Annotated in this window: 52 protein-coding genes and 1 pseudogene (1 of these 53 running past the window's edge); 26 read left to right on the forward strand and 27 right to left on the reverse strand. The window is 69.5% G+C overall.

The genetic code is table 11. The annotated features are described in order from the left end of the window. The first annotated feature begins 70 nt into the window (after positions 1-70). From Q9R26_RS13470 to Q9R26_RS13480, 3 genes are all read left to right on the forward strand, one after another. Complete coding sequence (locus tag Q9R26_RS13470) at positions 71-1,201, forward strand: ROK family transcriptional regulator (protein ID WP_311227543.1); 1,131 nt, start codon at positions 71-73, stop codon at positions 1,199-1,201. A gap of 104 nt (positions 1,202-1,305) precedes the next feature. After that, a complete protein-coding gene (locus tag Q9R26_RS13475; RefSeq protein ID WP_311227544.1) occupies positions 1,306-3,321 on the forward strand; it encodes a beta-galactosidase in 2,016 nt (671 codons plus the stop codon). Continuing rightward, positions 3,318-5,477 (forward strand): alpha-galactosidase, encoded by a 2,160-nt coding sequence (locus tag Q9R26_RS13480; RefSeq protein WP_311227545.1) that lies wholly within the window; start codon positions 3,318-3,320, stop codon positions 5,475-5,477. Before Q9R26_RS13475 ends, Q9R26_RS13480 begins: the two co-directional genes overlap by 4 nt. Before the next feature lie 234 nt (positions 5,478-5,711). On the opposite strand, the gene Q9R26_RS13485 is transcribed toward Q9R26_RS13480, so the two are convergent. Further along, entirely contained in the window at positions 5,712-8,261 is a 2,550-nt protein-coding gene (locus tag Q9R26_RS13485; protein WP_311227546.1) for a glycosyl hydrolase 2 galactose-binding domain-containing protein, read from the reverse strand. Positions 8,262-8,377: 116 nt separating this feature from the next. Here Q9R26_RS13485 and Q9R26_RS13490 point away from each other — a divergent pair, with 116 nt between their 5' ends. The 6 genes from Q9R26_RS13490 to Q9R26_RS13515 are packed head-to-tail and all read left to right on the forward strand — an operon-like array spanning position 8,378 to position 16,105. After that, on the forward strand, positions 8,378-10,063 hold the full coding sequence (locus tag Q9R26_RS13490) for an ABC transporter substrate-binding protein (RefSeq protein WP_311227547.1): 1,686 nt from the start codon (positions 8,378-8,380) through the stop codon (positions 10,061-10,063). A gap of 34 nt (positions 10,064-10,097) precedes the next feature. Then, on the forward strand, positions 10,098-11,087 hold the full coding sequence (locus Q9R26_RS13495) for an ABC transporter permease (RefSeq protein ID WP_182066295.1): 990 nt from the start codon (positions 10,098-10,100) through the stop codon (positions 11,085-11,087). A 14-nt stretch (positions 11,088-11,101) separates the two neighbouring features. Further along, positions 11,102-12,142: an ABC transporter permease gene (locus tag Q9R26_RS13500; RefSeq protein WP_311227548.1), complete on the forward strand. Its 1,041-nt coding sequence runs from the start codon at positions 11,102-11,104 to the stop codon at positions 12,140-12,142. After that, on the forward strand, positions 12,139-13,095 hold the full coding sequence (locus Q9R26_RS13505) for an ABC transporter ATP-binding protein (protein WP_311227549.1): 957 nt from the start codon (positions 12,139-12,141) through the stop codon (positions 13,093-13,095). Before Q9R26_RS13500 ends, Q9R26_RS13505 begins: the two co-directional genes overlap by 4 nt. Further along, positions 13,092-13,985 carry an ABC transporter ATP-binding protein gene (locus Q9R26_RS13510; RefSeq protein WP_209134843.1) on the forward strand — a complete coding sequence of 298 codons (894 nt, stop codon included), beginning with the start codon at positions 13,092-13,094 and terminating at the stop codon, positions 13,983-13,985. The genes Q9R26_RS13505 and Q9R26_RS13510 overlap by 4 nt, the downstream gene beginning before the upstream one ends. Then, positions 13,982-16,105: an alpha-galactosidase gene (locus Q9R26_RS13515; RefSeq protein WP_311227550.1), complete on the forward strand. Its 2,124-nt coding sequence runs from the start codon at positions 13,982-13,984 to the stop codon at positions 16,103-16,105. Before Q9R26_RS13510 ends, Q9R26_RS13515 begins: the two co-directional genes overlap by 4 nt. Before the next feature lie 165 nt (positions 16,106-16,270). On the opposite strand, the gene Q9R26_RS13520 is transcribed toward Q9R26_RS13515, so the two are convergent. The 4 genes from Q9R26_RS13520 to Q9R26_RS13535 are packed head-to-tail and all read right to left on the reverse strand — an operon-like array spanning position 16,271 to position 19,791. Further along, entirely contained in the window at positions 16,271-16,903 is a 633-nt protein-coding gene (locus Q9R26_RS13520) for a response regulator transcription factor (RefSeq protein ID WP_182066300.1), read from the reverse strand. After that, complete coding sequence (locus tag Q9R26_RS13525; protein ID WP_311227551.1) at positions 16,900-18,102, reverse strand: sensor histidine kinase; 1,203 nt, start codon at positions 18,100-18,102, stop codon at positions 16,900-16,902. Before Q9R26_RS13525 ends, Q9R26_RS13520 begins: the two co-directional genes overlap by 4 nt. 55 nt (positions 18,103-18,157) lie before the next feature. After that, a complete protein-coding gene (locus tag Q9R26_RS13530; RefSeq protein ID WP_311227552.1) occupies positions 18,158-18,955 on the reverse strand; it encodes an ABC transporter permease in 798 nt (265 codons plus the stop codon). Then, on the reverse strand, positions 18,952-19,791 hold the full coding sequence (locus tag Q9R26_RS13535; protein WP_311227553.1) for an ABC transporter ATP-binding protein: 840 nt from the start codon (positions 19,789-19,791) through the stop codon (positions 18,952-18,954). The genes Q9R26_RS13530 and Q9R26_RS13535 overlap by 4 nt, the downstream gene beginning before the upstream one ends. Positions 19,792-19,998: 207 nt before the next feature. Here Q9R26_RS13535 and Q9R26_RS13540 point away from each other — a divergent pair, with 207 nt between their 5' ends. The 6 genes from Q9R26_RS13540 (at position 19,999) to Q9R26_RS13565 (ending at position 24,197) form a co-directional block, all read left to right on the forward strand. After that, the gene (locus tag Q9R26_RS13540; protein WP_311227554.1) at positions 19,999-20,277 is read left to right on the forward strand and encodes a hypothetical protein; all 279 of its coding nucleotides are present in this window, start codon (positions 19,999-20,001) and stop codon (positions 20,275-20,277) included. After that, complete coding sequence (locus tag Q9R26_RS13545) at positions 20,277-22,013, forward strand: alpha/beta fold hydrolase (RefSeq protein ID WP_311227555.1); 1,737 nt, start codon at positions 20,277-20,279, stop codon at positions 22,011-22,013. The genes Q9R26_RS13540 and Q9R26_RS13545 overlap by 1 nt, the downstream gene beginning before the upstream one ends. After that, complete coding sequence (locus Q9R26_RS13550) at positions 22,010-22,489, forward strand: hypothetical protein (RefSeq protein ID WP_262137566.1); 480 nt, start codon at positions 22,010-22,012, stop codon at positions 22,487-22,489. The genes Q9R26_RS13545 and Q9R26_RS13550 overlap by 4 nt, the downstream gene beginning before the upstream one ends. Before the next feature lie 267 nt (positions 22,490-22,756). Further along, positions 22,757-23,131 carry a hypothetical protein gene (locus Q9R26_RS13555; RefSeq protein WP_262137567.1) on the forward strand — a complete coding sequence of 125 codons (375 nt, stop codon included), beginning with the start codon at positions 22,757-22,759 and terminating at the stop codon, positions 23,129-23,131. A gap of 132 nt (positions 23,132-23,263) precedes the next feature. Next, a complete protein-coding gene (locus Q9R26_RS13560) occupies positions 23,264-23,680 on the forward strand; it encodes a hypothetical protein (RefSeq protein WP_311227556.1) in 417 nt (138 codons plus the stop codon). Between the two features lie 37 nt (positions 23,681-23,717). Next, positions 23,718-24,197, forward strand: coding sequence for a hypothetical protein (locus Q9R26_RS13565; protein WP_311227557.1), 480 nt, complete (start codon positions 23,718-23,720; stop codon positions 24,195-24,197). Positions 24,198-24,273: 76 nt separating this feature from the next. Here Q9R26_RS13565 and Q9R26_RS13570 read toward each other — a convergent pair whose 3' ends face one another. Then, on the reverse strand, positions 24,274-24,846 hold the full coding sequence (locus Q9R26_RS13570) for a hypothetical protein (protein WP_311227558.1): 573 nt from the start codon (positions 24,844-24,846) through the stop codon (positions 24,274-24,276). A gap of 139 nt (positions 24,847-24,985) precedes the next feature. Between Q9R26_RS13570 and Q9R26_RS13575 the strand changes: the two genes are divergently transcribed. Continuing rightward, positions 24,986-25,918 (forward strand): NADP-dependent oxidoreductase, encoded by a 933-nt coding sequence (locus Q9R26_RS13575; protein ID WP_311227559.1) that lies wholly within the window; start codon positions 24,986-24,988, stop codon positions 25,916-25,918. 157 nt (positions 25,919-26,075) lie between these two features. Here the strand turns inward: Q9R26_RS13575 and Q9R26_RS13580 are convergent, their stop codons facing one another. Further along, the gene (locus tag Q9R26_RS13580; protein ID WP_311227560.1) at positions 26,076-26,675 is read right to left on the reverse strand and encodes a GIY-YIG nuclease family protein; all 600 of its coding nucleotides are present in this window, start codon (positions 26,673-26,675) and stop codon (positions 26,076-26,078) included. Positions 26,676-26,912: 237 nt separating this feature from the next. On the opposite strand from Q9R26_RS13580, the gene Q9R26_RS13585 reads away from it, so the two are divergent. Both Q9R26_RS13585 and Q9R26_RS13590 read left to right on the forward strand, forming a co-directional pair. Continuing rightward, a complete protein-coding gene (locus tag Q9R26_RS13585; RefSeq protein ID WP_311227561.1) occupies positions 26,913-27,668 on the forward strand; it encodes a DUF4839 domain-containing protein in 756 nt (251 codons plus the stop codon). A gap of 21 nt (positions 27,669-27,689) precedes the next feature. Continuing rightward, a complete protein-coding gene (locus Q9R26_RS13590) occupies positions 27,690-28,232 on the forward strand; it encodes a DUF6998 domain-containing protein (protein WP_311227562.1) in 543 nt (180 codons plus the stop codon). Between the two features lie 120 nt (positions 28,233-28,352). Here the strand turns inward: Q9R26_RS13590 and Q9R26_RS13595 are convergent. Further along, positions 28,353-29,478: pseudogene (locus Q9R26_RS13595) on the reverse strand (IS3 family transposase); the annotation flags it as partial. 542 nt (positions 29,479-30,020) lie between these two features. Here Q9R26_RS13595 and Q9R26_RS13600 point away from each other — a divergent pair. Both Q9R26_RS13600 and Q9R26_RS13605 read left to right on the forward strand, forming a co-directional pair. Beyond that, the gene (locus Q9R26_RS13600; protein WP_311227563.1) at positions 30,021-31,364 is read left to right on the forward strand and encodes an N-6 DNA methylase; all 1,344 of its coding nucleotides are present in this window, start codon (positions 30,021-30,023) and stop codon (positions 31,362-31,364) included. 57 nt (positions 31,365-31,421) lie between these two features. Then, on the forward strand, positions 31,422-32,885 hold the full coding sequence (locus Q9R26_RS13605; protein WP_311227564.1) for a hypothetical protein: 1,464 nt from the start codon (positions 31,422-31,424) through the stop codon (positions 32,883-32,885). 123 nt (positions 32,886-33,008) lie between these two features. On the opposite strand, the gene Q9R26_RS13610 is transcribed toward Q9R26_RS13605, so the two are convergent. The 15 genes from Q9R26_RS13610 to Q9R26_RS13675 form a co-directional block, all read right to left on the reverse strand. Further along, positions 33,009-33,257, reverse strand: coding sequence for a hypothetical protein (locus Q9R26_RS13610; RefSeq protein ID WP_311227565.1), 249 nt, complete (start codon positions 33,255-33,257; stop codon positions 33,009-33,011). A 36-nt stretch (positions 33,258-33,293) separates the two neighbouring features. Further along, the gene (locus tag Q9R26_RS18625) at positions 33,294-33,530 is read right to left on the reverse strand and encodes a MupG family TIM beta-alpha barrel fold protein (RefSeq protein WP_396136831.1); all 237 of its coding nucleotides are present in this window, start codon (positions 33,528-33,530) and stop codon (positions 33,294-33,296) included. Positions 33,531-33,890: 360 nt separating this feature from the next. Further along, positions 33,891-35,399: a PTS transporter subunit EIIC gene (locus tag Q9R26_RS13615; protein WP_311227566.1), complete on the reverse strand. Its 1,509-nt coding sequence runs from the start codon at positions 35,397-35,399 to the stop codon at positions 33,891-33,893. Between the two features lie 59 nt (positions 35,400-35,458). Then, entirely contained in the window at positions 35,459-36,373 is a 915-nt protein-coding gene (gene murQ / locus Q9R26_RS13620) for an N-acetylmuramic acid 6-phosphate etherase (protein ID WP_311227567.1), read from the reverse strand. Between the two features lie 8 nt (positions 36,374-36,381). Further along, positions 36,382-37,278, reverse strand: coding sequence for a MurR/RpiR family transcriptional regulator (locus Q9R26_RS13625; RefSeq protein WP_311227568.1), 897 nt, complete (start codon positions 37,276-37,278; stop codon positions 36,382-36,384). Positions 37,279-37,334: 56 nt separating this feature from the next. Then, entirely contained in the window at positions 37,335-37,922 is a 588-nt protein-coding gene (locus Q9R26_RS13630; protein ID WP_311227569.1) for a hypothetical protein, read from the reverse strand. Beyond that, a complete protein-coding gene (locus Q9R26_RS13635) occupies positions 37,919-39,211 on the reverse strand; it encodes a hypothetical protein (protein WP_311227570.1) in 1,293 nt (430 codons plus the stop codon). Before Q9R26_RS13635 ends, Q9R26_RS13630 begins: the two co-directional genes overlap by 4 nt. Further along, entirely contained in the window at positions 39,211-39,948 is a 738-nt protein-coding gene (locus Q9R26_RS13640) for an ATP-binding cassette domain-containing protein (RefSeq protein WP_311227571.1), read from the reverse strand. The genes Q9R26_RS13635 and Q9R26_RS13640 overlap by 1 nt, the downstream gene beginning before the upstream one ends. 93 nt (positions 39,949-40,041) lie before the next feature. Beyond that, positions 40,042-40,644 carry a hypothetical protein gene (locus tag Q9R26_RS13645; RefSeq protein WP_311227572.1) on the reverse strand — a complete coding sequence of 201 codons (603 nt, stop codon included), beginning with the start codon at positions 40,642-40,644 and terminating at the stop codon, positions 40,042-40,044. Then, positions 40,641-41,243, reverse strand: coding sequence for a hypothetical protein (locus Q9R26_RS13650; RefSeq protein ID WP_311227573.1), 603 nt, complete (start codon positions 41,241-41,243; stop codon positions 40,641-40,643). The genes Q9R26_RS13645 and Q9R26_RS13650 overlap by 4 nt, the downstream gene beginning before the upstream one ends. A gap of 103 nt (positions 41,244-41,346) precedes the next feature. Next, positions 41,347-41,826, reverse strand: a complete 480-nt coding sequence (locus Q9R26_RS13655) for a DUF4395 domain-containing protein (RefSeq protein ID WP_311227574.1) — start codon at positions 41,824-41,826, stop codon at positions 41,347-41,349. Continuing rightward, complete coding sequence (locus tag Q9R26_RS13660; protein ID WP_311227575.1) at positions 41,823-42,287, reverse strand: thioredoxin family protein; 465 nt, start codon at positions 42,285-42,287, stop codon at positions 41,823-41,825. Before Q9R26_RS13660 ends, Q9R26_RS13655 begins: the two co-directional genes overlap by 4 nt. Then, on the reverse strand, positions 42,284-42,793 hold the full coding sequence (gene vsr / locus Q9R26_RS13665; RefSeq protein ID WP_311227576.1) for a DNA mismatch endonuclease Vsr: 510 nt from the start codon (positions 42,791-42,793) through the stop codon (positions 42,284-42,286). The genes Q9R26_RS13660 and vsr overlap by 4 nt, the downstream gene beginning before the upstream one ends. Before the next feature lie 161 nt (positions 42,794-42,954). Next, positions 42,955-43,473 (reverse strand): hypothetical protein, encoded by a 519-nt coding sequence (locus Q9R26_RS13670; RefSeq protein WP_311227577.1) that lies wholly within the window; start codon positions 43,471-43,473, stop codon positions 42,955-42,957. Positions 43,474-43,568: 95 nt separating this feature from the next. Continuing rightward, a complete protein-coding gene (locus Q9R26_RS13675) occupies positions 43,569-44,135 on the reverse strand; it encodes a hypothetical protein (protein WP_311227578.1) in 567 nt (188 codons plus the stop codon). 49 nt (positions 44,136-44,184) lie between these two features. On the opposite strand from Q9R26_RS13675, the gene Q9R26_RS13680 reads away from it, so the two are divergent. The 3 genes from Q9R26_RS13680 to Q9R26_RS13690 all read left to right on the forward strand — a co-directional run bounded on the left by Q9R26_RS13680 (position 44,185) and on the right by Q9R26_RS13690 (position 49,004). Beyond that, positions 44,185-44,403 carry a DUF1653 domain-containing protein gene (locus Q9R26_RS13680; protein WP_311227579.1) on the forward strand — a complete coding sequence of 73 codons (219 nt, stop codon included), beginning with the start codon at positions 44,185-44,187 and terminating at the stop codon, positions 44,401-44,403. Between the two features lie 68 nt (positions 44,404-44,471). Further along, entirely contained in the window at positions 44,472-47,963 is a 3,492-nt protein-coding gene (locus Q9R26_RS13685) for a TM0106 family RecB-like putative nuclease (RefSeq protein WP_311227580.1), read from the forward strand. 183 nt (positions 47,964-48,146) lie between these two features. Continuing rightward, positions 48,147-49,004: a nuclease-related domain-containing protein gene (locus tag Q9R26_RS13690; protein ID WP_311227581.1), complete on the forward strand. Its 858-nt coding sequence runs from the start codon at positions 48,147-48,149 to the stop codon at positions 49,002-49,004. A gap of 32 nt (positions 49,005-49,036) precedes the next feature. Here Q9R26_RS13690 and Q9R26_RS13695 read toward each other — a convergent pair whose 3' ends face one another. The 3 genes from Q9R26_RS13695 to Q9R26_RS13705 all read right to left on the reverse strand — a co-directional run bounded on the left by Q9R26_RS13695 (position 49,037) and on the right by Q9R26_RS13705 (position 53,816). Continuing rightward, positions 49,037-49,453 carry an SseB family protein gene (locus Q9R26_RS13695; protein ID WP_311227582.1) on the reverse strand — a complete coding sequence of 139 codons (417 nt, stop codon included), beginning with the start codon at positions 49,451-49,453 and terminating at the stop codon, positions 49,037-49,039. A gap of 66 nt (positions 49,454-49,519) precedes the next feature. Beyond that, positions 49,520-50,311, reverse strand: coding sequence for an HNH endonuclease family protein (locus Q9R26_RS13700; RefSeq protein ID WP_311227583.1), 792 nt, complete (start codon positions 50,309-50,311; stop codon positions 49,520-49,522). Between the two features lie 85 nt (positions 50,312-50,396). After that, positions 50,397-53,816 carry a DEAD/DEAH box helicase gene (locus Q9R26_RS13705; RefSeq protein WP_311227584.1) on the reverse strand — a complete coding sequence of 1,140 codons (3,420 nt, stop codon included), beginning with the start codon at positions 53,814-53,816 and terminating at the stop codon, positions 50,397-50,399. 122 nt (positions 53,817-53,938) lie between these two features. Here Q9R26_RS13705 and Q9R26_RS13710 point away from each other — a divergent pair, with 122 nt between their 5' ends. Together Q9R26_RS13710 and Q9R26_RS13715 are read left to right on the forward strand one after the other, a co-directional pair. Next, positions 53,939-54,136 (forward strand): hypothetical protein, encoded by a 198-nt coding sequence (locus tag Q9R26_RS13710; protein WP_027465181.1) that lies wholly within the window; start codon positions 53,939-53,941, stop codon positions 54,134-54,136. Between the two features lie 115 nt (positions 54,137-54,251). Next, positions 54,252-55,235 (forward strand): helix-turn-helix domain-containing protein, encoded by a 984-nt coding sequence (locus Q9R26_RS13715; RefSeq protein WP_182065572.1) that lies wholly within the window; start codon positions 54,252-54,254, stop codon positions 55,233-55,235. Positions 55,236-55,295: 60 nt separating this feature from the next. On the opposite strand, the gene Q9R26_RS13720 is transcribed toward Q9R26_RS13715, so the two are convergent. Further along, entirely contained in the window at positions 55,296-56,708 is a 1,413-nt protein-coding gene (locus tag Q9R26_RS13720; RefSeq protein ID WP_259577467.1) for an amino acid permease, read from the reverse strand. 76 nt (positions 56,709-56,784) lie between these two features. Here Q9R26_RS13720 and Q9R26_RS13725 point away from each other — a divergent pair, with 76 nt between their 5' ends. Continuing rightward, positions 56,785-57,215, forward strand: partial view of a DUF427 domain-containing protein gene (locus tag Q9R26_RS13725; RefSeq protein WP_311227585.1) — the 5' portion only. Its footprint extends 70 nt past the window's final position; only the first 431 of its 501 coding nucleotides appear in the window; the start codon lies at positions 56,785-56,787; the stop codon falls past the right edge of the window.

The raw sequence follows: 57,215 nt of genomic DNA on the forward strand, positions 1-57,215 counted from the left end.
TACGGCCCGTTCGGGGTCCTTGTCGAAGGGGTCTGGTCAGGCCGTAGGATCAGCCGACGACGGAGGAACGATGACCGAAGCCTGGCCGGCCCTGCCCGACGGCTCCCGCCTGGCGCTGCGGGAGATCCTCATCCACGGGGTGCTCTCCCGTGCGGAGATCGCCCGGTCACTCGGGCTCTCGCGCGCGAGCCTCACCCGGGCCATGCGCGTCCTCGTGTCACAGCGGCTCGTGGTCGAGGTGGGGACCGACGTGCGAGGCGCCACCGGCCGCCCGTCGGAGCTCCTGCAGGTGAGCAGCGGGCAGTGGGAGTTCCTCGGTGTCAAGCTCACGAAGGACCGCCTGTACGCCGCGGTCACGGACCTGGGCGGACGGGTCCTCGCGCTGCACGAGGAAGTGATCGACGACACCGCCGCCGATTCGCTGGCGGAGCAGATCACGGCCGTGCTCGAGCGACTCCGGGATGCGCATCCGGCCATTTGCGCGATCGGTGTCTCGCTGCCCGGTGACGTGATCGTCCGCGCGGGGGAGTCCGTCGTCGCGGCGTCGGTGTTCCTCGGGTGGCACGAGGTGCCCTTCGCCCGGATGCTCGAGGAACGGACCGGCATCGCCACGTTCACGGCGAACGACGTCCATGCGCTGACGGCGAAGGAGCACTGGTTCGGTGCAGGTGCCGGTCGGGGGTCGATGGTGCTCGTGACGGTCGGTGAGGGCCTCGGTCTCGGGCTCATCGCGAACGGGCAGGTCTCCACCGGGGAGCACGGGCGACTGGGGCGCATCGGGCACCTGCCGGTCCTCGGCGGCGGGCCGGACTGTGGCCTCGGTCACGCCGGGTGCGCGTCGAGCTACCTGCCGAGTCCGGTGATCGTGCGGAACGCCGGCCACGAGGGGAAGACCTACGACCAGGTGCTCGAACTCGCCCGGGACGGTGACGAGGGAGCGCTCGCTGCGTTCGAGGATGCCGGCCGCGCCCTCGGGGTGCTGCTCGCTACGGCAGTGCACATCGCGGACCCCTCGGCGATCGTGCTGACGGGCGACGGGCTGCCCGTGTACGACCTGGCGCGGGCGACCGTCGACGAGTCGATGCGAGCAGCACTGGCGCCGTACACCGAGCCGGTCACGGTGGAGGTGCAGCCGTTCGAGTTCTCGGAGTGGGCACGCGCCGGAGCGGTGCTCGCCATCCGCCGGCTGCTGGGGGAGTAGTCCGTCGCCGGAACAGCAGAGGTGTCGACGCCTTAGTTGCACACGTTGACAAACGCTACCGCAGACGGGAGGCTTGAGCGGTCCACACCATCGAAGGAGATGCCGTGACCGTTGCCCCCACCGTCCCGTGGCCGACCGACGGCCTGTCGTTCGGCGGCGACTACAGCCCCGAACAGTGGCCCCGGGAGACCTGGCTCGAGGACGTCCGACTGATGCGCGAGGCCGGGGTGAACCTGGTCACCGTCGGGGTGTTCTCGTGGGCATTGCTCGAGCGGTCGCCGGGGGACTTCACGTGGGGGTGGCTGGACGACGTCCTCGCGCTGCTGCACGAGTACGGCATCGCGGTGGACCTCGCGACGCCGACCGCTGCCCCGCCGAACTGGCTGCTGACCGCACATCCGGAGATCCTGCCCCTGGACGCGACGGAGCGGCGGGAACGACCAGGCGGACGACTCGGGTGGTGCCCGGCCTCCGCGCTGTTCCGGGAGCACGCGCTCCGCATGGTCGACGCGCTGGCCGAGCGGTACGGGCGACACCCTGCGGTGCGGCTCTGGCACGTCAGCAACGAGCTCGGTGGCGGCAACGGCCGGTGCTACTGCGAGGAGTCGGCAGCGGACTTCCGGCACTGGCTCGTCGCCAAGTACGGCGACGTCGAGTCCGCGAACGCTGCCTGGGGCACGGCCTTCTGGGGACACACGTACACCTCGTTCGACGAGGTCTCGCCGCCACGGGGTGTGGGCGGGGCGCCGAACCCCGGGCTCGCGCTGGACTTCGAGCGGTACTCCTCCGACGCCCTGCTCCGTCAGTTCGACGCCGAGAAGGCCGTGATCGAGCGGCACTCGGACGTGCCGATCACGACGAACTTCATGGTGGGCGCCGGGTCGCAGGTCGTCGAGTACGCCGGGTGGGCGAAGCACGTGGCGATCGTCGCGAACGACCACTACACGCTCGTCGACGACGCGCGCCGCGAGCAGGACCTCGCGCTGGCCGGTGACCGGATGCGCGGGATGTCGGCGGACCGCCGTCCCTGGCTGCTGATGGAGCACTCGACGGGTGGGCCGAGCTGGCAGCAGCGCAACCGGGCCAAGGAACCGGCCGAACTCGTCCGGAACGCCCTGGCGCACGTCGCCCACGGGTCCGACGGGGCGCTGTTCTTCCAGTGGCGGGCCTCCACCGCGGGCGCGGAGCAGTTCCACTCCGCGATGCTCCCGCACGCCGGCACCCGCACACGCATCTGGCGCGAGGTGCTCGCCCTCGGCCGTGCGCTGCAGGACCTCGCCCCCGTGCAGGGCACCCGCGTGGAGCCGGCCCGGGTCGCGATCGTCGTGGACGAGGCCTCCGGCTGGGCAGTGCAGTCGGGGCTCAAGCCGCACCGGGGCCTGCGCTACGGCCGGGAGCTCCGCGCCTGGCACCGTGCGTTCCACGACCGGCAGGTGCTCACCGACGTGGTCCCCGCCGACGCCGACCTGGACGGGTACGACGTGGTCGTCGTGCCGACGATGCTCATCGTCGACGACGCGACCGCCGCCCGGCTCTCCGCCGTGGTGGACCGCGGCGCCACCCTGATCGTCACCTACCTGTCCGGCGTCGCCGACGAGACCGCACGCATCCGCACCGGCGGGTACCCGGGAGCGTTCCGCGGGGTGCTCGGCGCCTGGAGCGAGGAGTTCACCCCGCTGCAGCGCGACGAACGCTGGGCACTGGACGACGGCGAGGTGGTGAGCGACTGGGCCGAGGCGGTCGTGCTCGAGGACGCCGAGTCCGTGCTCCGGTACACCGACGGTCCGCTCGCGGGCCGGCCCGCCGTCACGCGCCGCGCCGTCGGCGGCGGCGCCTGGTACGTGTCCGCGATGCTCGCGGACGACAGCATCCAACGGCTCGTGGACGGGGTGATCGCGGAGCGGGGGATCCTGCGGACGGTCACCGGGCCTCCCGGCCTGGAGGCGGTGCGTCGCGTCGGCGACGACGGCTCCGCCTTCCTGTTCCTCGTCAACCACCGCGCTGACGACGTCACGGTCGTCGCGTCCGGGACGGACCTGCTCGACGGGTCCGGCCACGGGCCGGACACCGTCGTGCCGGCCGGACGCGTCCGCGTGCTGCGCGAGGAGCGGGTCTCGTGACCGTCGTGGAGCCCGAGCCGACAGCCGTCGCTGCGCGCGATCGAGCGGTGCACGTGCTGCGGTCTGCCGGGGTGTCGCTGGTGCTGGCGTCCGCGGCGGACGGGCTGCCCGAGGTGCTGCACTGGGGTCGGGACGTCGGGCCCGTCGCACCGGACGATACGGCCGATCTGCTGCTCGCACTCGGTCGGCCGCTCGGACCGAGTGCGCTGGACGCGCGGTGGCCGCTCACGGTGCTGCCGACCGAGCGCGACGGGTGGGAGGGTCGGCCGGGGATCGCCGGGCACGTGGACGGGATGCCGCTCGTGCCGCGGTGGCGTGAGGTGGTGGTGATCGGTGACGACGGGCGGATCGTCGTGACCGCCGAGTCCGACTCGTTGGCGCTCCGGAGTGAGTTCGCGCTCGACACCGCGGGGGTGCTGCGGGTGCGGCACACGGTGACGAACACGCACGCCGAGCCCGTGCACGTGCAGGCACTCGAGGCGACGCTGCCCGTGGGGGAGCGGATCACCGAGGTGCTCGACCTGGGCGGACGGTGGACCCGTGAGCGCACCCCGCAGCGCCGCACCGCGACGGCCGGGAGCCACGCACGGGAGAGCCGTCGCGGGCGGACCGGCCACGATTCGCCGACGTTGCTCGTGCTCGGGACGCCCGGGTTCTCGGACGCCGAGGGCGAGCTGTGGGCGGTGCACCTGGCCTGGAGCGCGGACTCCGTGTACCGGTACGACCAGCTCGCCGAGGCACGGCCGTTGCTCGGCGCCGGAGAACTGCTGCGTGCGGGCGAGGTCGTGCTCGGCGAGGGGGACTCGTTCGCCGCTCCCGACGCCGTGTTCGTGTGGAGCGACACCGGGATCGACGGGCTGTCCGACCGCCTGCACGACTCGTTGCGCAGCCGCCCGGGGCATCCGCGACGACCCCGGCCCGTGGTGCTCAACACGTGGGAGGCCGTCTACTACCGGCAGGAGCTCGAACCGCTGGTCGCCCTGGCGGAGACGGCGGCGGACATCGGGGTCGAGCGGTTCGTGCTCGACGACGGGTGGTTCCTCGGCCGGCGGTCGGACTCGACCTCGCTCGGGGATTGGCGCGTCGATCCGTCGGTGTGGCCGGACGGGCTGGCACCGCTCGTCGACCGGGTGCGTGCGCTCGGCATGGAGTTCGGCCTGTGGTTCGAGCCCGAGATGGTCAGCCCCGTGTCCGAGCTGGCCGCGGCGCACCCGGAGTGGATGCTGCAGCGCCCCGAGGACGACGTGCGGACGTGGCGGAACCAGTACGTGCTCGACATGGCGAACCCGCTCGCCCGGCACCACGTGCTCGAGAGCATGTCCCGGGTGATCGGTGCGCACCACGTCGACTTCGTGAAGTGGGACCAGAACCGGGACATCGTGCACGCGGTGCACGCGGGACGCGCCGGCATCGACGCGCACACCCGCGGCGTGTACGCGTTGATGGACGAGCTGCGTGCGCGGCACCCGTGGCTGGAGATCGAGGCGTGCGCGAGCGGCGGTGCCCGGATCGACCTCGGCGTGCTCGAGCGCACCGACCGGGTGTGGCCGTCGGACTCGAACGACGCCTTCGAGCGACTGCCGATCCAGCGGTGGACCGAGGCGCTGCTCCCGCTGGAGCTGATCGGCTCGCACGTCGGGCCGGAGATCTCGCACACCACGGGCCGGCACCTCGACCTGGACTTCCGGATGGCGGTGTCGCTGTTCTGCTCGGCCGGCATCGAGACCGACATCACGAAGCTGTCGCCCGAGGAGCTCGACCGGCTCCGGGCCTGGACGGCGCTGTACCGACGGGAGCGCGGGCTGCTGCACTCCGGGCGGCTGCGGCACCTGGACCTCGGGGACCCGGGGACGGTGGCCACATCGGTGGTGGCCGCGGACCGATCGCGGGCGCTGGTGCGGGTGGCGCGGACGGAGACCGGGCCGAGGTCGTTGCCGGTGCCGCTCCGGGTGCGCGGACTCGACCGGTCGCGGCGCTACCGGCTCGCCCCGGTGTCCGGGCTCGCTGTCCCGCGCGGGCTCGACATGGTGCCGCCGGAGTGGCTCGTGCGCGGACACCTGGAACTGACCGGCGCCGTGTTCGAGGACGTCGGCGCCCGGCTGCCACTGCTCGCACCCGCGACCGCGATCGTTCTGGAGCTCCGCGCGATCGACTGAGCACGTTCGACCGAGCGCGGCCGGCCGTGCGCGGTCCGCTGCTGTCCGGGGCGAGCGGGCGGGATGCCGGGGTGGCGCTGGTTGCCGACCCCGGTGTTCCGCCCGTTCGTGGGAGCGGGGCGAGGGGATGGGCACCGGGTGACGGTTCCGGTTCGCGAACCCGGGGGATCGTGAACCGGAACCGTCAGCGGCTCGAGGGGACGTCGCCGTCCCCGCCCCCAGGGGGCACCCCGGTCAGGGCAGGAGCGAACCCGCGTGGCGGAGGACGAGCGGGTGAACGAGCTCCTGTGCAGCGATGCCCGGCGCACCCGTCACCGTGAAGGTCACCGACTCGCCGGGGAGCAGGGACACCAGGCCGTCGTCGACGCGGGCGGCCGCATCGACGCGGTCGGGGAACAGCGAGACGTCCCGCGCGTACGCCGTCGCCGTGACGGTGACCGTCGCGCCGTCGTCCGTCGCCGACACGACCGAGGACAGGGGCGAGGGCTCGAGTGCCTGGTCGACGACCTCGGCGAAGTCGTGCACGGTGCGGGTGCCGGCTCCGGTGACGACGAGGACCTCGGAACCGGGGTCCCCGGGCACGGCGAGCGACGACGGCAGCTGCGTCCGGTCGGCATCGGCGGGGGCTGCTGCGAGCGTGAACGACGACGACTCGAGCACGGTGCCGTCGAAGGCGACGCGGGAGACCGTGACCTCGCCGGCGACCGACGAACCGGACGCGTTGACGAGGACGACGTCGAGACCTCCGTCGCCGTCGCCACCCTGGCCGCCGGACGACGGCTGCACGGTGAGCAGCACGGGCTGGTAGGCCTGCCGGACGGCGTACCAGACGGGCTTCCGGATGCCGGCGTGGTCGACGAGGGCCCACGACACCACGGGCCAGTCGTCGTTGAGCTGCCAGACGACCATGCCGGTGTTGTCGGGCGTGCGGGAGCGGAACCACTCCATGCCGAAGCGGATCGCGTGCGCCTGGTTGAGCTGCGCGGCGAAGTGCCAGTCCTCGATGGAGGTCGGCTCGGGCAGGTGCCCGCGCATGCCGTCGGCGAGCTTCCGGTTGCCCTGGTCGGCCTTCTGGTGCACGAGCATCTCGTGGCCGTCCGGGTCGAGGGGCTCGTCGTGCACCACCGCGGTCAGGGTCGACCACGCCGGAGGACCCTGGAACCCGAACTCGGCGACGAACCGCGGCTCCCAGTCGGCGTAGGCACGGTAGTCGAGCCGGTTCCAGACGTCCCAGATGTGCACGCTGCCGTTCCGCTGGTCGTTCGGCGTCAGGTACTCGTCGAACGAGAACGGGCTGCCCGCCGTGTACGGCCGGGTCGGGTCGAGCTCGGCGACGACCGACGGCAGCAGGGAACGGTAGTAGCCGTTGCCCCAGGTCCGGCCGACGAGCGACGGCCGCCAGCCCCACTCGGCGTAGGCGACGAGGTTCTCGTTGTTGCCGTTCCACACCACGAGCGACGGGTGCGGGCTGAGGCGGGTGACGGCCTCGCGGACCTCGGGCTCGACCTCGTCGGCGAGCCAGGGCTCCTCGGCGTACGCGGCACAGGCGAACAGGAAGTCCTGCCACACCAGGACGCCGAGCTCGTCGCACCGGTCGTACAGGTCGTCGGACTCGTAGATCCCGCCGCCCCAGATGCGGAGCAGGTTCACGTTCGCGTCGATCGCGTCCTGGATCCGGTCCGCGTACCGCTCGGGTGTCATCTCGGTCAGGTAGGCGTGGTCGGGGATCCAGTTCGCCCCGCGGACCATGACCGGACAGCCGTTGACGCGGAGCAGGAACGGCGCCCCGCCGGCGTCGGCGGCGGTGTCGAGCGTGACCGTGCGGAAGCCCACACGGCCGGCCCACACGTCGTCGCCGACCTCGACCCGGACGTCGTACAGCGGCTGGTCACCCTCGCCGCGGGGCCACCAGACGGCGACGTCGGGGACCTCGAGGCGCACGGTCGCGGCACCGTCGACGACGGGGCGTGCGCCGACCACCCGACCGGCGGTGTCGGAAGCCGCATCCCCTGCGGACGCGGGGTGCGCGGTCAGGGTGATCCGGGCCTCCAGGCCGGTGCCCGCGGAACCGTCCGCGGACGCGACGGGCGCGCTGCCGATCGCCTGCGAGAAGGAACCGGTGGAGCCGGCGTGCTCGACGTCGACGTGGGCCGTCAGCACACCGGTCGTGTCGTCGAGGTCGACGAGCGGACGGACGGACGCGATGCGGACGCCGCTCCAGGACTCGATGCCGATCGACTTCCAGATGCCGCTCGTGGCGACGTCGACGCCCCAGTCCCACCCGAAGTTCGACGCGTTCTTGCGGAGCGCGTTGTAGGGGTGGTGGTTGACGTGGGGCAGCTCGCCGCCGTGCAGTGCGGACAGACGCTCGGCGGCGGGGACGGGCGCGTCGAACGTGACGACGAGCTCGTTCGTGCCCGGTCGGAGCAGGTGCCCGACGGGGAACCGGTACGAGCGGTGCTGGTTGGCGGTGGTCGCGACGACGATGCCGTTGAGCTCGATCGTGGCGAGGGTGTCGAGGCCCTCGGCGACGAGGTCGTGGCGGGTCTCGTCCGGCGCGGTCCACTCGAAGGTGCGGCGGTAGCGCCAGACGGTGTCGCCGATCCACTGGGTGGCGGCCTCGCCGTCGCCGTCGAACGGGTCGGGGATCCGGCCGGCCCGCAGCAGGTCGGTGTGCACGCAGCCGGGGACCTGCGCCGCGATCGGTTCGCGGTGCTCCGCCGACTGCTCGGGCCCGGTCACCGCCTCGAGGGTCCACGTGCCGTCCAGGGTGGTCCGCTCCATTGCGTCTCCTCATCGTTACGGGGCCGTGACCCGACCCCTTGACCGCCTTAGTTTACGCGTGTAACAATCACGCTCACAACGTGGACCCTGCGACGACGCAGACCGAGAGGACAACGATGTTCAACCCAACCCGTTCACGGCTCGCCATCGGCGGCGCCGTTCTCCTCGCAGCCGGCCTCGCGCTCAGCGGCTGCAGCTCCAGCGGCACCGCCAGCACGAACGACGCCGCTGCCTCGACGCTGGTGGCGTACACCGGCCAGTCCGGCGACTACCAGATCAACTTCAACCCGTGGTCGCCGTCCAACATCGGCGGTGTCGGCACGATCTACGAGTCGCTCTTCTTCATCACCAACGTCAACACGGAGGACCCGAAGCCGCTGCTCGGCAAGTCCTACGAGTGGAACGACGACGGCACGCAGCTCACCATCACGCTGCGCGACGGAGCCACCTGGAACGACGGCGAGCCCTTCACCTCGAAGGACGTCGTGTTCACGCTCGACATGCTCAAGAAGCAGAAGGCCCTGAACTCGATCGGCTACGACGGCACCGCGAAGGCCGACGGCGACGACAAGGTGGTCGTCTCGTTCGACAAGCCGTCGTTCGTGCTCGGCCCGAACCTGCTCGGCAAGACCTGGATCGTGCCCGAGCACCTGTGGAAGGACATCGACCCGACCACCGACGTCGTGCGCGAGCCCGTCGGCACCGGCCCGTACACGCTCGGCACCTTCAAGGCGCAGGCGTTCACCCTCGAGGCGAACAAGAAGTACTGGGACGGCGCCCCGGCCGTGAAGACCATCCGCTACCTGTCGCTCTCCGGCAACACCGCCGGCGCCGACGCACTGAAGCAGGGGTCGATCGACTGGCAGACCGGCCCGGTGCCGAACATGGACGACATCCCCGCCAACTACAACGGCTACGACGGCATCACCGTCGGCCAGAACCAGATGGCCCTGCTCACCTGCGCGAACACCGACCTGGGCTGCGCCGGCCCGCAGACCGACCCGGCCGTCCGCCACGCGATCGCCGACGCCATCAACCGCAAGCAGCTCAACTCGCTGGCGTTCGAGAACACGGCGAGCGAGATCTCGCCGACCTTCGCGCTCACCACGACGCAGAAGGACACCATCTCGAAGGACATCGAACCGGCCGTGATGCCGGAGACCGCCGACACCGACGCGGCCGCCTCGACGCTCGAGGACGCCGGTTGGAAGAAGGGCTCGGACGGCATCTACGCCAAGGACGGCAAGAAGCTGTCCCTGACGGTCGAGGTCGTCACCGGGTGGACCGACTACATCACCGCGATCGACACGATGACGCAGCAGCTCAAGGCTGCGGGCATCGAGCTCAAGGCGCAGCAGTCGTCGTGGAACGAGTGGACCGACAAGAAGACCAAGGGCAACTTCGAACTCGCGATCGACTCGCTCGGCCAGGGCCCGACGGCGAACCCGTACTACCTGTACAACAACTACTTCACGACGGCGAACACCGCGAAGGTCGGCGAAGCAGCCCCGATGAACATCTCGCGGTACAGCAACCCCGACGTGGACAAGGCCATCGCGAAGCTCGCCACGATCAACCCCGAGGACACCGAGGCGACCCAGCCCGAGCTCGACACGATCCAAGAGCACATCGTCGAGGACCTGCCCTACATCCCCGTGATGACCGGCGGCACGACGAGTGAGTTCCACGCGGCGAAGTTCACCGGCTGGCCGACGAAGGACGACCTGTACGCGTTCCCGGCGGTCTGGGCGAGCCCGGACAACGCCGAGATCTTCAAGGCGCTCAAGCCGGCGAAGGGCTGACACCGATGGGATCGCGACCGAGGGGCACTCGACGATGACCTACTTCCTGCGCAAGATCGGCTTCTACGTCGTCGCACTGTGGGCGGCCCTGACGCTGAACTTCATCATCCCCAGGCTCCTGCCCGGCAACCCGGTGGACATCCTGCTCGCCAAGCTCCAGCAGCGCGGCGGGCAGGTGACCCCGGCGACCCGGGAGGCGTACGAGCTGCTCCTCGGTGGCGATTCCTCGGAGCCGCTCATCTCCCAGTACGGCCATTACCTGGTCAACGTGTTCCGCGGTGACCTCGGGGTGTCCGTCAGCTACTTCCCGGCACCCGTGACCGAGGTGATCGGCAGCTCGCTGCCGTGGACCATCGCGCTGGTCGGGATCGCCACGATCCTGGCCGCCATCATCGGCGTCGGCCTCGGGGCCTTCGTCGGGTGGCGGCCCGGCACCTGGCTCGACTCGTTCGTGCCGGCCACCACCCTGCTCGCCGCGGTGCCGTACTTCTGGCTCGCGCTGATCCTGGTGTACTTCTTCGCCACCGGACTCCACCTGTTCCCGGCGCAGGGCGGCTACGACGTCATCCTGACCCCCGGGTTCAACTGGGACTTCATCGTCTCGGCGGTCCAGTACGGGGTGCTGCCGGCGGTGACGATCGTGCTCGCGTCGCTCGGCGGCTGGCTGCTCGGCATGCGCAACATGATGGTGTCGACGCTGTCCGAGGACTACATCACCACCGCGCAGGCGAAGGGCCTGTCCGACGGCAAGATCCTGCGGAACTACGCCGCCCGGAACGCCGTGCTGCCGTCCGTCGCCGGGTTCGCGATCTCCCTCGGGTTCATCGTGTCCGGCTCCGTCGTCACCGAGCAGGTGTTCTCGTACCCGGGCATCGGGTCGAAGCTGCTGTCCGCCGTGACGAACAACGACTACGCGCTCATGCAGGGCATCTTCCTGTTCATCACCCTGGCGGTCCTCGGCGCGAACCTCGTCGTCGACCTGCTGTACGGACTGATCGACCCGCGCACGCGGGCCCGGAGCTAGGGGAGGAGACGACCATGACCAACATCCAGCAGGAGACCGAGCCCACCATCGGCGCGCTGACCGAGGAGGCCGACACCACCACGTCGATCGCCACCCGGCGCGCGTCGAAGGGCGGCATCCGTCGGTTCCTCCCCACCCTCACCCCCTGGCTCGTCACGGGCATCGCGCTCGTCGCCGGCGTCACGCTGTTCGGGGTGATCGGACCGCTGCTCGTCGGCGACCCGACCACCATCCGCGACACCGGGCTGCAGGGGCCGAGCGGCTCGAACGTCCTCGGCACCACCCAGACCGGTCAGGACGTCCTGGCCCAGCTCGCCTTCGCCACCCGGGGCAGCCTGCAGATCGGGCTCATCGTCGGCGTCCTCGCCACGGTGCTGTCCGCGTTCTTCGGGATCCTCGGCGCCTACCTGGGCGGGATCATGGACGAGGCGTTCTCGCTGTTCTCGAACGTGTTCCTCGTGATCCCCGGCCTGCCGCTCGTCATCGTCATCTCCGGCCTGGTGCCGCGTGAGGCCCGCGGGCTGTGGACCATCGCGGTCGTCCTGGCGATCACCTCCTGGGCCGGGTCCGCCCGGGTGCTGCGGGCGCAGACGATGTCGATCCGCAACCGCGACTACGTGTCCGCCGCCCGGGTCGCCGGCGAACGGCCCTGGCGGGTCATCGCCGTCGAGATCCTGCCGAACCTGCTGCCGGTGCTCGCGTCGCAGTTCGTGTTCGCGGTGATCGCGGCGATCCTCGGGGAGGCGGGACTGTCGTTCCTCGGGCTCGGGGCGTCGAACTCGTCGACGCTCGGCACCATGCTCTTCTACGCCCAGAACGGCTTCGCGCTGGCGAACGGCGCCTGGTGGTGGTTCGTGCCGCCGGGCCTGCTCATCGCCCTGCTCGGCATGGGCCTGTCCCTGGTGAACTTCTCGATCGACGAGGTCATCAACCCGCGACTCGCGAACGTGCGCGCGCAGCGACGGCGCGACCGTCGTGCGAAGCGTGCGGCCCGCTCGGGAGGCCCGGCCCGCGTCGCCACCGCCGGTCACGACACGAAGGGGGTCGCCCGATGAGCGCCACCGACACCGCACGACCGGTCACCTCCGACGCCACGGGCGCCGGCCGCCGGCCGACCGTGCTGACCATCGACCACCTCGACGTCGTCTACGAGACCGAGCACCCCGTGCACGCCGTCAAGGACGTCTCGCTCACCCTGGCGCCCGGCGAGATCCTCGGGCTCGCGGGGGAGTCCGGCTGCGGCAAGACGACCCTGGCGTACGCCATCACCCGGTTGCACCGGCCGCCGGCGAAGGTCACGTCGGGCAGCATCACGTTCCACGACCGCGACGGCACCGACGTCGACCTGCTCGGCCTGCCGCACGAGCAGCTCCGGGCCGTGCGGTGGTCGAAGCTGTCGATGGTGTTCCAGGGGGCGATGAACGCGCTCAACCCGGTCACCACGATCCGCGCCCAGCTCGACGACGCCCTCGTCGAACACCGCAAGGGCCTGCCGCGCCGCGAACGACGAGCCATCGCCGAGGACGCCCTGCGCCGCGTCGGCGTCGACCCGTCCCGCATCACGGCGTACCCGCACGAACTGTCCGGCGGCATGCGGCAGCGCGTGATGATCGCGATGGCGATGCTGCTCGAACCGCAGATCATGATCATGGACGAGCCGACCACCGCGCTCGACGTCGTGGTGCAGCGGGAGATCCTGCGCGAGATCGTCCGACTGCGCGACGAGCTCGGGTTCGCCGTCGTGTTCATCACGCACGACCTGCCGCTGCTGCTCGAGATCAGCGACCGGATCGCGATCATGCTCCGCGGCGAGGTCGTCGAGTGCGACCGCGCCAGCGTGATCCAGCACGACCCGCAGCACCCGTACACGCGGAAGCTGCTGCAGTCGTTCCCGAGCCTGTCCGGAGCCCGCGGCGCGTTCATCCGCACCGGGGTCGAGGACGGCGCCGAACCCGAGACCGACACCCGGGCCGTCGTGGTCCAGGCAGCACAGGAGACGGACCGATGACCAGTGTGACCGTCAGCCACCTCGGCAAGGACTTCCACACCCGCAAGGGCCTGCAGCGCACCACCCTGCGGGCCGTCGACGATGTGTCGTTCGACCTGCTGCCCGGCCGGACCGTCGCGCTGGTGGGGGAGTCCGGCTCGGGCAAGTCCACCATCGCGCGGATGCTCGCCAAGCTCGAGACCCGGACGCGCGGCTCGATCGACGTGCGGCTCGAGGACGGCACCCCCGTCGAGGGCAGCATGTACCGCCGGCACGTGCAGATGGTGTTCCAGGACCCGTTCGCCTCGCTCAACCCGTTCCACTCGATCGAGCACCACATCGCCCGGCCGCTGCAGCTGCACCACCGGGCCCGCGGCGCCGACGAGACCGCCGACAAGGTGCGGGAACTGCTCGGTCGCGTGAACCTCGACGAGGACTTCGCATCGCGGCGGCCGCACGAGCTCTCCGGCGGACAGCGGCAGCGCGTCGCGATCGCCCGCGCACTCGCCCCGGGCGCCCAGGTGCTCATCGCCGACGAACCGGTGTCGATGCTCGACGTCTCGATCCGCCTGAGCGTGCTCAACCTGCTCGGTCGGCTGCAGCGCGAGGACGACCTCGCCGTGCTCTACATCACGCACGACCTGGCGACCGCGCGGCACTTCTCCGACGAGATCCTGGTGCTCTACCGCGGCCGGGTCGTCGAGCGCGGACCGTCGGACGCCGTCATCCTCGACCCGCACCACGACTACACCCGGCTGCTCGCCGAGGCCGCCCCCGACCCGGAGCGCACCGAGCGCCGGATCACCGCGGGGCCGCCGCTCGACCGGACGAAGATCGACAACACCACCTGCTACGACCACACGGTCGGGGACTGGGTGTCGAGCGAGCCCGCACCGGTCGGGGCGCGATGAGCGACGGGTCGACGTTCGTCGACTGGGTCACCGATGGGTTCGCGGCACGGTTCCGGGTCGGTGCGGACCAGCCCGCGGCGCTCGTGTCGTTCGTTCCGACCGGCGGAGCGGCCGGCGGCGGAGCGCTCGCCGATGGGCCGGACGACCCGCAGCCGCTCGTGGAGCTGACGACGATCGGGCACGGACGGTTCCCGGGCGGGTTCCGGCATGTCGACTCCACGATCGGGGCGCGACTGCGACCCGTGTCGCACCACGAGCACGACGACGGGACCGACCTGTGGTTCCGGATCGTGCAGGCGGACGCGGCCACGGGCCTCCAGGCCGAGTCGGTGTTCCGGGCGCGCGCCGGCGTGCCCGCGTTCCAGACCTGGACCGAGGTGTCGGCCGCACACGGTGAGCACGTCGTCGACTTCGTGTCGTCGTTCGCGACCGGGGCGTTCCTGACCGACTCGAACGCCACCGTCGACGAGCTCGCCCTCGTGCACGCCGACAACGACTGGGCAGCGGAGAGCCGTTGGCGGACCGATCCGCTGCGGTCGATCGGGCTCGCGGCGATCGACCGGGAGGCCCAGCACCACCCGCCCCGCAGCCGCGCCGTCGTGCAGAACCGCGGTTCGTGGTCGACCGGTGAGGCGTTGCCGATCGGGGTGCTGCAGGCGGAGGACGCTGTGTCGGCTCCGTACGCGCTCGTCTGGCAGGTCGAGCACAACGGGCCGTGGTTGTACGAGCTCGGCGAGACCCGGCGGCACGCGTACGTGCTGCTGAGCGGGCCGACCGACCAGGAACACCAGTGGACCGCAGTCGTCACGCCGGAGCGGCCGTTCACCTCGGTGCCGGTGTCCGTCGGGATCGCCGGGTCGATCGACGACGCCTTCGGGGTGCTCACCCGGCAGCGTCGGGCGTTCCGGCACGTGCGGGAGGCCGACCGTGCCCTGCCCCTGGTGTTCAACGACTACATGAACACGCTCATGGGCGACCCGACCACCGAGAAGCTCCTGCCGCTGATCGACGCCGCTGCAGACGCCGGAGCGGACCTGTTCTGCGTCGACGCCGGCTGGTACGCCGAGGGGCACTGGTGGGACACTGTCGGAGCGTGGGAGGAAGCGGCGTCGCGGTTCCCGACGGGGCTCGGGGCCGTCATCGACCACATCCGTGCGCGCGGCATGCAGGCCGGTCTCTGGCTCGAACCCGAGGTCATCGGCATCCACTCGCCGCTGGCTTCGACCCTGCCGTCGTCCGCGTTCGTCGAGCACCACGGGGTCCGGGTCGCGGAGCACGGGCGGCACCTGCTCGACCTGCGCTCGCCGGAGGCCCGCGCACACCTCGACGCGGTGGTCGACCGGCTCGTCGGGGAGCTCGGGGTGACGTTCTTCAAGATGGACAACAACACCATGACCGGGCCGTTCGCCGGGATGCTCGACCACCAGCGGGCGCTGCTCGACTGGCTCGACGCGGTGCAGGAGCGGCACCCGGCACTGCTCATCGAGAACTGCGCCTCGGGAGCGATGCGCGCCGACTGGGCGATGCTGTCCCGCCTGCACATGCAGTCGACCTCGGACCAGCAGGACCCGGTGCTGTCCGCCACGATCACCGCCGCCGCTCCCGCCGCGATGCTGCCCGAGCAGGCGGGGAACTGGGCCTACCCGGCACCGACGATGGACCCGGAGCTGTTCGCGCTGTCGCTCGTGAACGGGGTGCTCGGGCGGATGTACCTGTCCGGGTACCTCAACGAGATGTCGTCGTCGCAGCGTGCACTGGTCGGTGACGCCATCGTTGCGCACCGGCAGGTCCTGGACATCGTCGAGGCGTCCGTGCCGGTCTGGCCCCTCGGGCTGCCCGCCTGGGAGGACCCGTGGATCGCACTCGGTCTGCACGCCGCCTCGGGCGACCTGTACCTGTCGGTGTGGTCGCTGCCCGGTGCGTCGGCGTCGGTGTCGTTGCCCCTGCCGGCGTTCGCCGGGCAGGCGGTGGTCGTCGAGCCGCTGTTCCCGACGGCATTCGGGTCGTGGTCCGTGGCGTGGGACGCCGCTTCGGGCTCGCTCGAGGTCGCGAACGGCGGGGCGACCCCCACAGCGCGGGTGCTCCGCGTCCGGTCACAGGAGGCGGACGCGGGGGCCTGAGCGGGCGCGCGTCGCGGTGGCAGGGCGCGCGCTGGAGCGGACGGGAGGCACGGTGCGGGCAGGCACCGTGCCTCCCGTTTCGTCGGGACCGGCGTCGAGTGAGCAGAAGATGTCGGGTCAGCGCACAGGACCCGACATGTTCTGCTCACTCATCGGGCTCGTAGGTCAGGGGAGGAGCTGGAGCTCCATCGCGCGGGTCACGGCGCGGGTGCGGTCGTTCACGCCGAGCTTCTCGAAGACGTGGCCGAGGTGGGTCTTCACCGTGGCCTCGCTGAGGAACAGCGCGCGGCCGATCGCCGGGTTGCTGTTGCCCTGGGCGACGAGGCGCAGGACGTCGAGCTCGCGCGGGGTCAGCGACGGGCCGGCCGCGGCGGGGAGTGAACCCGTTGCTCGGCGGACGAGCGCTGCGGCAGCGGAAGGAGCCAGCGCCGTCTCGCCCCGTGCGGTCGCCCGGACGCCGGCGAGGATCTCGGACTCCGGGGCGGCCTTCAGCAGGTAGCCGGTGGCGCCGGCCTCGATGGCGGCGAGGATCTGGTCGTCGGACTCGTACGTGGTCAGGATCAGGACGCGGACGCCGGGGTCGACGGCGAGGATCTCCGCCGTCGCCGCATCGCCGTCGAGCACGGGCATCCGGAGGTCCATCAGCACGACGTCGGGGCGTTCGGCCAGTGCCACCGTCACCGCGGCGCGGCCGTCGCTGGCCTGGCCGACGACCTCGACGTCGTCGGCGTCCTGCAGCAGGGCCACGATGCCCGACCGGACGATCGGGTGGTCGTCGGCGACCACGACGCGGATCACCGAGTCACCTCCGCCACGGGGTGACGATCGACGGCCTGGAGGCTCGGCTCGGGTCCGGTGGGCAGGCTCGCCTCGACGACGGTGCCGCCGCCCGGGGTGCTCGTGATGGTGCAAACACCGCCGGAGAGTGCCAACCGTTCGTGGAGGCCCCGGAGACCGTGCCCGGCCGTCGGGACGCCGGTGTCGAAGCCGACGCCGTCGTCGGTGACGCGGACGCCGACGTGCTCGGGCGCGTGCCGCAGGACGATGCGGACGGAGCTGGCGTCGGCGTGGGCACGGATGTTCGCGAGGGACTCCTGGACGACCCGGAGCAGCACGACCTGGGCGTCGCGGTCGAGCGGCCCGTCGGTCGCGTCCACGGTCACGGGGATGTCGGTCTCCCGCGTGAAGCGCTCGGCCAGGCGGTGCAGGGCCCCGGCCAGGCTGCCGCTCGTGGCACCGGCGACCCCGGCGGCGATGAGCGCGCGGGAGTCCTCGAGGGCCGCTCGTGCCGACTCCTCGAGGACCGCCAGCCGTTCGTCGAGCGCGGTACCGCGGTCGTTCGCCAGGTCCTTCCGGGCGCGTTCGGTGAGCATGACGATGCCGGCGAGGTTCTGCGCGACGGTGTCGTGGATCTCGCGGGCCAGGCGCTCCCGTTCGCTCGCGACGCCCGCGCTGCGGTGGGCATCGGCGAGGGACTGCTGGGTCGCGCGGAGTTCGTCGAGGAGCTGGCGACGCTCCTCGGACAGGCCGGCGACGCTCGAGATCCACACGCCCATCGCACAGGCGCCGATCACGCTGATGCCCTCGATGAGCAGGGTGCTGACGAGGGCGTCCGGGCCCTCGGAAACCTGCAGGCCGATGCCACTCGCGACGCCGACCGCGATCGAGAGCACGACGGCGGTGCGGACCCGTTCGGACTGCACCCAGACGAGCGGGAACGCGATGCACTGCACGAACGCGGTGCTCGGCACGGCGGCTGGCAACACCAGGGCGGCGGCGAGGACCAGCGGCAGGAAGGCCGCGGCGGCACGGGGGCTGTCGTAGCCGCGGTGCCCGAACACGGCGTAGGCGACGACGAGCACCACGACCGCCGTGTACGCCGGCCAGCGGGTGTCCCACGGCGACCACCCGAACACGGTGATCACGGCGGTGAGGAGCATCGTGCCCGCGAAGAAGACGTGCAACCACCGGTTGCGCATCCACGTCTCGCCGTTCATGACGACAGCATCCCATCGATGCAGGACCGCGGAGCGGTTCTCCACAGGGGTCATATCAGGCGTCCTTGCGGTTCCACCGGAACGTGAGCAGGCAGGCCACCGTGCCCAGGACCAGCCATGCTGCCAACACGAGGGCTCCGAGGCCGAGGTGCCACGCGCCTCCCGGCTCACCCGACTCGAACGCACCGGGCAGGAAGACGAACCGCATGGCGGATGCCATCCAGCGCAGGGGGAAGACGGAGGCGACGTCCTGCAACCAGGTGGGGAGCTGCGTGAAGGGCAGGTAGACGCCGGAGATGAACTGCAGCACCAGCACGATCGGGACGATGGAGGCGGTGGCGCGCCGGCCCTCGCGGGGGAGCGCCGAGACCGCGATGCCGAGGACGCAGCTGGTGGCGATGCCGAGGACCATCACGCCGGCGAAGACACCCCAGTTGCTCGCGTCGGTCGGCAGGTCGACGCCGAACACCAGACTCGCGATCGCCAGCAGCAGTGCGGTCTGCACGATGGTGGTGACGAGGACCATGCCGATCTTGCCGACGAAGTAGCTCAGGACCGGCAAGGGTGTGCCGCCGAGGCGCTTCAACGTGCCGTCGCTGCGCTCGGTGGCGATGTCGACGCCGAGCGACTGCGTGCCGGAGAGCAGGATGCCCGTCGCCACCAGGCCGGGCAGGTAGTAGGTGGCGTAGTCGACGCTGACGTCGGGGCCGGCCTGGATGTCGGCGGCGCCGGAGAACGCCACCGAGAACAGCGCCAGCATGATGATCGGGAACAGAAAGGTGAAGAAGACCGCGTCGGGAGCGCGGAAGTAGGTGCGGATCTCGTACGAGATGCGGCTGGTCGCTGTCTTCACTGCTGTCCCACCATGTCGAGGTAGACGTCCTCGAGGGACGGACGGATGACTTCGAGGTCGTGCATGGCCGTGGTGCTGCTGCGGATGAGCGCTGTGGGGTCGGTGGTGCGCTCGTCGTGGTGTTCGCCGCCGTCGTCGCGCCAGCGGACCCGGGGCGTGCGGGCCTCGGTGCCGCCGATCTCGTCGATGGGTGCGAGGTCGAGGAGCTTCCCGTCGGCGATGACCGCGGCACGGTCGGCGAGCTGGGCGGCTTCGTCGAGGTAGTGCGTGGTGAGCAGGACCGTCGTGCCCTCGTGCTGGAGCTGGCGCAGGAGGTTCCAGAACTGCCGGCGGGCCTCGGGGTCGAAGCCCGTGGTGGGCTCGTCGAGGAACAGGACCTCGGGTCGGCCGATGATGCCGAGGGCGACGTCGACGCGGCGGCGCTGGCCACCCGACAGGCGGCTGATGCGGGTGTTGCGCTGCGTCTCGAGTCCCGTCGCGGTGAGGAGTTCCTCGGTGCTGCGGTGCTTGGGGTACAGCGTCGCGAAGTGGTTCAGCTGCTCGGCGACCGTGACGTTCGGCGACTCCGCGCTGGTCTGCAGGACGATGCCGATGCGTGCGTTGTGGCTGCGGCTCGTCCGTGCCGGGTCGTGGCCGAGGACGCGGATCTCGCCGGCGGAGCGGGAGCGGTACCCCTCGAGGATCTCGACCGTCGTGGACTTACCGGCACCGTTCGGGCCGAGCAGGGCGAAGGTCTCGCCCCGTTCGATCGTGAAGGAGACGTCGTCCACGGCACGTTTGCCGGTGGCGTACTGCTTGCCGAGGTGCTGGACCTCGATGGCGGGGGACTCGGGCATGGGTCCAGCTTCGTCGCCGGGGTGCCGTAGGGGATCGGCCGGGGCGGTGGTCTCGGCATCGTCCGATCGGGGGATGGTGCAGGACTGGAGGCGCGGGGCGGGCTGGTCGTCCACAGGGCGTTCCACGGATGGCCGCGTCCGGCAACTCCTCTGATATGTTGCCAACGGGGAAGCGGTGCAGACCGCGACGGCGAGACGGGGGAGACGATGGCCGATCTGCAAGTGTCGTGGAGCACGCTCGAAGCCGTGCACGGCGCACTCGAGAAGGCGACGGAGACGTTCAGCGGGGACGCGCTGCCCGCGGAGGACGGGGCGTTCGGCGCTGACGACGTCGCGCAGGCGTTCGCGACCTTCCGGACGGCGCAGCAACGATCCGCCGAGTGGCTCGCCGACACCAGCCGCACGCTCGGCCAGTACGCGAAGGACACGAAGTCGCTCTTCGCCGACACGGACGACGACCTGGCTGGCATGGCCGGGGGCAAGTGATGGCCGCCGACCCCCTCGCCGGTGACTCGGGAGCGATCACCAAACTCTCCAGCGCGCTCGCAGACCACCAGGACGACATCCGCACCGGAGTGCACCACGTCGTCGGCGCGCAGCACGATGCGGACGGGTGGCGGGGAGCCTCGAAGGACCGGTTCGCCGCCACCGTCGGTACCGTCGCTCCCGCCGCCCAGCGGATCATCGGCCGGCTCGACGCTGCCATCGACGTGCTCGACACCTACGCGGACGCCGTGCAGCAGATCCAGGACGAGGCCGAACGCATCCAGTCCGCCCAGCTGCGCAACGCCGTGGACTCGGTGACGAACGCCGCGTCGATGGGCAGCGCGGAGTCGGCCGCGTCCGGCAGCGACGCCACCGAAGCCGACAGTCGGCGCCTGGACCGTCTGCAGAGCGATGCCGACGACCTCGCGGCCGCCGCGAAGCGACTGGACGCCGAGTGGGACGCGCTCGTCGAACGGCGGGCGGCGGCTGACCACGCGGCCGCCGCTGGTCTGTCCGACAGCGACGTGCTCGGAGTCGCCCCCGGGTACGCCGGGTCGCTCGCCGCCATGAGCGACGCCGACTTCCTGCGAGCCGTGGCCGGGATGCCGCCTGAGGTGCTCGCCGGACAGGGCAAGGGCGTCGCGGACCGGATCGCGAGTATGCCGCCCGAGGTTGTGCAGGCGTGGTGGGACGGGCTCGGCGGGCGCGGGACCGCGGGGGAGCACTCGACGGCGCAGGACGCGCTCATCACGGCGTTGCCCGCGGTGATCGGCAACCTGAACGGGGTGCCGTACTGGGCGCGGGACCAGGCGAACCGGCTGAGTGCGCAGCGGGCGTACGAGCAGGCGACTGAGGCTCTGGGCAAGGCCCAGAAGGCGTACGGCAAGGCGGTCGGGCGCGCTGCGCTGGCTGACGCGCGCCGGGCGCTGATCGCGGCGCAAGAGCGGTACAACCAGCTCAAGAACTTCGCGGCCGGGGCGAGGACGGACCTCAACCTCCGCTATCCCCTCCCGCGACAGATGGTGGCGTTCCGCGACGGCAAGCCGCCGTTGGGCGCGTTCTCGGTCGGCGACCTGGACAGCGCGAGCAGCGTCACCTTCCTCGTCCCCGGGATGGGCAGTTCGCTGGCGGACACCACGCAGTACATGCGGACAGGGTCGACCGTGCAGCAGTCGCAACAGCAGATGAGTGGCGATGCCAGCGCCTACGTGACCTGGCTCGGCTACGAAGCACCCCCGAACTTCATGGCAACCGGTGACACTGCCGTCTTCCACGAAGACTCGGCGCGTGCCGGGGCTGCGAACCTCGCCGCAGATCTTGCCGCAGTCCGCACAACCAGACCAGACGTTCAGCTGAACGTCGTGGCGCACTCGTACGGCTCGACGACTGCCGCGATCGCGCTCGCGCACGACGCCGCTCTGCGCGTCCACTCCTTCGTCACGCTCGGATCGGCGGGCATCCCTTCGTCCGTGCCCGATGCCGCAGCGACCAATGCGGCCCACATGTATGCTGCGCAGGCTGACGAGAAGTGGGACATCGCCGCGTTCGGGCGCACGTTCAGTGATCCGCAGCGTGCAGACCCCGCCCAGGGATTCGGCGCGACGGAGATACACACGGATGGATCGAAGACGGTGAACGTACACGACCTTGCCGCCGACCCTGATTCCGGGAACATCGGCTACCTCGACAGCGGCACGAAGACGCTGTTGGGAACAGCGAAAGCGACCATGCCGTGAACAGCCTGTCGAAGTCGCTCCTCGGGTTCGTCGCCGTGGTGGGGCTACTCACGACGGTGACGGCCTGTGGTTCGAACGGGGGAGACGAGATGCAACCAGATGAGGCGAAGCAGAACGCCGTGGCGTTCCTGCGGGAGACGATGGACCACGAGCCGCTGGCTTGGCCCGAGGTCCCAGAGCCGGTGGCCACGCGATGCGCCGATGGGGACGACGGAGTCCGGTTCCAGTACCTCGTGACGATCGACCAGAAGACCGATCCGAAGGAACTCGCCACTTCGTTCGAGGAGTTCTGGAGGACGAAGGGACTCGACGTGCAACCTTCGCAGGAGGACTTCGGGAAGTACGGCATCGCCTACTCGGCAACTGCGCGTGCGGACGGGAAGCCGTGGGGCTCGTTCCAGTTCAGTGAGCGGGGCATCAGCCTCTACGTCGACTCTCAGTGCGCCGAGGGTTCTCCGGATGACTACGAGGACTGATCGGTGTGGTCCAGGAGACTCCGCATCCGACGGACGCACGCGGTGGTGACCGAGTACCGGCTCCTGCATCCGCTACCGCGGTCCGTCCGCGACGGCTTGATCGTCAGCCCCTCCGACTCGCAGGGACGCAGGGACGCGGGTGCCGGGTACCAGGCGAACGCGAGCCGCACCAACCTGCGCTCGTCGGTGGGACGGCGGCTCACCGGGGCTGCGGTTGCACTGTTCCTCACGACCGTGCTCGTTGGATGCGCGACAGGAGAGAAGACCATGACCCCCGAAGAAGCGCAGAGAGATGCCCTGACGTTGCTCGACCAGACCACGGCGTCCGCCGACCTCGACTGGTCGTCGCCGGGGGAACCCGTCAGCAAGGAGTGTCCCAAGGGTGTCCGCTACCAGTACATGGTGCACGCTCCGGTCACCTCGAAGCAGGCCGAACTCGCTGACTCCCTGTCGGAGTTCTGGCGCTCCAGAGGACTCGAGGTCGAACGCAGCCAGCAGGATTTCGGGTCGAAGTACGGCAGGGTGTACGGAGCGACGGCGAAGGCAGACGGTAATGCTGGCGCAGCCTTCGAGATCACGAACGGGAACGCACTCGTCTCCGTCAACTCCCAATGCGTTGCTGGCTCGCCCGATGACGAATGACAACCGTGGTGCGGCGGCTGAAGACAGCACGACCGCAGCTGCGGAGCGGGGGCCAGTCGTGGCGAAGGTGACCCTACCGTGATGTCGAAGCAACGCATCGGGCTCGTCGTGTTGACGGCGAGCTTGTTGACCGTGGGCTTCACGGCCTGTGCAGGAGGGAGCCGATCGACGCACACCCCCGAGGACGCGAAGGTCGAGGCCTTGCAACTGCTCCGCAAGACCGAGAAGGCCGTGGACGTGTCGTGGCCAGACACCCCGGAACCGACCGCCGAGCCGTGCGATGACGGCGTGCGTTTCGCCTACTTCGTCCCGGTGTCGGTCGACAACGACGCCAAGGCGACCGCCGAGTCGCTTCGGCAGTTCTGGGAGTCGGAAGGCCTTCGAGTATCGCCGTCCGAGACGGATTTCGGTACGAGGGGCACGCTCTACTCGGCGACTGCCGACCGGGACGGTGCGGGAGGAGCGGCGTACCAGATCAGTTCGACGTCGGTCGCGGTGCAAGTGACCTCTCCGTGCGCAACGGGGTCCGTGCACGATCAGGACGAGTGACGGCGTCGAGGCGGGGGCGGCTGTGATGACGAGGCGAGTGGACAAGCCGATGACCGCTGCCGCTCTGGCCGTCACGATCGCCCTCGCGCTGTCGGGGTGCGGGATGACAGCGCCGGGCAAGACCATGACCATCGACGCGGCGCGCTCGCAGGCCGTGACGGAACTCCGGTCGGTCCTGGAACTCGCTCCCGACACATGGCCGCAGGAAGTCCCGAAGCCGGTCACGAACGACTGTCAGGTCGACGGGCAGAAGGCGGTGCAGTTCAGCTACTACGTCGAGGTGGACAGACCGGACGACCCGCAGGTGCTCGTCGGACAGGCCAGTGAACACTGGAGAAAGCAAGGGTACGAGCTCGCAACGACGCGGACCGAGATGGATGCAGCGACGGGTGACGTTTCCGCCGTGGTCGCGCGCGCCGACGGCAAGCCTCGTGCGTCGATCGCAGCCACGAAGATCCGCGCGCACGTCAATGTGGACTCGCGCTGCGTGCTCGGTGACCCGGACGACTACCGGTGACGGCCCTGATGACGAATGAGGTCTGACGGTTCTGGTTCGCGATCATCGGGGATCGCGAACCGGAACCGCCACGACTTCAGTACTGCGGGCGGATCCAGTCCGTCGGTTGCGCGAAGCGGACGCGGGGCAGGACCTCGTCCGGCTCGGCGGTCCGCACGCTCGTGATGATCGTGTCCTCGCCGTACTCCGACAAGCGGCGGGCGATGCCGTCGCGTTCGTCGATCACCAACGTCGTGCGGAACGCCGGGTCCTCGTGGTGCTCGAACGTCAGCAGGATCGAATGCTCGCCGACGTGCTGGACCAGGATCGGGTGGAAGCTCTCGGAGCCTCGCCCCCATCGCACCATCAGCTTCGGCACGGCCATCCGGACGACGGGAGACGACGCCATGCTCCGGGCGAACGACACCTCGTGCGGACCATCGTAGGGGTCGTGCAGCACGCCCTCGCGGTAGGAGACCGGCTTGGCGCGCTGACGGACGAGCGTCCAGGTCTGCGCGGGCTCGTCGATGTCGACACGGAACTGCCAGAACTGCTGCCGGGACTCCTGGTGGATGCCATCGAGGACGTACCGGGCGGGACGGCTGAGGGCGGCGAGCTCCTCGGCGATCGCGGGACCGTCGGGCCGGGTGAGGAGTTCGTCGAAACGCACGGTGCCAGCATGGCGCACCACGTGCTGTGGACCGCACCCCCTGAAGGGCGGGAGGCGCGGGGCGGGGTGGTGCCGGGCCTCCATGCCGTGTGCTGGTCGCGTCAGGTTGCGTCAAGCAACCGGCGCGTAGACCGGGAGGATGCAGGTCATCGGAGTCGAAGAGTTCGGAGGGCCTGAGGCCCTCGCCGTCCACGAGGTGCCGGAGCCGCACGCCGGGGCTGGATCCGTGCGGATCCGGGTGCAGGCGTTCGCCGTGAACCCGACCGACACGGGGGTGCGTGCCGGGCAGCGGGACAGCTCGCAGGCCTCGCCGCCGTACGTGCCGGGGATGGACGCCGCCGGCGTCATCGACGAGGTCGGGCCTGACGTCACCGGATGGCAGGTCGGCGACGAGGTCATGGCGATGGCGCTACCGCTCAGCGCTCACGGTGGCGCTTACGTGCAGGAGCTCGTCGCGCCGGTGGGGTCGTTCACGCGGATTCCTCGTGGGACGTCTCTCCCGCTCGCCTCCACGGTGCCGATGAACGGGCTGACGGCGTTGCAGATCCTGTCGCACGCCTCGCTCGCGCCGGGGCAGACCCTCGCCGTGTCCGGGGCCGCGGGGCTGCTCGGGAACTACGTGGTGCAGCTGGCGAAGGCCGCCGGGCTGACCGTGATCGCGGATGCAGCTGAGAAGGACGAGGCGCTGGTCCGGTCGCTCGGGCCGGACCACATCGTGCCTCGCGGTGATGGGTTCGCTGCCGCGGTGCGCGTGCTCGTGCCGGACGGGGTCGATGCGCTCGCCGATGCTGCCGTGCAGCGCGACGAGGTGGTGGACGCCGTTCGCGATGGGGGAGTGTTCTTCGACGTGCGGGGGTGGCAGGGCAACGGGGCTCGGGGGATCGAGTTCGTGCAGGTGATGGTGTTCTCGGAGTACCGGTCGTTCGACAAGCTCGAGCAGCTGCGGCATGCGGTGGAGAGTGGGACATTGACGCCGCGGGTCGCCGAGGTGCTGCCGGCTGCTCGGGCTGTGGAGGCGCATGAGCGGTTGGAGGCTGGGGGGACGCGGGGGCGGTTCGTGCTCACTTGGTGAGTTGACGACGCGGTGATGGACGGGAGGTGCGGTGCCGGTTGGTGCCGCGCCTCCCGTCGTTCGGTGGCAAGGCTCTCGTGCTTCGTCGACGTCGAGCAGGTACCCAACCGGTAGGTGGCCCGAAATGACAGTCAGAGCGTGTGGGCTCCCGTGGAGGTCAGTTCGTCCAAGACCGCGCCTGCGCGCTCAGCACCGAGCGTGCGGCTTTGAGAGCAACGCGAGAGCTCGCGGCACCCTGGATATTGATCGGCGGATCCAATTCGCCGATGATGGGCGCCTCCAGCAAGCGGAGAGGAGCAGCCAACTCTGCAGGTTTTGCCCACGCGGACAGCAGGAGGTGTTCGTGCATCCACGCGGTCAGACGGAGGTCATCGTCCGAGCGCAGGGCGTAGTTCGAGAAGTGCCCCGGCTTTTCGACGTTCCTCGGGATGGCCCGGAAGCCCAACGACGGGGCCAGAAGCGCTGCAAAGGAGCGGCGCAGCGTGGACGATCCGGTCTTCGACACCGCGGAGCGTCCCGCCGCAAAGTGGGTGTCGATCTCACGTTTGCGAATGCTGTCCTCGGCCTTGCCGACGTACAGCGGAGTGAGCGGTCCCCGCCACTCAAGTCCGAGTTCGGACCACGTTTCCTTGTTGGACCAGACCGCGTAGAGACCCGGACCGGTCGGCATCCGCTCGGCCGACGTGACCGGGAATGGGTCGGCTCTCAGGGCCTGCTTCGCATCGTCCAGATGGACCTCGAGAGAGTCAGAGCTCATGAGGGAATCCTAGGCATTGCCCGCGGCCAGCGGTTGGACGGGCCGATCACGAGATCGAGCGCACGCAACTGTCGATGGCGCGGATCGTCGGTGCCGCTCTTGCGTGATCCCGAAGGGATATCGCAGTTGTGGCACAGGCGTTGCCGCACCGGTCGGGGGAGAGATGCGCGTTCCCATAGGCTCCTGCGGGCCGACGATGTGTTGGTGATGCGCCTGCGCAGACGAAACGGGGAGAGCATGGCCGACGAGGCTGTTCGGTACGAAACTCGCACGGTGAAGTGCGTGCGGGGGATGGAGTCGCGCACAGCGGCACGATGGGTGCAGGACGGGTGGGAGGTCGTTTCTCAGAAGCAGGGGCGGCTCCAGTCCGAGCTCGAGATTCGGCGGCCGGTGCGGAAGATCTCTCGACGTGCTCTCGTCATCGGTGGCGGCGTCGCTTCAGTACTCGTCGTCGTGATTGTCCTCGGGGCGACCGGAGTCTTCGGGAGCGCCAGCAGCGAGAAAGACAATCGAGCAGACGGTATTCCGACGACAGCGACGACTGCTTCGCGGACACCGACGCCGTCCTCCGCTTCAGCATCTCCGGCGGAGACGACCGCTGACGCCACGGTGATCACCGCCGCGAACACCTCGCAGTTCGCAGCGCTGTTGCAGCTCGGGGAGTACTGCGATTCCTCGATCGGCGCGTTCGCAAAGGACTACGGGGGTCGCACAGTTGCTTTCGACGGCTCGATTCTGAAGATGAACAATCACGACAGCTACACCACGCGCTACGACATCCTGCTCGGTGCTGGCGATTTCAGCACGACCAAAAGTCGCGGGCCGGCCTTCCAATTCGAGGACGTCAATACGACTTTCGACCTGCACTACGTTGCCGACGTGCCTGACACGATCGGCGAAGGAACGAATATCGCTGTGACCGCGAAAGTCGTCGCCTACAACTCGAACCAGTGCCTGCTCCGGCTTGAGCCCGTCCAGACAGCAATCCGCTGACCGGAGACGTACAGTGCTCTTGTGAACACGCCTGGGTTGCCGTTCGATCCGTCAGCGCTCTCCGTCCGGCAGCTACTCAACACGTCCGCCGCGGTGATCGAGGAGCTGCGGCATCGTGGGCTCGTCCGCACGCGGAACTCACCGCTCGGCGACCTCGCGGAGTCGATCGCGCTCCGGGCCTACGGTGGAGTACTGGCTCCGAACTCCGAGAAGGGCTACGACCTCCTCACCGATGACGGCCGGCGGATCCAGGTGAAGGCCCGGCTCGTCGACCCGACTGACCGACGCAGCCAGCAGTTCTCGGCGTTCCGATCCTGGTCGTTTGAAACCGCGTTGTTCGTTCTCTTCGACGCCCGGACGTACGACATCATCTGGGCAAGGGCGCTGTCTAGGGCTGACGTGCAGAGTCTTGGCCGGCGTGTAGAACACACCAACTCGTCCGCTGTGCTCGTTCGACAAGTTGTCTCCGCCGGTCAGGACGTGACAGGGGTGATCGCGGCGGCGTTCGACGAGCTCGACGATCCCGAGAGGCATCGCCCACTCACCACGCGCACACGGTTGTAGTCACACGTAGTCTGCCATTTTCCCCCTGCCGCAGTTCGACTGGACCTCGATCGACACCGGGACTGCTGCAGGTTTCGTTGACTCGTTCGTTCCGGCCGCGAGTGCGACCTGTGGGTTGATGATCGTCTCGTACTCGATCGGGGTCAACTTCTCCAGACCTCGTTGCCGTCGTTCCGGTGATAGGTCGCTTCGATCCAGGTGGTAATTGCCAGCCGGAGCACTTTCCGGGTGGCCCAACATTTCCGGCTCAAGACGTTCTTCTGCAGGAGCGCGAGGAACGATTCCATCGCAGCGTTGTCCGCGCACGCACCGACTCGGCCCATCGACCCGAGCAGGCCGGCTTCACCCAGCGAGCGGACGAGCTTCTTCGACCGCAACTGACTACCGCGATCCGAGTGGACGACCGTCCCGGTCGGGTTCCGGCGGTGCACCGCCATCCGCAGGGCCGCGACGGCGAGCGAGGACTACAGCCGGTCACTGATCGAGTAGCCAACTGTGTGGCGCGAGCAGGCGTCCTTGATCGCGCAAAGGTAGAGGCTGCCCTCACTAGTCGGGTGCTGAGTAATATCGGTCACCAGAGCTCGTCGAGGTCTGGCGTCCTGAACGCACGCCGGACCTGCTCGTTGTGCACCGCGGCCCGGCCTTCCGGTTCAGGCCACGATTCTTCGCGTGCAGCGAACACAGCCGCTGCCGCGAGCACAACCACCACACCCGCTGCTCGGGCACCCGATGGCCGGCAGCATGAAGGTCATTGGCGATAGACCGGTACCCGATCGTCGGATCGTCCCGGTGCGCATCGTCGCTGAGTTGGCGCGCGTCCGCCCAGTCGCGTCACCGGATCAGCACGCCACCGATAGAAGGCCTGCTTCGAAAAACCCAACACCCGGCAAGCCACCGCGACAGGAACACCGTCATCGGCGAGTTCGGAGACGAGCGGGTAGATCATCTTGGAGTTGCGACTGGGCGAAGTACGCCGCTGCCCTGCGGAGGGTCTCGTTCTCCTGCTCGAGAAGCCGGATCCGTCTCTGCGCGTCCCGCAGCTCCGCCTGGTCCACCGCTTTCGCCGACCGCGACGCTTCAACACTGATCCCGTCGTCACGGTCCGCGGTCCGCGAGCCGCAGCCAGCGGAGCCAGGCAGCACTCGGAGACGCCAAAGTCCATCGCGACCTGCCGCACCGACGTCTCGACCTTCGGGGTGACCGCGATCACATGACGGCGGAACTCTTCCCGATACGCCCTCACCATGGCGCACATCCCTCCAGCAGGAGCCAACGCCCCTACCTCTCAGGAGTCAACCGAACCTGCAGCAGTCCCGTATGCCTCCCGTCCTTCCCGCATGTCACAGCCCGCGCCACTCTGCCAGATCATCCTGTCGCTAAGTGTCCACAGGCCCCAGACCGGGGCCGTCTGGCACCGCCAAGCCAGGTAGGCTCGCGGGGTCTGTCAGACGCAAGGCGGACAGTCTAGAACTCATGATTGACGCATCCGCGATTGCTCCGGATGGGAAGTTGAGGATAGTGCTCGATCTTAAGCGCTCGCTACCGCTGGCATCGTTGGAGGAGCCTCCTGTCGGCGGACGGCCCTCTCGTCCGCCAAGGGCGGGACGATTCTCTGCCCCGCGCGTTCACCGTGCCATAGAGGCACTACGCGCCGACACTAGGCGCACGTTCGAGTCCAACTGGCTTGCCGCGGTGTGTGCGTTTGCCAGTGAGGCTCGGCCAGATCTCGAAGAATCCTTCAAGATATTTCTCGGAACAACTCCTTCAGGCTCCAATCATCTACGCGGAATGACTGTCGGCGAGGTCGGCGTAGTGTACGAAGCGCTCTTGGCGAGTCTCGGACGTAGTGAGCGCAAGGCTAGCGGGCAATACTTCACGCCCGATGATGCTGCCGCGTTCATGGCTGAACAATCGCGTACGTTCCCAGACGAAGGCGTCTGGCTCGACCCTTGTACGGGTGTAGGAAACCTCGCCTGGCACCTGGCCGCAGCTCAGGCGGACCCTGCTTCGTTCGTGAAACACAGGCTCACCCTTATCGATTTGGATAGGACGGCGTTACTGACGGCTGTCGTAATCCTCGCGAGCACCTACGCAGAGGAGAACGACCAAGGCGCTTTGGAAGCGATATGGGGCCGGAGCCGGGTTCGGGATTTCCTCTCAGACGAGGCTTTGCCGCCCCATGATTTTGTGATTGTAAACCCCCCGTACGCGAGAAGTCCTCGCCGGAGCGGGTTTAAAACCGCTGCAGCAAACGAGCTGTTTGCCTATTTTATGGAGCGCGTATCGTCCACGTCGCGAGGTTTGATCGCAGTTACACCAGCTGCATATCTGAATGCGCCACGATATCAGGCGCTGCGTGACCACCTCGACGAAACGCAAACCGGAGGGTATGTATTTGTTTTTGATAATGTGCCTGATACGCTCTTTCGCGGCTACAAGTACGGATCAACAAATACCTCTAACACCAATTTTGTTCGCGCTGCAATCACCGTCTGCACCCCTAACCGTGCTGGATGGCAGATAACTCCGATTCTCAGGTGGGCTGCGGGATCGCGGAGTCGAATGTTTCTGGAAGCGCAGGACCATCTCGTAAATCGGCGCATTGGACCTGACGGCCAGTGGGCAAAAGTGATGCGCGGTACCGAGCAGTTGTGGCAATACCTAGAAGGTGCGACGCATTCGCTCTCAGATTTCCTGGTCCGGGGTCCAACAGATTACCACTTAGATGTCGCTTCGACGCCGCGCTATTACATCTCGGCATCAATCCGTCCGCTCGACCGGGCGAGCAAGCACATTCTGTTCTTCGCGGACGCGGAAAGTCGTGATCGTGCGTATCTTCTAATAAATTCCTCCGTATCGTATTGGTGGTGGCGTGTGATCGACGGAGGGGTTACTTTACCGCTTCGCGCGTTGCGATCTTTGCCGATGCCGGAGTTTACTCCGGACGACACTATTGTCACACGCCTCAGAAATTCCGAGACGACGGACGTGGTATCTAAACTCAACGCTGGACGCCAGAACGAGAACGTGAAGCGGCCCCCTGCTTTGGTGGAGGCGGTGAATCGGTGCGTGTTGGGAGATGTGCCTGGGAGCTTCCGAGAGGTCTACGCTCCTGATTTATTTGTCGCCTAGCTTTGGCCCTCGGACAGGGGTTTGATCATCTGAGAATTAGTCGGTATCGTCGCAGGTGTGAATCAGGGTTATGGCCAACGCGATCCTCGCGACCTCGAACGGTCCGAGCAGAGAACGCACCGAGTGGGTCTCGAGCGAGAGTTCGTTCCGGCGGAAACGCTTTCAGAGGCAACAATCCGCGTTCGAATGTTGACTGGTGTTACTCCTGAATCTACTCGCGGAGAAAAGCGTGCACTGTTGGCTCTACGCGATGCACTGCGTCTCGATGTAGCAACAGTTGAGACGAATGCTGTGCTCGGGGCCGCTCTGGCCGATGCTCTGAATGTCACCTGGTTGCCGGCGATCTATGTTGACACTAACAAGCTTACTCTCGCTGGTGTGAACGCTCTTCTTGAGGGTGCGACGTTCGCCTATCAGGAGGGAGCACTGCGGGCTCTGCAGCCTAAGCTTTCCGACCATTTTGCTGCACTGACCTGGTCGGGTTTTCAGTCTGCCGTTTCGAAGATCGAGGCTGTGACTCGCATTGCGGCACTGACCAATTCCGGCCCGGAGTGGTTGGGGCCCGGTAGCAAAGAACACAAGAGTGTCCTCATTAATCTGGGCGCCAGTTTGCTACCCGGTCTAAATCAAAATGGATTGAGCAAAACTCAACTGGCTGCTGCGATCGCTCAAGGTCTTGACGCGCCGTGGAGTGACGACTTCATCTCAACCGGGGAGACAATTCGGTTGAATGGATTGAATGCAATTCTGGCCGGCGCCGAGCGCCGACTTGGCAGGCTTGGATCCTCTTACGCTGCTGGCTTGACGCCCGAAGCGGAAGGTGTTGCCCTGGTCGACGCGCTGTGGCAGAAAATGTTGACCGAAAAAGAAGAGCGGTGGGATGGCAAGGAGAAAATCGAATGGCTACGCGACGAGGGTACTCGTCAGGAAAATCAGATGGAGTGGCCCGGTTTCTACTTCGAGTATCGTGGTCGAGATGTGCTGAATAGCACCTTCCGCCCCAACCCGCACCCAGTGCGAGTGAAGTATGGACACACTGTCTTTGACTACTCATTGAACCATGTTTGGGATCTTAAGTCGCACACGGCTGAGCGCGAACGGCCCGGGTATGCGACGGTGGTGCAAGGTGATGACGAGGTTCAGCTGAATGATGCGTCTGCGGTTCGTGCTTGCGTCGACGAGCAAGGTCTTGGCTTCATTATCCTCACCGGTAGGGCTGTCAGCGATGAAGACGGCGAATTCAAGCGCTGGCACGACGAGTTCAAGGGTAAGCCGAGTAGGCCGAGCCTGAGTGGAAAATCGCGTGCGCGTAAAGCCGCGTTCCTGCCTCTGGCTGTGGAAGCGTACTGGATTTCCAACACTTCCGCTTTGAATGCGGGCGTATTGAGTGGGGCGCTCAAAGCGGTACCGCAGGGCCGACAATCATCCGGCGCCGCGAGGCCAGACAAGTTTCACATGAGGCTTGAACCTGCGCGGCGGATCATGAGCGTTGCTTCGCGAGCCTCCCGCCTCGGGTCTTAGCGCTAAGGCTATGGCTCTTCAATCCCTATACCGGTTGGTCGGCGCACCGCGAAAGACAGGCGTTGGCCAAGGGTCGTGCTGAGAAGAGTTGCGTAGGTCGGATATATCGACGCGTCGCGGCTGTCAGGCGGCAGGCCACGGAGCGTCAAAACGACTTTGCCGCAGTACTTCCCGCCGACAGTGGCTGAACAGTGACTGAACCCGCGGGCCGCGGTTGCGCACCACCCTCGGCAGCGGCGACTCGGCGAACCGCTCCCGCGAGTGCTCCAGCTGAATTAAGGCTTCGGCAGCGTTGGGTCGGTTCCGATCGAGGATCGCCAGCGCCTCGATGACCGCAGGATGCACGCCCGGCGCCGAAGTGCCGTCGAGCACAGCGACGTCATCGCGGACGAACGATCCCAGCCACGCCTACGAGTAATCGGTCAGCGCCGAACACCCGATGTATAAGTCGTCCCCACCGGTATCGACGAGCGCCACGGCCTGCAACGATGGCGGCGTGGTCCGGTGCTCCTCGACGGTCGACAGCCTCTCGCCGAGTGGTCCACGCCGCACGGAGTGACCCGCGATGAACGCCCGACGCGCCAAGCGAAGGAGCGAGTGACAGCAACGGGGCCCGCGACCGAGGACAACGCCAACCCGGCCCATTCCCGCGGGTAGAAGTTGTAGGTGAGCTCGACGTCCAGGTTAGCGAACGGCGCCAGGTCGACGGCCCGCGGCGTGCTCGCGTTGAGGGCGATCGGCAGGACGGCAGCGATCGAGAGGATCTCAGGGACCGAGAACCTAAGTCGATCCGAACCCGAGCCAGCCCGATCGACCGCAGGAACTCCCACGGCGAATCACCGAGCAACCGAGCGATGTTGGGGGAGACATCTGCCACGGCCGAGAGTACCGAGGACTCAGCAACCGACAGGATCGCGGTCGCAGTGGCTCAGGCACCCGCGGCGACGTCGAAGGTCGGACCAGCCAGCGGACCGTGCGCCAGGTACGCACTCGCGCCCAACCGCATCAGCGCGCAGTTCCCACGGAGTCAGCCGACGTGACCTGCACGTCGAGCGGAGCGTGTGGAGCGACGGGGTCGCCGGACGGTGCAGACGACTGCGCCTCGAGGTCGGCCTTCACCGACTCGGACACCCCGAACAACAACGTCGCCACGAACCCCACGACGTACGCCACGACGAGGCCCGACCCGTACCCGAGCAACGCCCACCCGTACCCGGACGAGCCGTTCAGCAGCGGGATGAGCGACAGGTCCGAGGCCCCGATGGCGATCGCCCCGACGGAGTGCCCGAGCTGGTCGAACAGCCCGACGACACCGCCACCGAATGCCCCACCGATGCACGCGGTGATGAACGGCCGACCGAGGGGGAGCGTCACACCGTAGATCAGCGGCTCACCGACACCGAGGAACCCAGCCGGCAGCGCACCCCGGATTGTCTGCACGAGGGAGGCGTTCGACCGGAACCGCACCCACAGCGCGATGCACGCACCGATCTGCCCGGCACCACCCATCGCCAGCACGGGCAACAGCACGGTCCACCCGGTCTGCTCGATCAGCGTGGCGTGGATCGGGATGAGTCCCTGGTGCATCCCGGTCATGACGAGCGGCAGGAAGAGCCCGCCGAGGATGAACCCGGCGAAGGCCCCGCCGTTCGCGAGCAACCACGTGGCAGCCGTACCGATGGCGACGGAGACGACTCCGGCGACCGACATCAGGATGCCGAGCGTCACGGAGCCGGCGACGAGGACGGTCACGGTCGGCACGACGATGAGCGCGATCACGTCCGGAGTCACGCGCCGCATGAAACGTTCGACGTAGGCGGCGAGGATGCCGCCGGCCAGCGCGCCGAGCACGCCGCCCTGCCCGGGGGCCAGGGTCTCGCCGAACACGGTGACGTTCGCGACGCCGGCCGCGACGATGATGCCGCCGACGGCACCGCCGAGGATGGGCGTGCCGCCGAACTCCTTCGCGGCGTTCATCCCGACGAACACGGCGAGCAGGGACAGGAAGCCGGACGAGAGCACGCCGAGGAACGGCGTCACTCCGGGCACCCAGCCGAGGTTCGTCAGGATCCCGTTGATCCCGGCGATCAGCCCGCAGGCGATCAGTGCGGGGATGAGTGGGATGAAGATCGCAGAGATCTTCCGGATCGCGTGCATGGTGCGGCCGTCGGAACGGGATCGCGTGGTCGCCTTCATGGACGCACCGCGAGCAGCGAGCTCCTCAGGCGACGTACCGGACCCACCAGCCGCAGCTGCCGGGGCGGACGCGCGCAGGGCCTCCAGGCCGTCGGCCACGCGGTCGACGAGGCCCGGGCCGAGCACGATCTGCAGATTCGAGCCGGCCGCCAGGGCGGCCATGACGCCGTCGGTGGCCTTGAGCTCGTCGAGCGCGACCGCGTCGGTGGACACGACCTCGACCCGGAGTCGGGTCATGCAGTTCTCGACGTCGACGATGTTCGCGGAGCCTCCGACGGAGTCGAGGATCTGCTGGGCGAGTTGCTGTGCATCGGGCATTGCTGTGCTCCTCGGGGGAAGGAATCGAGCGGAAGGAAAGCGGAGAAGGGGAACGGGGTCTACAGCACGGCGCGCAACGAGCCGGAAGCAGCGACGAGGCGCTCACGGGCCGAAGCAGCCGAGGCGCCGGTGAGGATCACGGCGATCGCGGTCTTCACCTCGCCGTCCGAGGCATCCAGCGCCGCCTGGACTTCGGCAGACGGAGCCCCGGTCACGTCCTGCACGAGCGAGAACGCCCGCGCGACGAGCTTCGCGTTCGTCGCCCGCACGTCGACCATGCGGTTGCCGTAGGTCTTGTGGCTGCGCACCATCGCGAGCGTGGTGAGCATGTTCAGCACGAGCTTCTGCGCGGTGCCCGCCTTCAGGCGGGTCGATCCGGCGATGAACTCGGGGCCGACGACGACGTCGATGGCGATGTCCGCCTCCCGCCCCGCGGCCGAGTCGGGGTTGCACGCGACGGAGACCGACAGGGCGGAGCGGCGCCGGGCCTCCAGGATGGCTGCGATCACGTAGGGCGTCCTGCCGGACGCGCTGATCCCCACGACCACGTCGTCGGCCGTCAGGCCGAGCGCGTCGAGGTCGCGGACGGCGGCTGCTTCGTCGTCCTCAGCGCCCTCGACGGCGGTGGTGAGCGCGACCTGGCCGCCGGCGATCAGGCCGACGACCTGCGACGGGTCGGTGCCGAAGGTGGGCGGGCACTCGCTGGCATCGAGGACGCCGAGCCGGCCCGGCGTGCCGGCGCCGACATAGATGAGGCGGCCGCCTCGACTGAACGCTGCGGCGATCGAGTCTGCCGCCAGGGCGATGGCCGGGAGGCACGGCTCCAGTGCCGCAGGCACGCTGCGGTCTCCGGCGTTCATGCGCTGGGCAGCTTCCAGCGTGGAGATCGTGTCGATGTCGTCCAGCGAGTGGTCGGTCGCCTCGGTGGTGAGGGCCGCGAGTTCGTCGCGGAGGGCGTCGTGGGTGTGGGTCATGGTGGTGCTCAGTTCCGGTGGTGGGTGCGGACGGCGTCGCGGCTGCGGGCGAGGAGCGGCTGGGAGCGCTCGTCGGTGCGCTGCGCGACGACGATGAACAAGGTGTCGACGATGGCGAGCTGGCTCATGCGGCTGCCCATGGCCGCGGGGCGCAGGGCGCTCTCGGCACCGGCGACACCGAGCAGGACGTGGTCGGCGGTGGTGGCGAGCGGGGCGGCGGCGTGGCCGGTGATCGCGACGATGGTGGCGTGTTGGGCTCGGGCGGCGTGGGCGACCTCGAGCGTCTCGACGGTGGAGCCCGAGTGGCTGACGAGCACCAGGACGTCGTGCTCGCCGATGACGCTCGCGAGGGTCAGGGCGTTGTGCGGGTCGTCGGCGATCGAGCTCACGATGCCGATGCGTTCGAGCTTGAGGTGCAGGTCACGCGCGACGATGCCGCTCGCTCCCACGCCGTACAGAACGACTCGGCGGGCATCGCTCACGGCTGCTGCCGCTGCTTCGAGGGCGTTCGGGTCGAGTGCGGCGCGGGTGTCGGCCATCACCGCTCGGACGTCCTCGGTGACCTTCGCGATGACCGTGGCGACGTCGTCGTCGACGGCGACCCCGGCGTGGATCTCGGCGTGCTCGCGCTCGTGGATGCCGCGTTCGACGGCCCGGGTCATGCTGCGCTGCAGGGCGGCGAAGTTCGCGAAGCCGAGGTGCTGGGCGAAGCGGGAGACGGTGGCGGGGGAGACACCTGCGCGGCTGGCGAGGTCGGTGGCGTTCGTGGTGGCCGCGGCAGCCGGGTCGTCCAGGACGGCGTCGGCGATGGCGCGCATGCTCGACGGCATGCTCGCTGACTGGGTGCGGACGAGGGCGAAAGCGTCGGCGCGCTCGGATCGCTCGGGCCGCTCGGTGATCGTCATCCCGCCATGAAAGCGTCTTTCGCAAGCAAGCGCCAGCTCTGAAAGTAAATTGCGTGTTACGTCGTTGTGCCCAGCCTGTGTGCCAGCGGACTGACGATGGCGGCGATCACCATGGGGAGGACGAACGCCCATGACGCCGGGTCGGTGTTCGTCGACACGACTCCGGCCCATCCGGCTGATCGGTCCGGGGTCCCGCGACCGAACAGCGCTGCGACGAACAGGTAGAGCACGCCCGGCACGGACTGGTACCGGTCGCCGAGTACCGCTCGGCTGACCAGTGCCAGTGCGCAGAACGCGATCGTGTTCCGGGCGGTCGCGACCGCGGCCTCGGGTTCGGCGCCGATCGCGAGGCCGATGCTCGCGGTGGCCGTCACCAGCGCGACCACCGCGATGACGGTGGTCAGCTCGAGCAGGTCCGTCCGCCGTGTCGGAGCGGGGAAGGGTGCGCGGGTGATCGAAGCACTCGTCGCGATGGCGATCACCAGCGGGAGCACGGCCGCGACGGGGATCAGCGCGAACGGTGCGCCGCCACCGAACGAGGGGAAGAACATGCCGATCGGGCCGAGCGCGATCGAGAGCACCGTCAGGGCGGTCGTGAGTCCGAGCAACGGCAGGGTGCGGTGGACTTGCAGCCACCAGATCACGAGGACGGCACCGCGATGTGGCCGCTCGAGCAATCCGTCAGCCGGTCGACCGTCGCGGTGACCCACGCGGCTTGAGCGGGGACCGGAGCGCGACGGAGGGCTCGCAGAACGTCGGGGTCGTCCAGCTCGAGGGCGGGTTCCACGTGGTCGGCGTTCACGATGCCCTCGGCGGCCACGTCGATGAGCCATCGGTTGGCGACGGCGGCATCGTTGAGGCGTTCGGCATCGTCCTCCTCTGTGCCGCAGTACGCCACCTCGGCATCGCCGAGCAAGGAGGTGGTGATGCTGTGCAGCAGGTCGACGTCGGACATCCGGACCTGGACGATCATGTTCAGGGCGTCGGGCGTCGACGGCGCGTTGTTCGCGCGGATGGTCGACGGCACCGTGATGCCCGCGCGACCGAGGTTCTCTGCGGCCTTCCGGATGACCGACCCCGAGTTGCCGGTGTCGCGTTGCTCCGGGAAGAGGCAGATCGTCGGCGCTGCGCCGCTGCAGATCGCCTGCGCTTGCGGACGATCGACGATCGGCGCTGCGGCGAGGCCGGACCCGGCGGCCAGGGCGACGACGGTGACCACGGCGAACGAGCTCGCGCCGATCTGGAGTCCGAACCGGCGTGCACGGTCACCGCTCGAGCGTCGAGCGACCGCGATGACGAGCAGACTGCACCCGGCGAGCAGACTGAACGCCGTCGCAATGACCGGTGCCCGGATGTCGAGCGCGGTCTCGACCGAGCAGCAGTCGGCCATCACGAGACCGGCGAGGTACCGGAGTGGGAAGTAGTCCACCGACCAGGTGAAGCCGAGCCAGCTGTACGAGACGAGCAGACTCAGCGGGATGGACGCCACCGGCGGGAGCCACCGCCCCAGTGCGAACCCGATGCAGCTGTGGAAGAACAGGATCCCCGCGAAGGCCAGGGCGACGAGCGGCGACGGGCCACCGGGAGCGCCCCAGGTGTCCCGACTCATGAGTGCGACCGCGACGAGCTGGAGCAACAGACCGGCGGCCAGTGATGTCCACAGGTGATCGGTGACGACTGCTGCACTGGATCGGCTGCTGGACTCGATCACCGGCGCCGCAGCTCGGAAGCGCTTCCCTACCCAGGCGCCAGCCGTGGCCGCGACGCCGCACGAGAACACCAGGTAGATCGCGGAGCCGGCCATCGCGGCAGGCCAGTAGCCGGCGACGGTCGTCTCATCTGCGAACTGCACGCTGTACGCGACGACGCCGAGCAGCCCAGGAATGAGGAGCCACACCGCTGCTCGGCTGCGCCACGGGATGATCGGGTGCATCAGTCGTCCTCACGCGTGAACCGCGCGTACGAAGCGGTGATCGCCTCGGCGGGCGAGAAGTCAGCGAACGGCTCGGTGAACGCACCGACCGAGCCAGCGAACGGCACCCGGCCGTCGACGAGGACGGTCACGTGGCCGTAGGTCGCGACGACGTCCTCGGTCTGGTGTGTCGAGACGACGACGGACACTTCCGTCGGCAGGTTCTGGATCACCCGAGCGAACCGCGCGCGCTGTGCCGGATCGAGTCCGGCCGTCGGTTCGTCGAGCAGGATCCACTGTGCGCCGGACACCAGCGCGCCAGCGACGCCGAGCCGCCGGATCTGGCCGCCCGACAACGAGGTAGCTCGTGTGTCGGCTCGGGTGGCGAGATCGACGGCGGCCAGGGCAGCCGCCGAGCGATCCCAGGCGTCGGCGCGCGACAGGCCCTTCAGCCAGCCGCAGTACGCGACGTGCTCCCGGGCGGTCAGGCCGGGGAAGGCGCCGCTCCGCTGGGGGAGCCATGCGACGCCGCGGCGGTACCGTCGTCGGTTTCCGTGTGTGCCCGGTTCGCCCAATCCCTCGACGCTGATCGTCCCGGTGCGGGGTCGAAGCGTGTCGGCGACGAGTCCGAGCAGGGTCGACTTGCCGGCGCCGTTCGGCCCGAGCAGCACGCTCGCTCCTGTCGGAAAGACCGTCGACAGCCCCGAGAGCACCGCGTGGTCTCGCCGGTACCCGAAGGTGAGTTGATCGATCTGCACGCCCACTACGCCCCCTTGAAACCTTGTACTGGTGTTTCACCGTACAGGTCGAAGGGTCACCTCAGGAGCACGAGGTGCGGCAGGCGTACTGAGTCAGCGCTGGCGGGCGGCTGCTTCGGTGGCCGCCTGCACGTAGCGTCGACAGTTTCGGGACTGGTGGAGGAAGAGCGGCGTGAAGACGACGGCCGCCACGAGGAGTGCGCCGCAGAGGATCCGACTGAAGACGGCAGAGAAGGGGTCGTCGTCGACGAGGTTCGGGAGCTGCGGTCCGGCGATGCCGAGGTAGAGCAGCAAGAACTGGCCGAGCGCGATCGGTTGGGAGACGGCGCGGAGACGAGCGAGGTCGAACGCCCGTCGAGCGAGGTCGGAGTCAGCCGGTTCGATCGGGGCTTGCTTGGCGATCGCCTGCGAGAGGGTCTTGCGGCCGAAGCGCGACAGCCCTGCGAGGGGCGCCTGCATCTGCGGAGAGAGGCGAAGGCTGGTGGCGAGCAACGAGAACGCTCCGGAGAGTCCGCCGACAGCCGCGGTGCACCCGACGATCACGAGGGGCCATCCCGGTCCTGGGCTCACGCGCTCGAGCAGAACCCCGATGATCGCGCCGGCCACGGCTCCGGCCAGGATGATCCAAGCCGTCCGGCGCCAGGCTCGGCGGGCGATCGCCTCGGGTGTCTCTGGTGCCTCCGTCGCAGTGGTCATGCGACGGAGACCGGAGTGTCGGTGCGGCGATCGTTGTCGGCGGTGGCGGCGTCCGCGTAGCGCCGAGCTCGGCGGCCTCGGACGACCAGCAACGGCGCGACGAACACCACTTCGATGACGAAGAGCGCGAGGAAGATCCGGCTGATGATCGTGTTACCATCGCCGGTGACGACCCGGGCGAACTGGGGAGCGGCGGCTCCTGCGAACAGCAGGAGGTTCTGGACGAGGATCAGTCCGTTGAACACGGTGGTCCCGCGGGCGAGGGTGAGCGCGCGGTGTTGCAGTTCCGGGCCTGCGTCCTCAGCGAGCGGAACGCACGAGCGGATGGCTCTCGTGATGATCTTGCGACGGTCTCTCGTCAGGTCCTCGGTCGCCTGCGTGATGATCGACGACGCGCGTGCACTGGCGGGGAGCAACGAGAGCATCCCGGCCAGGCCGACCAGCACGGCGACGCACGTGAAGATCGCCAGGGCGACGGTCCAACCGTCCTCGTCCCGCGAGGTTGCCCAACCTGCCACTACCCCCGCGACCGCGGCGATCGACACGACCAGGGCGGTACGACGCCACGCGCGCCGGATGATTCGTTCGTCTTCCCCCACCCGCTCACCCTACGGGGCGGGGCAGAGCCGTGTTCTGGAGCCGAGCACCCGTCGGACGCTGGCGGTGTTGTCGAGGTGCGGCGGGCCTCCAGGCCGGACGCCGTCAGGCGACGCCGCGCCGCGAACGGAAGACGCCCGCGCGGACCAGCCACACGTAGAGCAGGCAGCCGATGCAGACGTCGAAGGCGGCGTTGAGGAACGCGGCGACCAGGGCGACCGCGGCACCGATCGGGGCGGCGTACGGCACGCCGAGCAGTGCGAGGAGAAGCGCGACCGCGGTCACGAACAGGCCGACCTGCTGAGCGAAGGTCGGGGGTTCCGGAGCCTCGAGTTCGGCGGGCGGGGCGAGGCGCGGGCGGACGACCCGTCGGAAGAGTGCACCGTAGGGTTGCCGGCGGATGCCGGCGATGCCTCCGACGGCGAACAGCACGACGATGACCGCGAGCAGCACGATGCCGGCGACCTCCGTCTCGGGGATCAGCGCGAGGACGATCGTCGCGGCGAGGAGCACCGTGGTGATGGCTGCGCCGAAGCGTGGGGAGCGCGGGTCGATGCCGCGTTCGGGGTCGTTCGTGGTGGTCATCGGGACTCCTGGGTGCCGGCGGTGCGTGTGACGAGGACGGTGTCGAGGGCTGCGGCGAGTTCGGGTGGGCGGGGTGGCCCGCCGAACCGCGTGTGGACGGAGCGGTCGGCGGCGAGCAGCAGGACCGTCGGGGTCTGCAGGACGTTGAAGCGGGTCGCGAGATCGGGGCGTTCGGTGAGGTCGATCTCGAGTCGGGCGACGCCGTCGTGTCGGGCGGCGAGGGCGTCGAGGTGGCGGCGGGTGCCCGGGCAGCGGGCGCAGGTCGGGGTGGAGAACTGGACGAGGGTGGCGACGCTGCCGTAGTCGCTCTCCGGTGCGAGGCCGTCGGCACATAGGCCGTCCGAGCCGGTCCTGCCTCCAGCGGGTACGGCACGGCCGGTGCGTCGGCGCAGGAGCACGCCGAGGACCGTCGTGAGTGCAAGGATCCCCACGAGGACGGCGACGGCGGTTCCGACGGTCATGCGGTGACGGTACGCCCGGCTGGTGACGACTCGGCGAACGTGACCGGATGTGACGCGAGCGCAGCAGGGCTGCTGCGGTCCTGTCGGGCGATGGAGGCCCAGTGATCGAGCTCGTGTTCGACGCGGTCGGCGACGGAGACGGGGTCGTCGTGTTCCCAGGACCGGATGACGCGCCAGCCCTCTGCGATGAGGATCGCCTGGTTGCGGAGGTCACGCTGGCGGTTGGCGAGGAGCTTCCGTCGCCACAGCTCGGCGTTCGCCTTCGGCAGGTGCGTGTGCTCCTCGCAGAGGTGCCAGAAGCAGCCGTCGATGAAGACCGCGATCCGGGCTCGGGGAAAGACGAGGTCCGGACGGACGCGGCAGCGACGGCTCACCTGTCGGTCGACGAAGAACCGGCGGCCACGGCGGTGCAGCTCGCGCCGCACGGCGAGTTCCGGTGCGGTGTCACGTCGGCCGAACCGTGCCATGTGCAGTCGTCGCGCGTCGTCGGCAACCCAGGTCTCCATGTCACGACCATGCCGAGACACCGGTCGATGACGGTCGGGCGGCCCGGGGGCGGTGGACTCCGTCGGCTCGGTCGTCGGCTGTGGAGGAAGATCCTGCGGTGGTGCTCGCGCTCGCCTGCTGCTCGTCAGACTGTCACGTCGCGAGCCGCGGCGGGACCGGCCTAATCGGGGATGCCGAGCCGCTCGCACTCCGCCCACTGTTCAGGCCGGCGCTCGGCGATCCACGCGGTGAACTCCTCGTACCCGCGGTAGATCGTGAAGACCGTGAACTGCTTCTTCCTCCGGTCGTTCCACGCGGTGAGGCTGATGAACGTCGGCCCGCCGTTCGACTGGGACCCGTACCGCAGCGTGTGGATGTCGTCCACCTCGCGACGACGGAGACGGCCGAATCCGGACTTCACGTCGTAGTGCCGGTCGTACACGTCGATCCGGCCGGCGGCGAGTGCCTGTCCGAGCAGCCACATCGCCGCGCCGAGGCCAGCGAGGAAGCCGAAGGCGGTGCTGTCGGCGCCTGGTGCGAACACCTGCTGCAGGACGATCCCGGGAACGCCGATGACGACCCCAGCCGCGCCGACGACGGTGAAGATCACTCCCGGGAACCTCGGCCGCCGCACCACGAACAGCGGTGCCTCGTGCTCCTTCGTCGCGGTCCCGCCCCATGTGTTGATGCTGTCGCTCATCGTTCCCCCTCCGTCGGATACCGTACCGAACGGACATTGTCCTTCCTCGGCCAGGACGGTGGAGGCGTCGAGTGCGGCGCGGTTCAGAGTCAGAGTCAGGGCTCGCTGGATGCCGCGAGGTAGCGGCGGGCGCCTCGGATGTTCCGCCGGAACGAGATGCTGAAGCCGACGCACGCGACGATGATGGCGGCGACGAAGATGCGGCTGAAGCCGGCGCTCCAGGCATCGTCGCGGAGCAGGTTCAGGAGCTGTGGGCCCCCGATCCCGGCGAACAGCAACAGGGTTTGGGCGAGGGTCACCGGCAGGGTCGTGGATGCGACTCGCGCCGACTCGCGGGCCGGGAGCGCGAGATCGGAGTCCCGCGGTTCGATCGGGCGCCCCGAGTAGACGGCGCGGAGGATCGTGCGACGTTCGCGCTGGTTGAACGTCCGCCCTGGGGTCTGCATCTCACGCCCGAGCCGAAGGGTCGTGGGCAGCAGGGAGAAGGCGCCACCCAGTCCGCCGATGCTCAAGCCGATGCCGAGACTGGCGAGGATCCGCATGGGCAGCGGATCGCCGGTGGTCAGGAGTACGCCGACGAGTGCGCCGATCACGAACCCGACGGTCGCGATCACGATGGTCCGGCGTCGTGCTCGTCGTACGGTGTCGTCCAGTTCCCTCACGCGGTCCACAGTACGGTGCGCCGGGTTTCCTGACCGTACGATCATGCGCATGAACAGCGATGTCACGCCCGGCCGGTACCGCCACTTCAAGGGCAACGACTACGAGGTGCTCCTGGTCGCCCGTGACGTCGAGACCGAGGAGCCGGTCGTCGTCTACCAGGCCCTGTACGGCGAGCACGGCCACTGGGTCCGCTCGCTCGCCGACTTCACGGCGCACGTGGCCCGTGACGGGTACGACGGGCCGCGGTTCGTGCCGGTCGGCAGCTGACAGCCCGAGCAACCGGTGTCGGCGCCCGCCCCTAGGCTTTCAGCGCACCGGAGAGCAAGGGGGAGCGCATGCAGATCGGCGTCAACGGGCACGTGCTGCTCAGCCCGAGTGACCTGAGCACGTGGGCGGCCTGCGAGTGGGCGTTCCTCCGCCGGCTCGACGCCAAGCTCGGGCGCGGCGGCCCCCTGCCCGACGAGCACGACGACATGCTCGAGCGCACCGCCCGCCTGGGGGACCAGCACGAGCTCGACTACCTCGACATCCTCAAGCAGACGCGCGACGTCGTCGAGTTCGACCGCCCCGCACCGCCGGACTACGCGCGCGCCGCAGCCGAAGCAAGAACGGCTTTCGAGACCGGCGCCGACGTCCTCTACCAACCGACCTTCCACAAGCCGCCCACCGCCGAGCGCCCGGGGTTCATCGGCTTCGCCGACTTCATCATCCGCAACGACCGCGGCGAGTACGAGGTCTACGACACCAAGCTCGCCCGCCACGCGAAGATCAGCGCCCTGCTGCAGCTCGCCGCCTACGCGGAGCAGATGCAGGCGCACGGCATCCCCACGGGCGAGCAGGTGCACCTGGTGCTCGGCGACCGGACGACGACCACGCACGAACTCGCCGACATCGCGCCGGTGTACCGCACGCAGCGCGCCGAGCTGCAGCGGGTCATCGCCGAGCGCATCGCGGCAGACGAACCGCTGCGATGGGGCGACCCGCGCTACTCGAGCTGTGGCCGATGCGCCGTCTGCTCGACCCAGGTCGCCGAGCACCGGGACCTCATCCTCGTCGCCGGCATGCGCCTCGACCAACGGGCCAAGCTGATCAAACACGAGGTGCGGACGATCGACGACCTGGCGGTCCGCACCCGGGCAGTACCGGGCTTGTCTCGCGCGACGCAGGATCGGCTGGTGCGTCAGGCGAGCCTCCAGATCGAGTCCGAAGACGCCCGACGGAAGGGCGCCGACGGGCCGGGCCAGCCCGTCATGCCGCGCTTCGAGGTCCTCGATGCCCGCGCGCTCGACGCGATCCCGGCGCCCGACTCGGGCGACGTGTTCTTCGACTTCGAGGGTGACCCGCTGCACACCGAGGACGGCGTGCACTGGGGCCTCGACTACCTGTTCGGCCTGGTGGACGACCAGGCCGAGTTCACGGCGTTCTGGGCGTACACCATCCGCGATGAGCGGCAGGCGCTGGTCGACTTCCTCGCGTTCATCCAGGCGCGGCGCGAGCAGTACCCCGGCATGCACATCTACCACTACGCGGCCTACGAGCGGACGCACCTGCTGTCGCTCGCCGCCCGGCACGGGGTGGGTGAAGAGGCCGTGGACGACCTGCTGCGCGCCGGCGTCCTGGTCGACCTGTACCCGATCGTCCGCAAGGCCCTGGTCGTCGGCAGCCACAGCTACTCGATCAAGAAGCTCGAACCGCTGTACATGGGGTCGGACCTGCGCGAGAGCGACGTCACGAACGCCGCGGACAGCATCACCGCCTACGTCGACGCGATCGAGGAACTCCGGAACGGTGACGCCGTCGAGGGGCAGCGGATGCTCGACCAGGTCGCCGACTACAACGCATACGACTGCCGCTCGACCCTGCGCCTACGCGACTGGCTCCGCTCGCTGCGTACCGTCGACCCCGACGCGGCCGACTCGGCGCTCGAGCTCGAGGTCCCGCCGATCCCCGTCGAGCGCGAGCCGAACCCGGTGTACGTCGCCCTGGCCGCGCAACTCGAGGACGTCGACGCCCTCGACCGCACTCCCGACCAGACCGCGTTGGCGCTCGCTGCAGCCGCAATCGACTACCACCGCCGCGAGGCCAAGACCTTCTGGCAGGACCACTTCGACCGCCTGCGGAACCCGGTCGACAATTGGGCCGACACGCGTGACGTCCTGGTCGTGGAGCGTGCGTCCGTCGAGCGCGACTGGGACACGCTGCCGCGTGCCCGCTCGCAGTCGCGGGAACTCCGGTTGTCGGGGACGCTCGCGCCCGGCTCGCGGCTCCGGCCTGGAGGCACGCCCCACCTCGTCTACGACGACCCACTTCCGCCATCGGTCGTGTCTCCGGGTCCGGGGTCGAAGGGCGCGTCGTCGCGCGCCGTCATCGTGGACGTCCGAGACAACGGCGATGCCGTCGAGGTGCTCGTGAAAGAAGGACTGCCCGTCGGTGGCGAGCCGCACCACGAGTTCCCCGTGGCGCTCGCCCCGTCGGCACCGCCCCGTGCGAAGCCCCAGCCCGAGGCGATCGCGTGGTGGGGCCAGGCCGTCCTCGACGAGCTGCCCGAGATGCTGCCCGACCCCGCGCTCGACCTGCTGCGCCGTGTGCCTCCTCGTGGCCGGATCGTCCCGGTGCATGGCGACGACACGGTGTCGGCCGTCGTGTCGACCCTGCTCGACCTCGACCACTCGTACCTGGCGATCCAGGGGCCTCCCGGCACGGGCAAGACCTACGTCGGCTCGAACGTCGTCGCCCGGCTCGTCCGCGAGTACGGCTGGCGCGTCGGGGTCGTCGGGCAGTCCCACGCGACGTCGGAAAACTTCCTGTCGTCCGTGGTGCAGGCCGGCGTCCCCGCGGACCGCGTCGTGAAGGTGCCGAAGTCCGGCGCGACCGAGGACGAGCTCGACGCAGCCGCTTGGACCCCGGTGAAGAACGGTGCCGCGGTCGCCGCGTTCCTGTCCTCGTGCGAGGCCTCGGGCACCGGCGGTGTCGTCGGCGGCACGGCGTGGACGTTCGCGAACGAGTCGACGATCGAGCGCGGTTCCCTCGACCTGCTCGTGGTCGACGAGGCCGGGCAGTTCTCCCTGGCCCCGACCATCGCATCGTCCGTCGCCGCGACCCGCCTCCTGCTGCTCGGGGATCCCCAGCAGCTGCCCCAGGTGTCGCAGGGCTCGCACCCCGAGCCCGTCGACGAGTCAGCGCTCGGCTGGCTCGCCGACGGCCAGCACGTCCTGCCGCCCGAGTTCGGGTACTTCCTCGCTCGCACCCGCCGTATGGAGCCCGCACTGACCGAGTCCGTCTCGGCCCTGTCCTACGACGGGCAACTGGCCTCGATGGTCTCCGGGCGACACCTCGACGGCATCGACGCTGGCGTGCACCCCGTGCCGGTCGTCCACACGGGCAACACGACGTCCTCTGCCGAGGAGGCCGCCCGGGTCGTCGCGCTCGTCGGTGACGTCGTCGGCCGCACGTGGACGGACGGCTCCGACACCCGCGCCCTGACCGACGAGGACGTCATCGTGGTCGCGCCGTACAACGCGCAGGGTGCACTGATCCGGCAGGAGCTCGATCGCGCTGGCTTCACCGGCACCCAGGTCGGCACCGTCGACCTGTTCCAGGGCCGCGAGGCCGTCGTGTCGATCGTGTCCCTGGCGGCGTCGAGTGCGGCGGACATCCCGCGCGGCCTCGACTTCCTGCTCATGCCGAACCGGTTGAACGTGGCGATCTCGCGGGCGAAGTGGGCGGCGTACCTCGTGCACTCGCCGGCGCTGACCACGGGGCTGCCCCCGTCGATCGCGGGCCTGTCCCTGCTGTCGCGCTTCATCGAGCTCGTCGAGCCGCGCTGACCCGCGAGCGACGCCGCTGCGCGGGAGGCTCGACGGCCGCGGATGCATGACGGTTCCGGTTCGCGAACCCCGGGGATCATGAACCAGAACCGTCAACCGCACGAAACCATGGGGCCGCCCGCCGCGCCGTGACGCCAGAACGAGGGCTGGCAGGACCAGACGTCGTCCTGGAACGGTGGAGGCGTGGGGGAACACACGATCACCGCGGACCGCCCGAGCCCGAAGGGAACGGCGCCGCTCACACTCCGCGCCCGCAAGCCCGGGTACGCCGTGATGCAGCAGTGTCTCGCGATCCAGACCGAGGGCCCCGCGCTGACGACCTGGCAGCGGTTCTGGGGGCACGACCCGCTCCGGCCGGAAGCCCGTTCGTGGTTCAAGGGAGCGATCGGCGAGCGGCAGGTCGCGGCCCAGCTCGAGGCACTCGGCCCGGACTGCACGGTCCTGCACGCCGTCCCGGTCGGGGAGGGCAGCACGGACATCGATCACGTCGTCGTCGGGCCGACCGGTGTCTTCTCGATCAACACGAAGAACCACTCCGGTCACGCGGTCTGGGCGGGCGGACGCACACTGATGGTGAACGGCCAGCGGACGCCGCACCTGCACCGCGCGCTGGCCGAGGGAGAGCGTGCGACCGCACTGCTGTCGGCTGCAGCGGGCGGTCCGATCCTCGTGCAGCCGATCCTGGTGGTCGAGGCCGCCGAACTCCGGTTCGGCAAGAAGCCGCCGGCAGCCGTGATCCTCGAGCCCGAGCGTGTGGGCGGCTGGATCCGCGGGCTTCCCCGCGTGCACTCCGACGAAGCCGTGCGCTTCCTGTCGATGCTGGCTGAGGAACGGGGCACCTGGCACGTGGATGCCGTGGTCATCGACGACACCCTCCGCCACGTGCAGCGCTTCGAACGGCTCGAACGCGAGATCGCCGACGCGCGCTCCCGTCGGAGCCTCATGCGCCGCGCTCGGGTCCTCGCGGTGCTGGCCGTTCCGGCGGGCGGTCTGCTCGGGTACTGGTGGGCGGTCGCCGCGACGGCGATGGCGGCTGCCTGACGACGAAGGCTTCGAGCCGCAGACAGTCCGGGTCAGTCGTCGTCGGTCGGGGCGCCGCCCTGCATCTGCGCCCGCATCTCGGCGAGGACGTCCGCGTGCAGGAAGTTCGCGTCGGCAGCACTCGTCGGGTCGACCACGATGCCGAACTCCTCGGGCAGCGCGGACACGAGCTCGGACATCGGCACGGGACGCCCCTCGGCCTCGGGCAGACCGGCGGCGAGTTCGGCCGGGTCGGTGAAGACGGGCACGAACGGCTTGTCCCGGATCATGACGTGGGCGACGCTGCCGGCCTCCGGGGTGCCCGCCGGCTTCCAGGGGACCCACGCCGCGCTGCGCAGGAAGCCCGCGGGCGAAGCCGCCATCCGCCGTCGCAGTTCGACGGCCGCGGTCGGCGGGGCCTTGTCGACGCCGCGGCCGAAGGCTGATCCGTTGGTCTGATCGCTACTCACACCAGCCATGCTGTCACGGTCGTCGGACACGGCGGGCCGAGCCGTGCCTCCAGGGGGGTGCCAGCGTCAGCAGGCGTCGAGCACCCGCACCATCGCGTCCCGCTCCGCTGGCGCCACCCACAGGCGGTACTTCGCCTTCACCGTGACCTGGTGCTCGATGTAGGTGCAGCGGAACGCCTTGTTCGCGGGGAGCCAGGTCGCCGCGTCGCCGGAGCCCTTCTGCGAGTTGGACCGGCCGTCGACGGCGAACAGGTTCACCGGGTCGTTCGCCAGCGCCTGCCGCTCGGCCTCGGTGAGCCGCTGGGCTCCGGTGCGCCAAGCGTTCTCGAGTGCGACGACGTGGTCGATCTGCACGAGCGTCGAGGTCGTGTTGCCGCGGACGAAGTCGACGGTCGCCCCGGTGTACGGCGAGACAAGGGTGCCCGTGAGGACCTTGCAGCGGCCCTCGCGGGTGATGTCGGCGAGATCGCGGGCGAGGACGTCGTTCCGGGTGTCGCACCCGTTGTGGTCGACGTCGAGCCAGGCGCTGCCGAAATCCCCGGTGCGGTCGTAGCCGGTGCCGGCCGCCTTGCCCTTGACGGGCAGATCGGCGAGCTGGGTGCGTGCACGGACCGCATCGGCGTCGGTTCCGCGGCTGACGGTCGGACTGGAGGCGGGGCTCGCCCCCGACGACGCCTGCTGCGGTCCGATCGTGGTCGTCTCCACGGCCGTGGGGCCGCCCGCCGCGGTCGTGCCCGCGGCGTCGGTGTCGGGACCGAGGACCCCGGTCGCATCGAGGGCGTACCCGCCGACCGCGAGGGCCAGGACGACGAGGACGGAGGTCAGGGTGATGCGGCTGCGGCGTCGGCGGGACGTCATGCGGTGGGACTCCAGGTGGTGCGGGCGGAACGGTGGTGCGGGGCGGAACGTGGTGTGCGGGTCGAACGGGGGGGGGGGCAGCGGCTCAGGTCAGCAGGGAGCGGATGTCGTCGGCGGTCAGATCGTCGGCGAACAGGGCGTCGTCGTCGATCATCGTGGCGAACAGCTCGGCCTTGCGGGCGGCGAGGGCGAGGACCTTCTCCTCGATGGTGTCCTCGGCGATGAACCGCTGGACGCTCACCGAGCGGGTCTGCCCGATGCGGTGCGTGCGGTCGACGGCCTGGGACTCGGCGGCGGGGTTCCACCACGGGTCGAGCACGAACACGGTGTCCGCCTCGGTCAGGGTGAGCCCGAACCCGCCGGCCTTCAACGAGATGAGGAACGCCGGGGCAGTGCCCTGCCGGAAGCGCTCGATGACCTCGGGGCGCTTGCGCGTGGAGCCGTCGAGGTACTCGTAGCCGATGCCACGGGCGTCGAGGGCGTCGGACACCATCCGCAGGAACGAGGTGAACTGGCTGAACACCAGGGCGCGACGGCCCTCTGCCGCGAGCTGTTCGAGTTCGTCGAGCAGCAGGTCGAGCTTGGCGGAGGGGAGCGGCGTCGCCGGCGACAGGGGCGAGTCCGATGACGCCGACCCGGACACCCCGGACGACACCAGCGCCGGCGACAGCGCGAGCATCCGCAGCAGCGTCAGCGACCGGAACACGATCATCCGGTTCTTCGACAGGTCGTCGATCAGGTCGAGGACCTTCAGGCGCTCCCGGTTGAGCGTGCGCTCGTACAGCTCCCGGTGCGCGGGGTCGAGCGTGACCCGGACCACCTGCTCCTGCTTCGGCGGCAGGTCGGCCGCGACGGCTTCCTTCGTGCGGCGGAGCATGAGCGGCCGGATCCGTCGACGCAGTCGCCCCGTGAGCTCCTGCCGGGCCTCGCCGCGCAGGTCGGGGGAGGCGAGGGGCTTGACGTAGTCGTCGCCGAACCGGGTCCAGGTGGACAGCAGCCCGGGCGCGACGATGTGGAACAGCGCCCACAGGTCGGTCAGGCCGTTCTCGAGCGGCGTGCCGGTGATCGCGAACTTCACCGGTGCCTGCAGCTCCGACGCCACACGGTGCGTCTGGGACTGCGGGTTCTTCACGAACTGGGCCTCGTCGAGCACGAGTGCCGACCACGGCAGGTCGGTCCAGGCGCGGGCGTCGAGCCGGAGCAGCGCGTACGAGGTGACGACGACGTCCGACGCGGCGGCGGTCCGGGCGACGAGCCCCGGGTCCTTCAGCGATGTCGAGGTCACCGTCGCGACCCGCAGCGACGGCACGAACCTGGCCGCCTCGGCGGCCCAGTTGCCGACCACCGAGGTCGGCGCGACGACGAGGAACGGGGGAGCGTCGGGCTCGGCGGCACGACGGGCGGCGACCATCGCGAGCACCTGCAGCGTCTTGCCGAGGCCCATGTCGTCGGCGAGCACCCCGCCGATGCCGTGCGTCACCAGGAACGACAGCCACGCGTACCCGGCGTGCTGGTACGGCCGCAGGTCGGCGTGCACGGTGTCCGGCACGGGGACGTCACCCGGGGGAGTCGCCCCGAGCAGACCCGAGGCGATCGCCTGCCACCGCTCGTCGTGCGAGGTCTCGTCGGCCAGCAGGTCGAACTCCGACCACAGTCCGGCGTGCAGCGGCGTGACGGCGATCGGCTGGTCGGGCTCCCATTCGTCCAGGTCGCGGGCCTCGTCGATGAGCTCCTTGAGCCGGTCGAACGCGGGGTCGGCCAGCGACAGGTACGAGTTGTCGACGAGCTTGAGCCGTCGCTGCCGACCCGCGAGCGCGGTGAGCAGCGGCGTGAACGGGATCTGCTTGCCGTTGACGCTGACGATGATGCCGAGGTCGAACCAGTCGTGCTTGTCCGACGGCATCGTCGTCACGCGGATGTGCGGCCGCCCGCTCAACCGCTCGTAGTCGAGCCGCTCGCCCTGCACGACGGTGCGGACGCCGAGCGACGGCAGCTCGGGCAGGAACTCGTTCGCGAAGACCGCGACGTCGGCTCCGTCGATGGTGCCGTCCTGGAACCAGTCCAGTCCGCCACCCGGTCCCGCAGGGCGCTCGGGAGGCCCGGCCCGCGTCGCGTCGTCGGCCTGCGTCGTCGCCGTGGTCGGCTCCACCGCCGCGGCCGGGTCCGCGACGGGACCGCCGGCCGGGTCGTCGGCCGCACGGAGCCCGGAGAGGTCGGGGAGCGGGCCGTGCAGGGACACCGGGTCCTTCCGGCCGTCGACGTGCCAGCGCCAGTGCAGGTGCACGCGGTCGTCGGTGCGCGGCGCCCGTGCCGGTTCGAACGTCGCGGTGAGCACGAGTTCGGGCGGGGTGCGCTCGGGCAGCTCCACCGAGCCGTCGGAGCTGACCAGGCCGAGGGCGCCGCGCAGCCGTGGCGACCAGTCGGCCAGGAACTCGTCGACCTCGGCGGTCGGCACGGTGATCCGGGTGCCCTCGACGAGCATGCGGCGCTGGTCCTCGGGCACCGGCGCCGGGGTCGGGGCGACGGCGACCGTGAACTCGGGGCTCTCGCGGAACACGTAGACGCCGTGGTCGCCGATCATGCGCGCTGCACCGGGCGCCACGGGGCGGCCGTCGAGCACGGCACTGGCGCCGATCACCACGGCGTCGTCGTGCCGGGCGACGTCGAGCAGCACCTGGGCCTGCGTGCCGAGGACTGCACCGCCCTCGCGCTTGCCGGTGACGAACGCGATGTCGAGCGCCGCGGCCTGCTGCAGGAGCGGCCAGAGCAGGGGGCTCCGGAAGTCGTCGAGGTGCAGCCAGTCGCTCTCACCCGGCAGGCCCGCGAGCTGCCCGGCGCGGTGCAGGGCGGCGAGCTGCAGGAACCAGGCGTGCTGCTCGGCACCGACGCCGAGCCGGTTCTGCGAGTAGGGGAGCGTGCCCCAGGTCAGCTGCCCGCGCACCCAGTTGCCGGCGTCGCTGCGGGTCACCGGCCGGACCCCGAGCCGCACGCTGCGGGACGGTGCCGGCAGGGCACGGCCGGCGGCACGGGCTCGCGAGGCGAGCTTGGCGGGGACCGCGTCACGCAACTCGAACTGCAGCCCCATCCGGGTGCCCTGCAGGGTGGGCGCCCGCTCGTCGTCGCCGGCGAGGCGGGCGAGGTCGTGCCTCCAGTCCGAGGGCGGCGGAGCCGGCGCTTCCGGGCGTGGGCCGGCGTTCGCGGCGAGGGCACGGGCGTTGATGGTGAGGAGCGCGGCCGCGACGTGCTTGCAGTCGCCGCCGAGCGGGCAGCTGCAGGTGCTGCGGACGGGGCGGACGAAGTCGCCGCGCGCCGGGGTGGTGTCGACGCGGAGTTCGTACGGGTCGTCGGCGGTGCCGGACACGACCGCGGTGACCGTGCCGTCGTGGTCGTGCCAGGTGGCGTCGTCCACCAGTCCGGCGCGGACGACGTCGCGTGCGCGACCGAAGGTCTGCGGCCCGACGAAGCGGATGACGTCCACGGCGTCGATCATCGGGGCAGCAGGCACGGGACCATCGTGCCAGTCACCACCGACGATCCCCGCCGCCACCCTGTGCGACGAACATCTGACAGGACTACCGTCCAGATCGGAGCGCGACGACCGCGGTCCACGGAACCGATTGGAAACGCATGCCGGACCGACTGCGGTGGGTACGCGACTCAGCCGACCACTGGAACGGGTGGATCGACGCCGAGGTCGTGTGCGACATCACCCGGACCGACACGTACACGGTCGATTCTCCGGACCATTCGCTGACCGGCGGGCACTCGTCCTTCGAGAGCGCGGCGGCGCAGGTGCACGGCTGGGTGCGCTGGACCGGCCGTTAGGCCGCGGAACGCAACCCGGTTGTACGACCACTGGTCGCTCCCTAGCGTGAGAGGGCAGACCGGGGGCACCCGGAGGTGACCACACCGCTCTGCTCGATCAGGGAGAGGTGTGCACATGACCGACACGACGGAGTCTCGGACCCCTGCTCACCCGCCCCGTCAGCCGCGCTCGCTCGTCGCCGTGTCCGGGCAGGACACCGACGAGGCCATCAGTTCGCTCGCCGGCATGTACGCGGGCAAGGCCTGGTACTCCCGCGCACTCGACCAGGACTACTGGTTCAAGTACGTCGGCGTCGGTGACGAGCGCCTCAGCATCCGCCGGTCGCAGATGCACGGGTACCTGCGGGGCGACGTCGCCACCGAGGGCGAGGTCGTCGTGCAGTGGCTGGAACGCGGCGAGGCCCGCGTCGACGTCGGCCGCGACGAGGTCCGCATGCGGCCCGGCGTGCCGACGATGTTCCCGGTCGAGCGCCGGTTCGAGATGGAGTACCAGGACTGGGACCAGCGCCTGGTGCACCTGCGTCGTGACCTGGTGCTCGACGTCGCCGCCGAGGACCACCTGGTCGACGGCACCATGGCGTTCGACACCACGGCCGTGCCGGACCTCACCGCCGTCGGCCTGTGGCGGACCGCCGTGTCCGGCGCGCTCCGAGCACTGCGCGAGGAGGGCGAGGAGTCCCTCGCCTGGCACGAGGCGCAGCGCGACGTCGCCCGCGCCCTGTTCCGGATGTACCCACTGCAGGCCGACCGGTTCCCCGCCGGCTACGGCACCCGCAGTGACGGCCGGCTCCGGGCTGCGGTCGAGTTCATCCAGGCGCACGCCCACGAACCGCTCACCGTCGCCGACATCGCGCAAGCCGCGGGGCTGAGCATCCGCGGGATCCAGGAGTCGTTCCAGCGGGCGTTCGAGCGCTCGCCGATGACGTACCTGCGCGAGGTGCGGCTCGGACGCGTGCACGAGGAGCTGCGGATCCTCGACCCGCACGCGACCTCGGTGGCGGACGTCGCCCGGCGCTGGGGGTTCGCGCACATGGGGCGGTTCGCCTCGGTGTACGCGAGCCGGTTCGGGGAGTACCCGCGGGAGACGTTGCGGCGCTGAGGGCGCGGGCGTGGGCTCTGCCGACGTCGGCGTCGGCTGGACATCGGCTGTCGCTGGGGTTCAGCCCTTCGCCGGCTCGGCCAGCTTGCTGTGCTTCCGCGAGTACCCGAAGTACACACCGAGCCCGATCGCGAACCAGATCGCGAACCGCACCCACGTCTCCCACTGCAGGAACGTGACGAGCCAGAGCGACGCGATGACGCCGATGATCGGGATGACCGGCATGAACGGCAGCCGGAACTGGCGGTCCAGGTCGGGCTGCCGGTAGCGCAGCACCACGACGGCCGAGCACACCACGACGAACGCGAGCAGGATGCCGATGTTCGTGAGCTCGGCGACGACACCGATCGGCAGGACACCGGCCAGGATCGCCGACGCGATGCCGAGGATCCAGGTCACCCGGGTCGGTACGTGCCGCTTCGGGTCGGTCTTCGCGAACCACTTCGGCATCAGGCCGTCGCGGCTCATCGAGAACCAGACACGCGAGGCGCCGAGCATGAACGTCACGAGCACCGTGACGATGCCGACGATGGCACCGATCGCGATGACGTTGGCGACACCGCCGAGCCCGACCGACGCGAACGCCGACGAGAAGCCCGAAGCGGGGTCGATGTCGGTGTACTTCTGCATCCCGGTGAGCACGAGGGTCGCCAGGACGTACAGCACCATCGAGATGCCGAGGGACAGCAGGATCGCCTTCGGCATGTGCTTGCGGGCGTCGGTGGACTCCTCGGCCGCGGTGGACATCGCGTCGTAGCCGAACACGGCGAAGAACACGGTGGCGGCACCGGTCATCACGCCGCCGAAGCCGAACGGGAAGTACGGGGAGTAGTTGGCGCTGTTGATGTGGAACACGCCGAGCACGACGATGAGCACGACGAGCGCCACCTTGATGCCGACGGCGACGAACTCGAACCGGGCGGCGCTCCGGATGCCGCGCGTGAGGACGAACGCGGTGAGCAGGCACAGGATGATCGCGAAGACGTCGATCACGTGGCCGTCACCGGTGCCGGGCGCGCCGAGCATCCACGCGGGCAGGTCGATGCCGAACTGGCCGACCAGGAACCCCACGTAGCCGGAGATGCCGATCGCGACCACCGCCACGATCGCCGTGTACTCGAGCAGCAGGTCCCAGCCGATGAACCACCCGACGATCTCGCCGAGCACCGCGTAGCCGTACGTGTACGCGCTGCCGGCCTTCGGGATGAGCCCCGCGAACTCGGCGTACGACAGGGCTGCGGCGGCGCTCGCGACCCCGGCGACCAGGAAGCTGATCAGCACCGCGGGCCCGGCGACGCCGTTCGCGACGGTGCCGGCGAGGGTGAAGATGCCGGCGCCGATGATGCCGCCGATGCCGATCGCGGTGAGCTGCCACAGGCCGAGGTGCCGTTTCAGGCCGCCCTCGCCCCCGGCCTCGTCATCGATGGTGTCGATGGGCTTCCGTCGGAACAGGGTGCGTGTCGTCGTCGTCACCCGCCCATGGTGCACCCGGCGGCGATCCCGCGCACGCACGCGGCCGGACCGCAGGCACCGGGCGTACACCTGGAGCATGCGCCACCCGAAGAGGACCGAGCCCGGCCCCGGCCAGGAGTCCGTCTGGGACTACCCCCGCCCACCCGCCGTCGAGCGGGTCACCGCCCGTGTCGTCGTCCGTCTCGGCGGCACGGTCGTCGCCGACACGACCGACGCCGTCCGCGTGCTCGAGACCTCGCACCCGCCGGTCTACTACCTGCCGATGACCGACCTGGCCGAGGGTGCGCTCGTGAAGGCGTCCGGATCGAGCATGTGCGAGTTCAAGGGCCTGGCGCGCTACTTCGACGTCGTCGGCGGTGACGGGACGGTCGCGAGCCGTGCCGCCTGGAACTACCCGACACCGGTCCCCGGCTACGAGTCGCTGCGGGAACGCGTCGCGATCTACCCGTCGGCGATGGACTCGTGCGAGGTCGGCGGCGAACGGGTCCGGGCGCAGGACGGCGACTT

The organism is Curtobacterium sp. BRB10, from assembly GCF_031844325.1.
Taxonomy (GTDB): domain Bacteria; phylum Actinomycetota; class Actinomycetes; order Actinomycetales; family Microbacteriaceae; genus Curtobacterium; species Curtobacterium poinsettiae_A.

What these genes read in the sequence shown, in the direction of transcription:
- Q9R26_RS13485 (WP_311227546.1), bottom strand. Translation starts at nt 8,261, where the DNA reads ATGGAGCGGACCACCCTGGACGGCACGTGGACCCTCGAGGCGGTGACC.
- Q9R26_RS13495 (WP_182066295.1), top strand. Translation starts at nt 10,098, where the DNA reads ATGACCTACTTCCTGCGCAAGATCGGCTTCTACGTCGTCGCACTGTGG.
- Q9R26_RS13575 (WP_311227559.1), top strand. Translation starts at nt 24,986, where the DNA reads ATGCAGGTCATCGGAGTCGAAGAGTTCGGAGGGCCTGAGGCCCTCGCC.
- Q9R26_RS13490 (WP_311227547.1), top strand. Translation starts at nt 8,378, where the DNA reads ATGTTCAACCCAACCCGTTCACGGCTCGCCATCGGCGGCGCCGTTCTC.
- Q9R26_RS13585 (WP_311227561.1), top strand. Translation starts at nt 26,913, where the DNA reads ATGGCCGACGAGGCTGTTCGGTACGAAACTCGCACGGTGAAGTGCGTG.
- Q9R26_RS18625 (WP_396136831.1), bottom strand. Translation starts at nt 33,530, where the DNA reads ATGGGCCGGGTTGGCGTTGTCCTCGGTCGCGGGCCCCGTTGCTGTCAC.
- Q9R26_RS13515 (WP_311227550.1), top strand. Translation starts at nt 13,982, where the DNA reads ATGAGCGACGGGTCGACGTTCGTCGACTGGGTCACCGATGGGTTCGCG.
- Q9R26_RS13670 (WP_311227577.1), bottom strand. Translation starts at nt 43,473, where the DNA reads ATGAGCGACAGCATCAACACATGGGGCGGGACCGCGACGAAGGAGCAC.
- Q9R26_RS13710 (WP_027465181.1), top strand. Translation starts at nt 53,939, where the DNA reads ATGCCGGACCGACTGCGGTGGGTACGCGACTCAGCCGACCACTGGAAC.
- Q9R26_RS13680 (WP_311227579.1), top strand. Translation starts at nt 44,185, where the DNA reads ATGAACAGCGATGTCACGCCCGGCCGGTACCGCCACTTCAAGGGCAAC.
- Q9R26_RS13525 (WP_311227551.1), bottom strand. Translation starts at nt 18,102, where the DNA reads ATGAACGGCGAGACGTGGATGCGCAACCGGTGGTTGCACGTCTTCTTC.
- Q9R26_RS13700 (WP_311227583.1), bottom strand. Translation starts at nt 50,311, where the DNA reads ATGACGTCCCGCCGACGCCGCAGCCGCATCACCCTGACCTCCGTCCTC.
- murQ (WP_311227567.1), bottom strand. Translation starts at nt 36,373, where the DNA reads ATGACCCACACCCACGACGCCCTCCGCGACGAACTCGCGGCCCTCACC.
- Q9R26_RS13615 (WP_311227566.1), bottom strand. Translation starts at nt 35,399, where the DNA reads ATGCCCGATGCACAGCAACTCGCCCAGCAGATCCTCGACTCCGTCGGA.
- Q9R26_RS13715 (WP_182065572.1), top strand. Translation starts at nt 54,252, where the DNA reads ATGACCGACACGACGGAGTCTCGGACCCCTGCTCACCCGCCCCGTCAG.
- Q9R26_RS13645 (WP_311227572.1), bottom strand. Translation starts at nt 40,644, where the DNA reads ATGACCACTGCGACGGAGGCACCAGAGACACCCGAGGCGATCGCCCGC.
- Q9R26_RS13600 (WP_311227563.1), top strand. Translation starts at nt 30,021, where the DNA reads ATGACTGTCGGCGAGGTCGGCGTAGTGTACGAAGCGCTCTTGGCGAGT.
- Q9R26_RS13470 (WP_311227543.1), top strand. Translation starts at nt 71, where the DNA reads ATGACCGAAGCCTGGCCGGCCCTGCCCGACGGCTCCCGCCTGGCGCTG.
- Q9R26_RS13500 (WP_311227548.1), top strand. Translation starts at nt 11,102, where the DNA reads ATGACCAACATCCAGCAGGAGACCGAGCCCACCATCGGCGCGCTGACC.
- Q9R26_RS13625 (WP_311227568.1), bottom strand. Translation starts at nt 37,278, where the DNA reads ATGACGATCACCGAGCGGCCCGAGCGATCCGAGCGCGCCGACGCTTTC.
- Q9R26_RS13655 (WP_311227574.1), bottom strand. Translation starts at nt 41,826, where the DNA reads ATGACCACCACGAACGACCCCGAACGCGGCATCGACCCGCGCTCCCCA.
- vsr (WP_311227576.1), bottom strand. Translation starts at nt 42,793, where the DNA reads ATGGAGACCTGGGTTGCCGACGACGCGCGACGACTGCACATGGCACGG.
- Q9R26_RS13635 (WP_311227570.1), bottom strand. Translation starts at nt 39,211, where the DNA reads ATGCACCCGATCATCCCGTGGCGCAGCCGAGCAGCGGTGTGGCTCCTC.
- Q9R26_RS13510 (WP_209134843.1), top strand. Translation starts at nt 13,092, where the DNA reads ATGACCAGTGTGACCGTCAGCCACCTCGGCAAGGACTTCCACACCCGC.
- Q9R26_RS13545 (WP_311227555.1), top strand. Translation starts at nt 20,277, where the DNA reads ATGGCCGCCGACCCCCTCGCCGGTGACTCGGGAGCGATCACCAAACTC.
- Q9R26_RS13535 (WP_311227553.1), bottom strand. Translation starts at nt 19,791, where the DNA reads ATGCCCGAGTCCCCCGCCATCGAGGTCCAGCACCTCGGCAAGCAGTAC.
- Q9R26_RS13580 (WP_311227560.1), bottom strand. Translation starts at nt 26,675, where the DNA reads ATGAGCTCTGACTCTCTCGAGGTCCATCTGGACGATGCGAAGCAGGCC.
- Q9R26_RS13505 (WP_311227549.1), top strand. Translation starts at nt 12,139, where the DNA reads ATGAGCGCCACCGACACCGCACGACCGGTCACCTCCGACGCCACGGGC.
- Q9R26_RS13555 (WP_262137567.1), top strand. Translation starts at nt 22,757, where the DNA reads ATGACCCCCGAAGAAGCGCAGAGAGATGCCCTGACGTTGCTCGACCAG.
- Q9R26_RS13660 (WP_311227575.1), bottom strand. Translation starts at nt 42,287, where the DNA reads ATGACCGTCGGAACCGCCGTCGCCGTCCTCGTGGGGATCCTTGCACTC.
- Q9R26_RS13685 (WP_311227580.1), top strand. Translation starts at nt 44,472, where the DNA reads ATGCAGATCGGCGTCAACGGGCACGTGCTGCTCAGCCCGAGTGACCTG.
- Q9R26_RS13540 (WP_311227554.1), top strand. Translation starts at nt 19,999, where the DNA reads ATGGCCGATCTGCAAGTGTCGTGGAGCACGCTCGAAGCCGTGCACGGC.